Origin of the sequence: Streptomyces sp. NPDC048172 (genome assembly GCF_043202595.1) — a bacterium.
Classification (GTDB): domain Bacteria; phylum Actinomycetota; class Actinomycetes; order Streptomycetales; family Streptomycetaceae; genus Streptomyces.
Genome location: NZ_JBIDAT010000005.1, coordinates 114,917 through 170,701, shown reverse-complemented (window position 1 = coordinate 170,701; position 55,785 = coordinate 114,917). Strand labels below are relative to the sequence as shown.

Below are 55,785 nucleotides of genomic sequence, written 5' to 3'. Positions count from 1 at the left end.
CGCGACGGTGGAGCTGGCGCGGGTCGTGCTCGGGGACGGGCGCGCCAAGTTCGTGAACGCCGTGCTGCGCAAGATCGCCGCCGACGACCTCGACGGCTGGCTCGACCGCGTCGCGCCGCCGTACGACGAGGATCCGGTCGAGCATCTCGCTCTCCGGCACGCGCACCCCCGCTGGGTCGTCTCCGCGCTGTGGGACGCGCTCGGGGGCGGGCGCGAGGGGATCGAGGAGCTGCTGGAGGCCGACAACGCGCGCCCGGAGGTCACCCTCGTCGCGCGGCCGGGGCGCTCCAGCGCGCAGGAGCTGCTGTCGGCCGTCGAGGAGGCGGAGCCCGGGCGCTGGTCGCCGTACGCCGTACGGCTCGCGGAGGGCGGCGAGCCCGGCGCGCTCGACGCCGTGCGCGAGGGCCGGGCCGGGGTGCAGGACGAGGGCAGTCAGCTCGTCGCCCTCGCGCTGGCGAGCGCGCCCCTGGAGGGCCCCGACGCCCGCTGGCTCGACACCTGCGCGGGCCCCGGCGGCAAGGCGGCCCTGCTCGGCGCACTCGCGGCCGAAGGAGCCGGAGGAGTCGAAGCAGCCGGAGGAGCCGGAGGAGCCGACGGAGGTGCCGGCCGGGGGGCCGGCGGTCCGGGCGCCGCGCTCGTCGCCGCCGAGAAGCAGCCGCACCGTGCCCGGCTCGTCGCCCGCGCGCTGGACGGCAACCCCGGGCCGTACGCCGTGGTCACCGCCGACGGCACCCGGCCCGCCTGGCGGCCCGGAAGCTTCGACCGGGTCCTCGCCGACGTCCCCTGCACCGGGCTCGGCGCGCTGCGCCGCAGGCCGGAGGCGCGCTGGCGGCGCCGCCCGGAGGACCTGGAGGGCTTCGCTCCGCTCCAGCGCGGGCTGCTGCGCGAGGCGCTGCGCGCGGTCCGCGTCGGCGGCGTCGTGGCGTACGTGACATGCTCGCCGCACCTGGCGGAGACCCGGGCCGTGGTCGACGACGTCCTCAAGACCCTCGGCAAGGACGGGAAGGAGGGGAGCGCCGCCGAGCTGATCGACGCCCGTCCGCTGCTCCCCGGCGTCCCCGCGCTCGGCGAGGGCCCCGACGTACAGCTCTGGCCGCATCTGCACGGCACCGACGCGATGTACCTCGCGCTGCTGCGCCGCACCGCCTGATCACTCCGCCCGCACTCACGAGATACTGGACCCATGGCTCAGATCAACCCCAGCATCCTGTCCGCCGACTTCGCCCGGCTCGCCGACGAGGCCAAGGCGGTGGACGGCGCCGACTGGCTCCATGTGGACGTGATGGACAATCACTTCGTCCCGAACCTCACGCTCGGCGTTCCGGTCGTCGACGCCCTCGCCAAGGCGACGGACACCCCGCTGGACTGCCATCTGATGATCGACGAGCCGGACCGCTGGGCCCCGCAGTACGTCGAGGCCGGGGCCGGGTCCGTCACCTTCCACGCGGAGGCCGCGGCCGCGCCCGTACGGCTCGCGCGGGAGATCCGGGCGAAGGGGGCGCGCGCCTCGATGGCGCTGAAGCCCGCCACGCCGATCGAGCCGTACGAGGACCTGCTGCCCGAGCTCGACATGCTGCTGGTCATGACGGTGGAGCCGGGCTTCGGCGGGCAGGCGTTCCTCGACATCATGCTGCCCAAGATCCGCAGGACCCGGCAGCTCATCGACAAGCACGGCCTGCAGCTCTGGCTCCAGGTCGACGGCGGAGTCTCCGCCTCCACGATCGAGCGGTGCGCCGAGGCGGGTGCCGACGTCTTCGTGGCGGGCTCCGCGGTCTACGGTGCCGAGAACCCCGCGGCGGCCGTCGAGGCCCTGCGCGCACAGGCCGAGGAGGCGGCACACCGGGCGAACGGAAGCTGAACGACTGCCTCAGCCCGGCCCTGTACAGCGGCGGATCTGCAAGGATGAACGCGCAGCGCAAAAGCGCCAACAGCGTGAATACGGCAAGACAGTGAGGTGAGTGCGGTGTCGTCGGGGCGAGCCACGCGAATGGGACCCGCCGAGCTCATGCAGGCGGCGGCCATGGCCCGCCGCTTCTACCTGGAGGGGAAATCCAAGATCCAGATCGCTGACGAGTTCGGGGTCAGCCGTTTCAAGGTGGCCCGGGTCCTGGAGACCGCGCTCGAACGCGATCTGGTGCGGATCGAGATCCGCGTCCCGGCCGAGCTGGACGCGGAGCGCTCCGACGCCCTCCGTGCCCGCTTCGGCCTGCGGCACGCGGTCGTCGTGGAGTCCCCGAGCGAGGCGGGCGACTCCACCCCCGACAGCGGAGCCGACCCCGAGAACCTGGGCGAGGTGGCCGCCGACCTCCTCGGCGAACTCGTCACCGACGGCGACGTCCTGGGCCTCGCCTGGGGCCGCTCGACCATCCATATGGCCACCGCGCTACGCCAGTTGCCCCCCTGCACGGTCGTGCAGCTGACGGGGGTGTACGACGCGGGGACGGCGGACCGGGGCTCCGTCGAAGCCGTACGCCGCGCGGCCGAGGTCGCCGGGGGAGAGGCTCACCCGATCTACGCGCCGATGCTGCTGCCCGACAGCGCCACGGCCGCCACGCTGCGCAGCCAGACGGGGATCGCCCGCGCCTTCGAGTACTTCGACAAGGTCACCGTCGCCGCCGTCTCCATCGGCTCCTGGGAGCCGGGCATCTCCACCGTCCACGACATGCTCAGCGCCGAGGAGCGCGACCACTATTCCTCGCTGGGCGTCGCCGCCGAGATGTCGGCGCACCTCTTCGACGCCGACGGGCGCAGGATCGGGCGGGACCTCGGCGAGCGGTGCATCACCGTCGAGGCCGAGCGGCTGCGTCGTATCCCCGAGGTCGTCGCGATCGCGGGCGGGCACCGCAAGGCCGCCGCGATCGGCGCCGTGCTCCGCTCCGGCCTCGTCACCAGCCTGGTGACGGACACCGCGGCGGCCGACGCGCTGCTGGGCGAGGAGCGGCCCGGCGCCCGTCCGGCGCTGGAGCGCGCCGACCCCGACGGCACGGCAGCGGCCTGAGCGTTCTCCTCCGCTCTGCCGCTCTGCCGCTCCGCCTCCCTGCCTCTCCGCCTCTCCGGGCGCCCTCGGGGCGTGCACGGGACGACCGTCTGGACAGACGTACGAAGCACGGCGTTACGATCTGTCCCGGTCTCGGCCGAAAGACGGCCGGTCCGTGACACGCCCGAGGAGGCAGAACCCCCGCCATGACGACCAAGAGCACCAAACTGCCGGGGCTCGGCACGCAGTACGACATCTCGACCCGTGCGGGCCGTCATATCTCCGTCGTCGCCCATCAGGACGGCCGCAGGTTCCTCGGCTTCTACGACCCCGAGGACCCGGACTCCTGCCAGGCCACCGTCCCGCTCGACCGGGACGAGGCCGAGTCGCTCGCCGACATCCTCGCCCCGGGCGAGAGCCCCAAGCTGGGCACCTGCGAGATGGAGATCGACCTCGTCACCGTCCGCATCCCGGTCTCCGGCAAGTCGCCGTACAGCGACGCGCTGCTGGGTGACACGCGGGCCCGTACGCGCACCGGCGCCTCCATCGTCGCCGTGCTGCGCCGCACCGGGGCCGTCCCCTCGCCCGCCCCCGACTTCCGGCTGGAGGCGGGCGACACGCTGGTGGCCGTCGGCACCCGCGAGGGCGTGGACGAGCTCACCCGCATCATCTCCGGCACCTAGGCAAGACCGGGCCGGGTCAAACACTCACCGGCGACGGCCGGTACATGAAGGGCCATTTGTGCACGACACCACCGTCCTGCTGATCGAACTCGGCACCGTCATCCTCGGACTGGGACTGGTCGGCCGCTTCGCCGGGCGTATCGGCCTGTCCCCGATCCCGCTCTACCTGCTGGGCGGTCTCGCCTTCGGGTCGGGCGGGATCTTCCCGCTCACGGCCAGCGAGGAGTTCATCGAGGTCGGCGCGGAGATCGGGGTGATCCTGCTCCTGCTGCTCCTCGGCCTGGAGTACAGCGCCTCCGAACTGGTGGGCAGCCTCAAGACCCAATATCCCTCGGGCATCGTCGACTTCACGCTCAACGCCGTGCCCGGCGCGCTCGCCGCGCTGCTGCTCGGCTGGGGCCCTGTCGCGGCCGTGGCGCTCGCGGGCGTCACCTGGATCTCGTCCTCGGGGGTGATCGCCAAGGTCCTCACCGACCTCGGCAGACTCGGCAACCGCGAAACGCCCGTCATCCTCGGCGTCCTCGTTATCGAGGACCTGTCCATGGCGGTCTATCTGCCGCTGCTCACGGCGCTGGTGGCCGGGCTCGGCCTCGCCGGTACGAGCGTCGCGATGCTCATCGCCATCGGCACCGTCGGCATCGTGCTCTTCTTCGCGCTGCGCTACGGGCGTGTCATCAGCCGGGCCGTCAGCTCCGACACGCCCGAGATGCTGCTGCTGGTCGTCCTCGGCCTCACGCTGCTGATCGCGGGCATCGCGCAGAAGCTCCAGGTGTCCGCGGCCGTCGGCGCGTTCCTCGTCGGCATCGCGCTCTCCGGGGAGACCGCCGAGAACGCGCGCAGCCTGCTCAGCCCGCTGCGGGACCTGTTCGCCGCCGTCTTCTTCGTCTTCTTCGGGCTCAGCACCGTGCCCTCGGACATCCCGCCGGTGCTGGTGCCCGCGCTGCTGCTCGCCGCCGTCACCTCCGTCAGCAAGATCTTCACGGGCTGGTACGCGGCGCGCCGCGCGGGCGTCGGCGTACCAGGGCGGCTGCGCGCGGGCGGGGCGCTGGTGGCACGCGGCGAGTTCTCCATCGTCATCGCCGGGCTCGCCACGAGCGCCGACCCCCGTATCGGACCGCTCGCCACGGCGTACGTGCTGATCCTCGTCATCGTCGGGCCGCTCGCGGCGCGCTGGACCGAGCCGGTGGTACGGAGGGCGAACGCGCTGCGCCGCCGTCACGCGGCCCCCGCACCCGCCCCTGCTCCCGCTCCCGCCGAGGCCGACCCCGACCCCGATCCCGCCCCGGCCGAGGCGGGCAGCGGTACGGGCAGCGGGGCACCCTTGCGCAACCTCCGGACCGATACGGAGAGTTGAGCCCCGACACGTGGGGGTGGGCCATGGGGGCGACGGGGACGACGGGGACGACGGCGCACGCGGTCGTGCTGGGCGCGGGGATGAGCGGGCTGTTCGCCGCCCGCGCGCTGACCCGGACCTTCGCGAGGGTCACGGTGGTCGAGCGCGACCGGCTCCCCGCCGGGCCCGAGCCCCGCAAGGGCGTGCCGCAGGGCCGCCATGTGCACGCGCTGCTCGGCACCGGGGCACAGGCGATCGAGCGGCTCCTTCCCGGGCTGGGCGAGGAGCTGCGCGCCGCGGGCGCCGTCACCGCGCGCCTGCTCCAGGACGCGCGCTACGTCCTCGGCGGCGCCCCGCTCGCCCGGGGCGACGCGGGCGTGTCGGCGCTCCAGGCGACACGCCCGCTGCTGGAGGCGACGGTACGGGCACGGGTCGCGGCGCTCCCCGGCGTGACGTTCCTGGAGGGCCGGGACGTGCTCGGGCCCGAGGCCGGACAGGGCCGGGTGACCGGCGTCCGGGTACGGCTCCGGCGCGAGGACGCCGAGGAGGAGGTCCTGCGCGCCGGCCTCGTCGTGGACGCCATGGGCCGGGCCGGACACGCCGCGGGCTGGACGAGGGACCTGGGGCACGGGGCGCCGCCCGAGGAGCGGCTGAAGGTCGACGTCGGCTACGCCACCCGCTTCGTCGCCCTCCCCGAAGACGTCCTCGACGGCGACAGGATGGCCCTCGTGGGCAACGTCCCCGGCCTCCCCACCCGGGGCGCCGCGCTCGCCCTCCAGGAGGGCGGCCGCTGGCTCCTGACCCTGGCCGGAATGGCGGGCGACCATCCGCCGACCGACGACGACGGCTTCCTCGCGTACGCGCGTACGACGCTGCCGTCCGAGGTCTACGAGGCGGTCCGGGACGCCGGGCCGTCCGGCGCGACGGTCTTCCACCGCTTTCCGCAGAGCCTGCGCCGCCGGTTCGAGAAGCTGCCCTCGCACCCCGAGGGGCTGATCGCGGTCGGCGACGGCGTCAGCAGCTTCAACCCCGTCTACGCGCAGGGCATGACCGTCGCCGCGCAGGAGGCCGAGGCCCTCGCCGCGTGCCTGGACGAGGGCGGCCCGGACGGACTGCCCGCCCGTTACTTCGCCGCCGCGGCGCGCGTGGTCGAGCCCGCCTGGGCGATGGCCAGGAACGCCGACCTCTCCGTGCCGCAGGTCCCCGCCGAACGCCCGCTCGCCTGGCGGCTCCTGGGCCGCTATGCCGAACGCCTCGTCCTCGTCGCCCGCCACGACCCCGAGGCCGCCTCCCGGTACGTCCGCGTCACCCAGCTCCTCGACCCGCCCTCCGCCCTGTTCGCCCCGAAACTGGCGACCAAGGTCCTCCGGGGACCCCGGCGGCCCTGACGCCCGGACCGCGTCCGAGATCGCACGTAACCGGACGGATCGCCCGCGCCCTGAGCGCGACCGACGCCCTCCAGCGCGACTTCGCGATCTTGTCGCGGACCCTCAGCGGACCGTCGGAGCCGGCGGCGCGACCACGTCGCACAGCTCGGCGGCGGCCTGGGAGACGAGCTCGGAGAACGCCGCGTCCGGGTCGGCCAGCCAGCGGGACGTGGCGCGCCGGGAGACCGCCATCGCCACGTCGATGACGAAGCGTGCCGTGTCGGGCTCGACGCCGCGCCGCCCGAGCGCCGGCACCAGCGCCTCGGCGATGTCGGCGAGCTTGATCAAATCGCGCTCGGCCAGTGCCGGGCTGGCGGCGATCACCCTGACGCGGCGCAGCAGGAACTCACGCGAGCGAAAGGCCTCGTCGGCGGTCCTCAGCGCGGTCAGCAGCGCCCCGAGCGGCCTGAGGCCCGGGTCGGCCGCCTCGACCTGTCCTACGAGGTGGGCTTCGAGCCCGTGGCCGGCGAAGAGGACTTCCCGCTTGTCGGGGAAGTAGCGGTAGAAGGAGCGCTCGGTCAGACCGGCGGTGCGCGCGATCTGTGCGACCGAGGTGCGCTCGTACCCCTGCGTCTCGAACAGCTCGAGCGCCGCGCGCTCAAGCCGACCCTGTGCGTCGGACTCCCATCTCGGCATGGGCGACAGGATATGACAGCAGATGCTGTTGTCGCGCTAGGATCGATGACAACAGATGCTGTCATCACATAGGGGATAGTCATGAAGGCTCTTCAGTTCGACCGGTTCGGATCCCCGGAGGTGATCGCGCTCCGCGACGTCCCGAAGCCGGAGCCGGGACCCGGACAGATCCGCATCGCCGTGCGGGCGTGCGGCCTGACCCCGGCCGACTGGCACGTCGTCGACGGTCTCCTCGCCGACCGGATGCCGCCGCTGCCGCGCGGGCTCGGCCTGGAGATCGCGGGCACCGTCGACGCGCTCGGCGAGGACGTCACCGGCGTCGAGATCGGTGACCCCGTGTTCGGCCCGGCCACCTTCGACGGCCCGACGGCCGGTGCCGCCGAGTTCGCGCTGATGGCGGCCTGGGCGCGCATCCCCGAGGGTGTCACCGCCGAGGAGGCCGCCGCGCTGCCGATGGCGGCCGAGACGGCGTGGCGCGCGCTCGACGACCTCGGCGTCCAGCCGGGTGAGCTGCTGCTCGTCCACGGCGCGGGCACCACGGTGGGTGAGGCGGCGGTGCGCCTCGCGCTGCACCGGGGCATCCGGGTGATCGCCACCGCCGGGCCGACCCGGGCCGCTGCCCTGGAGGGGATCGGCGCGCAGGTGACCGCCTACGGCGACGGTATGGCCGAGTGCGTCACCGCGCTGGCCGGAGGCCGCGTCGATCGTGCCCTGGACGCGGCCCCGACCGGTGGCCGTATCGACCGGGCCGACCAGCCGAGCCCGGCGGGCGGCTCACTGCCGACCCTGATCGGGCTGACCGGTGATCCCGACCGCGTCCTCACCGTCTCGGACTTCGCCGCCGCGGCCGAGCTGGGGGTCCGGATCACCACGGAGATGCGCTACGACCTGATGGGCGAGTTCGCCCGGCTGGCCGGCGAAGGCGTGCTGGCCGTGCCGGTCGCCCGTACCTACACGCTCGACCAGATCCAGGAAGCGGCCGAGCTCAGCCGGTCCCGCCGCCCCGGCGGCAAGCTCGTACTCGTCCTGTGAGCGCCTCACCGGCCTGGTCAGGCGAGGGGCCCTAGCCCTCGATGCGGAGGGCGAGGGCCGGGCAGCGGCGGACCGCGCGGCGCGCCTGGCGGCGGAGGTGGCCGGGGACGCGGGCCGACGCGCGCGTCGGGTATCCGTCGGCGCCCAGCTCCACGAGGTCCGGCACGATGCCCGCGCACAGCCCGTGCCCCCGGCACAGCGTCCAGTTGACGACCAGCCGCGCCGAACGGGGGCGTGGGGCGACGAGCGTGACCGGCGTGTCGGGCGCGGCCGCGGCCGGGGCCGGAACGGCGCCGCCGGGCCCCGTCGCCTCCTCCGGCACCGGCAGGGCGCCCAGCACGGGGCGGCCGCAGCCCCGCCCCCGGCCGCGCGCGCTGGCGCCCGTACGCGCGTGGAGGTCGAAGTCGTCGGCGAAGACGGCCATCGCCGAGGCGACGAAGCGTGACACGCCGTCCGGGTGCGTGCAGGCGCCGCGCCCGCTGACGCCGTACGCCCGTTCCCGTACGGCCTCCAGGGCGCGGGCCCCGCCCGTGCCGCCCTCCGCGAGGTCCGTCAGCGCGTCGGCCAGCGAGGGCAGCCCGAGGACGCAGGGGCCGCACTGACCCGCCGATTCATGGGCCAGCCAGCGCGCCACGCGCGCGGCCTCGCCCACCGGGCAGGTGTCCTCGCGCAGCGGCAGCACGGCGCCCGCGCCGAGCGTGGCGCCCAGCGCCTCCAGCGACGCGCGCGAGGCGCACGCCGAGCGGGCGGCCTCCGGGGTGAGCCAGCTGCCGTGGTAGCCGCCGACCAGGACGCCCTGGCCGAGCGGGATGCCGCACAGCCGCAGCAGATAGCCGAGCGGCACGCCGGTCGGCGTCTCCAGGACGCCGCGCCCGGTGAGGGTGAGCAGCACGGTGCCCGGCTCGCCGGGCAGGCCGGTGTCGCGGTACGCGCGCACGCCGAGGCGTGCCGCGACGGCGAGCTGGGCGAAGGTCTCGGTGTTGCACAGCAGCGTCGGCAGCCCGGCCAGCCCGCTCTCGCTCGCCCGCAGGCCGCGCCCGGAGGGCAGCGCGGGGGACTGGTTGAGGCCGTTGACGAGCGCGGTCGACTCGCCGGTGACGAAGCGGCCGGGCAGCCTGACGACCCGGGTGCGCGGGCCAGGCCCCGGACCCGGCCCCGGGCCCGGACCCGGATCCGAAAGCGGGCCCGCCGCCTCCCGTTCGGCCAGGGCGGCCCGTACGGACTCCTCGGTGTCCTGGCGTGTCACGCCCACGCAGACCTCCCCGGCGCCCAGCGCCTCGGCCGCCAGCAGCGCGCCGTCGAGGACGAGATGGGGCGCGCGCAGCAGCAGCGTCCGGTCCTTGAGGCTCACCGGTTCGCTCTCGCTGCCGTTGACGACGACCGCCGTGCCCGCGCCCTGCCGCCGCGCGGCCCGCTGCACGGCGCGCAGCTTCCGCGCGAACGGGAAGGCGCCGCCGCCCCGGCCGCGCAGGCCCGTCAGCTCCGCCAGCTCCAGCAGCGCGTCCGCGGGGGGCATGGGCAGCGGGCCGTGGACCGCGACGTGCGCGACGTGGTCGAGGCGCGGCACCTGACCCAGCCCGGCCAGCAGCCGCGCGGGCCCGAACGAGGCGATGGGGGGCGCGCAGAGCGACTCGGACAGCGCGGCGTACGCCGGGGACAGCGCATGGGCGGGGTACGCGGAGTACGCGGGGGACGTGGGGGACACAGGGGTCACCGTCTCTCCTTCTCGTCGGCACCGGCCGCCGACCGCGCGGGGGCGCGGTGCGGGAGGAGCCGGTGGATGAGCACGGCGGCGGTTCCGGCCAGGCAGAGCACGTACGCCGCGGTCACCCAGCCGCTCGCGTGCCGTCCGGCACGCAGGCCGTGGACGAGGGCCGCGCCCCAGGCCGGGTACGCGCACATGTGCAGCGCCCGCCACCAGCGCGAGCCGCGGCCGTTCGCGAACGCGGCCCGTACGGCCCCGGTCACCGCGACCGCCACGAACAGGTATCCGGCGAGCGTGCCGAGGCCGATCAGGACGGGCCGCGTACGGTCGGCGAGCGGAACGGCCGCCGCACTCACGCTCGTACGGTCCTCGGCGACCTTCACCCAGATGTGCAGGGCCAGGAAGCAGAGACCGGCCACCGCGGTACCGCGGTGCACGCCCTGTGCGAGCAGCCGGTGGGCGGGCGCCAGCAGGATCCGGTCGGTGGCCGCCAGCCCCCACAGCACCGTGGCCGTCAGCGAGACGAGGGCGAGCACGCCCGCGCCGTGGTCGAGGAAGGCCCAGGCGCGGCCCGGCACTCCTCCGGTGACGGCCCGGCCGAGCGCGAGCAGCGCCACCACGCCGAAGGCCGCGTGCAGGGGGCCGGGGCGGGGGCCCGCGGTGCGGCGCCCGCTTCCGGTACGGAATCCGCTTCTGGCGCGGAGTCCGCCGCCGGTCCGGGGACCTCTCGTGGACCGGTGCACCTGTGGAGGGTGTTGCCTGTGTGACGGGAGCTGCTGTGGGGACATCGGGGTCTCCCGAAGACGCGTGCACCGTGCATCCGGCCTGGCAGTGGCCCGTTTCCCGGGGACAGGAAGCGGCGGCCGGAAGCCAGAAGCATTGTCGAACCGGGCGGAACGCACCCAGTCTTTGTCGCGCTGTGACAAATTCCCGCACTGGCGTCGCCGGTGCGCCGTACCGCTGCCGATGATGCCCACGCAGGGCACCAGGTGATCCCGGCTGGAGCGAGGTTGAGATGTGCGAGCTGCGAGCTGACCTTCCCGCCGTCGCCGACCAGATGGTCGACGCGCTGCGGCACAGCCTCCCGGCGCTGTCCGCCGTGCTGCGCGAATCCGGTCGGGAGGACGCGAGAGGGGCCATCGAGCAGGTGCTGACGACGGCCCTCGCTACGCAGCCCGGCGTGGCCCCCGGCGGACACGACGACGAGGAGACGGTCGTACGGGCTGAGGAGGGCACGCCCTCCATACGCGCGGTTCCCGCCGTATCCGGCGCGTCCGACGCCCCGTCCGCCGAACGGGCCCGCCGGATGCTCTTCGCCGCGCTGACCGCCGACCGGGCGCCCGGTGCCGCCGCGTCCTGGTTCGACGCGCTGGCGCGCTCGGCACGGTGGCCGCTGCCCTCGGCCGTACGGGCCGTCGTGCTCGCGGCGCCCTGCGAGAGCCCGCCGCTCACCGGCCCGTTGGCCAGCGCGCTGGCGGGGCCCGTCGAGGGCGAGCCCTGTCTGCTCGTGCCCGACCCGCGAGGGGAGGCCCGCGAGGCGCTGGACGGGCACCTCCAGGGCTGGACCGCCGCCGTCGGGCACGCCGTGGCGCTGGAGGACTGCGCGGACTCGGTGCGCTGGGCGCGGCGCCTGCTCGAACTGGCGCCCGTGCACGCCGTGAACGGCTCCGGATCCGGTTCCAGTTCCGGTTCCGGTTCCGGTTCCGGTTCGGGAGCCGGGCCCGGCGCCGTCTTCGTCGACGACCACCTCACCACCCTGCTGCTGCTCCAGGACGAGTCGATGGCCCGCGCCCTCACGGCCCGCTGGCTCGGACCCCTCGCCGAGCTGACGCCGCGGCAGAGCGAGCGCCTCGAAGTCACCCTGCTCGCCTGGCTGGAGAGCGGGGGCGCGCCGGAGGCGGCCCGCACCCTCCAGGTGCATCCGCAGACGGTCCGCTACCGGCTGCGCCAGATCGAGAAGGTCTTCGGCGCCGCGTTACGCGACCCGCGCGCCCGCTTCGAGCTCGAAGCGGCGCTGCGCGGGAGGCAGTTGCTGGGCCGCGTCCGGCGCGGGCGCGCCCGTACGGGAGGGCGCAAGGCCCGCGCCGGAGGAGCCGCCGGACCGGGCGCGGGGCCCGCGCAGGCCCAGGAGGCGCGCATCAACGGGCTGTGAGCCCGCCGACGGCGGCTATCCGCAGTCCTTCCCGCCGTTGATGCAGCGCACCGCCCGCTTCATCAGCCGGTCCGGCATCACGTTGATGAAGTCGCCGTGGTCCGTGACCGGCTTGTGGAGCTGCTCGGGGAAGCTGTCCACCGCGAACGGCGTGCCCTTGGGAACGCCCTCGCGCGGCACCTCGTACGCGATCCGCTGGCGCAGCTGGGGCACCGCGCGGAAGCCGTCGGGGCAGGAGCCGTCCTCGCGGGCGAAGGCGACATGGTCGCGGTGGTTGCCGCTGTCGGTGTTCCGGCCGTCCCAGCAGCTCTGGAAGTCGAACGAGCGGATGACCCGGCTCCCCTCGGGGCAGAGCGGGTACTTGTCCTTGAGCTGGCGGTCCTCGAAGCCCTCGCAGCTCCAGGAGGCGTTGGCGTTGGCCGTGCCGTTGGTGAACGACTTGGCGTCCCCCGTGATGATCCGCAGGAAGCGCGGCATGGCCGTCACGTCGCCCACCGCGCTGCCCTTGAACGTCAGCGTGACCTCGGAGGGCTTCAGCACCGTGCCCGCGTTGCCGTCGTGCCCGCCCTCCTGGTTGCCGTCGAGGGCGCGCAGGACCGGCCAGTAGTAGGTGGACAGGTCGCCGTCGCGGCAGGTCGAACGGGCGGCGGCGAGGCTCTCGTTCGTGGAGAACGCGTCGGTGGACACATTGCCGACGTAGTCGTGGGTGTGGTGCGCGCCGTTGCTGACGCCGGGCGCCGCGATGACGTTGTCGGAGTTGAAGTGGCCCTCCTCGTTGCGGCCGCACTTCGTGGTGAAGCTGCCCGTGGAGGCGTCCTCGCCGGGCTCCGGGTCCTGCCGGTTCGGTTCGACGGTGGTGATGTCGACGAAGTCGGCGGGCACGGGGCCTCCGGCCGGGGGCGGCTCGCCCTCGGCGACACCGCCCTGCCCAGCGCCGCCCTGCCCTCCGCCGTCCTGCCCAGCGCCGTCCTGCCCTTCGCGGTCCTCCGCGGGCCGCTGCCGTACGCGGCAGTCGCTCATCCCGTCCATCCCGCCCGGCGGACGGCCGCCCTCGCCGCGCACGTTGTCGGCGATCCCGCCGATGGTCGGGGCGCGCCGCGCGCGTAACTCGTCCATCACCTTGTCCGTGTCGCCCGCGCCCGAGGCGAGCCGGTGGTACGCGGTCGCGACCTGCCGGTCCAGCGCGGCCAGCCCCTCGGCGACGTCCTTGCGCGCTGCCTGCGGCACCTCGCCCAGCGCGAGCGACACGTCCGGGCAGTCGATCGTCTGCCCGGCCCGCTGGCCTCTCTCCCGCGCGCCGTCCCCGGAACTGCCCTCGCCCGCCGACGCGTTGACCCCGGCGTACGTCGCCGCTCCGGCGCCGAGCACCAGTGCCGCGCCGAGCGCGACGAGCGTACGGCGACGGCGGGAGCGCCGGTGGGCGGCTCCGCCCCGTTGCTGCCTCTGCCTCATGGTGTTCACTTCCGATCGTCGAGCGCGTCGAAGTCCACGAGCCCGGTCTCCTCCAGGACCGTGATGTGGTCCAGGACGACGGCGTTGGCGCGGGTGGCGAGGGATCTGACCACGGAGTTGCGGGTCTTGTCCCGTACGAGCCCGGTCAGCGCGAAGACCTTGCCGTGGGCGCGGCGCAGGATGTTGGCGAAGCGGCGGTCGTACGTGTCGCCCTTCGCGCGGGACATCTCCGAGAGCCAGCCGCGCTGCTGCGCCGTGGGCTGGTTCGCCAGGTCGACGCCGAGCGCCCGGCCCGCCTCGACGGCGCGCCGGTCCAGCTCGGTGTGGCCCTCCACGAGATGCGTGCCCGCCTTACGGACCGAGGCGCGGGTCCCGCGCTCCTGGGCCTGCCGCCCCGCGGGCAGCTCCCAGAGCCCGGCCAGCCGCACCCGCCGTACGAAGTCCCGGTCGAGTGCGCTGAGCGGCCCGTACGGCGTGCTCATCGTGCCCATGCCGTCGTCCTCCCAGCCCTGCCGGGAGGCGTCCACGGAGCGGGTGCCGCCGAAGGTCTGGAGGGGGACGAGCAGGGCGACGAGGGTGACGAGGAGGGCGGCGACGACGAGCAGCGTGCCCAGGGCCCGCCCGCTCGCCAGATACCGGATGTCCACGGTCCGCACGTCCTCTCCCAGCTGCCCGGTGCACCGGCCTGCCCGTGCACCGGGCACTGGGAGCGAAGCTAGCCCCGGCCGCGCGGGCCGTGTCAGGGCTTCGTCGGCACCTGACAAAGAGCGGTTCCCGGGTCGCGTCGCTGCTACCTTGCGGGCCCGCGCCCGCGCACGCAGGCATTCGTACGAAGCTTCGAGTAAGCTTTCGTCGTAAGGCAGGGGCCACTGCCGACGACACCGAAGCCCCCGTACCTCCCGGCTCTCCGGCCTGGAGGGTCGTACGACGACGGGGGTCCTTTGCTGTGTCTTCCTCGCAGTGACCTGCGCCGTAACGCGTGAAAATGTGAGACTTATGCGTTTTCTTGAGCCGGGCACGGGCCGTCATGTGGAACAGTCCCCCGTTCCCTACGACCTGACCTACGACGACGTCTTCATGGTGCCGAGCCGTTCCGCCGTCGGATCGCGGCAGGGAGTGGACCTGGCGGCGCCCGACGGCACCGGCACGACCATCCCGCTGGTGGTCGCCAACATGACGGCCATCGCCGGACGCCGCATGGCCGAGACCGTCGCCCGGCGCGGCGGCCTCGTGGTGATCCCGCAGGACATCCCGCTCGACGTCGTGACCGAGGTCATCGGCTGGGTCAAGCGGCGCCACCTCGTCCTGGACACGCCCATCACCCTGGCCCCCGGGCAGACCGTCGCCGACGCGCTCTCGCTGCTCCCCAAGCGGGCGCACGGCGCGGGCGTCGTGGTGCGCGAGGGCCGCCCGGTCGGCGTGGTCACCGAGTCCGACCTGACCGGCGTGGACCGCTTCACGCAGCTCTCCGAGGTCATGTCGAGCGAGCTGATGGTGCTCGACGCGGACATCGACCCGCGCGAGGCCTTCAACCGGCTCGACGCCGCGCACCGCAAGTTCGCCCCCGCCGTGGACGGCGACGGGAAGCTCGTCGGCATCCTCACCCGCACCGGCGCCCTGCGCGCCACGCTCTACACCCCGGCCGTCGACGCGAACGGCTCGCTGCGCGTCGCCGCCGCCGTCGGCATCAACGGCGACGTCGCCGCGCGCGCCAAGGCCCTGCTCGACGCGGGCGTCGACACCCTCGTCGTGGACACCGCGCACGGCCACCAGGAGGGCATGATCGAGGCCCTCAAGGCGGTCCGCGCCCTCGACCCCCAGGTCCCCGTCGTCGCGGGCAACATCGTCGCCGCCGAGGGCGTGCGCGACCTGATCGAGGCCGGGGCCGACATCATCAAGGTCGGCGTCGGGCCCGGCGCCATGTGCACCACCCGCATGATGACCGGCGTCGGCCGCCCGCAGTTCTCCGCCGTGCTGGAGTGCGCGGCCGAGGCCCGCAAGTACGGCAAGCACGTCTGGGCCGACGGCGGCGTCCGGCACCCGCGCGACGTGGCCATGGCGCTGGCCGCCGGGGCCTCCAACGTGATGATCGGCTCCTGGTTCGCCGGTACGTACGAGTCGCCGGGGGACCTCCAGCAGTCCGCCGACGGGCGGCTGTACAAGGAGTCGTTCGGCATGGCCTCGGCCCGCGCCGTCCGTAACCGTACGAGCGAGGAGTCGGCGTACGACCGGGCGCGCAAGGCGCTCTTCCAGGAGGGCATCTCGACCTCGCGGATGTTCCTGGACCCGGTGCGTCCCGGCGTCGAGGACCTGATCGACGCGGTCATCGCGGGCGTCCGCTCGTCCTGCACGTACGCGGGCGCGGGCTCCCTGGAGGAGTTCGCGGAGCGCGCCGTCGTGGGCGTGCAGAGCGCCGCCGGCTACGCGGAGGGCAAGCCGCTGCACGCCAGCTGGTGACGCCTCGGCGTGCCCCGGCCCTCCCCGGTGCCTTCGTCTCCGGGCTGGGCAGGGGCTGCCCGTGCCCGTGTGTCGCAGGCCGCGGCTGTGTCGTGGCTTGTCGCGCAGTTCCCCGCGCCCCTGACGGGGCGCTCCGAGGAGCGCCCTCAAGGGGCGCGGGGAACTGCGCGAGCAACCACCCACACCCCGCGGCCTGCGACACACGGAACGGGGCAGCCCCTGCCCAGCGGCCACGTCAGGGGACAGCCACGATCCGCCGGACGCGACCTAACCGGCCCGCCCGGTTCAGCGGAGGCGGGCGCCGTGGCGGCGGGTCGCGTACGTGACCGCCCCGGCGCCCGCCGCGAGGAGCGCGCCGCCGCCGAGCGCGAGCGGCAGCGTCGAGTCCGGGTCCGCGCCCGTACCGGCGAGGCCGTCGCCGGGCGCAGCCCGATTCTCCGGCGCCTGGTTCTCCGGCGCCCGGTCGACCCGTACGGCCGCCGAGGCGGCGGCCGTTCTCATGACGGTCAGCCGGGTCGTGCCCGAGGTGAGGGTGTCGCCGGGGTGGAGGAGGCCGCCCGAGCCGGTGTCGATCATTTCGGCGCGGGCGTGGGCGCCGCCGCGGACGCGGTAGGCGAAGAGGCCGGAGACGTTCCGGTCCAGCCCGGCGGCGGGCGCCCGTACCTCCATCAGCACGCTGGCGCCGCCCCCGAGCGCCACCTCCAGGGCGTGGGCGCCCCGGCCCCTCCCGTGCAGGGGCCGCAGCGCGTACGTGCCCGAGTCGCCCCCGGCCGCGCGGGCGAGCCGCGCCCCGCGCAGCCAGCCGGTGTGCCGCATCTCGGGCGCGGCGAGCCCGGCCGACGCGCCGCCCCCGCCCATCGGGCTCGTCCCGCCGGTGTCGCCCGTCGTACGGCAGGCGCGCAGCGCGCCGCCCGAGCAGTCGGCCCGCGTCTGGTGGGCCAGTCCCAGATTGTGGCCGAACTCGTGGACGAGGGCGTCCGGGGACAGGTCGTCCGGCAGCCAGCTCGTGCCGCCGCCCACGGTCGCCAGCCCCGACCAGTCGCAGTGCGCGGCGCGCGCGGGGAAGACGATCGAGAGGTGGTCGTAGTCCCGCTCCGTGACGCCGCGTTCGGCGAGCAGCCTCCTGGTCTCCCTGGCCCACGCGCGGTTGTCGCAGCCCGCGCCGCGCACCGGCAGGTCGAGCGGTCCGGCCACCGGATCGGAACCGGCGGGCACGAAGCGGGCCGCGCCGCGCGAGACCGTCCGGTAGTACGCGTCCAGGGAGCGGTCCTTCCCGAAGTACCGGTCGGTGAGCGTCCGTTCGAGCCCGGCGGGGTCGCGCAGTGCGCCGTCGCGGAAGTTGACCATGGCCACCGCGACACGCCGGTCGCCTGAGCCGGGCCCGGCGCCGGGCTCTGCGCCCGGCTCCGCACCGGGCTCCGCGCCGGGCCCCTTGCCGTGCCCCGCGGCTGGCGGCGCCGTGCCGAGCAGCGTGCCGCAGACGAGCACGGCGGTCGCGGCGGCCGTTGCGGCCGTGGCGGCGGCGCGTGCCAGCCGCCCGCGCGGACGTGAGGGGAACGGCATCGGGGGTCCTTCGGGCGGCGGCGCGCGGGCCTGTGCTGACGTGGGGGCGGTGCCCGAAGGTACGTGCCGGGCGGGGGCCGACACAGCCCGAACGCTGCGGCTTAAGGCTCTCTTATGGCGGACTTAGGGTGCCGGGGAGTCGTGTTCTACTGCTGCCGTGCCACTGAACGACCTCGACGAACGCATCGTCCACGCCCTCGCCGAAGACGCCCGCCGCACCTACGCCGACATCGGCGCGGAGGTCGGCCTCTCCGCGCCCGCCGTCAAGCGCCGCGTGGACCGGCTGCGCGAGCAGGGCGCCATCACGGGCTTCACCGTCCGTGTCGACCCCACGGCGCTCGGCTGGAAGACCGAGGGCTTCATCGAGATGTACTGCCGCTCGCACACCACCCCCGACGACATCCGCCGCGGCCTCTCCCGCTACCCCGAGGTCGCCTCGGCCTCCACGGTCACCGGAGACGCCGACGCGCTCGTGCAGATCTTCGCCGCCGACATGCGCCACTTCGAGCAGGTGCTGGAGCGCATCGCCGGAGAGCCCTTCGTCGAGCGCACGAAATCGGTCCTCGTGCTGTCCCCGCTGCTCAGGCGCTATACGGCCGGTCCGCCGGTCTGATCCCGCCCCGGCCCCGAAGGGCGCAACGGATCGCCGTACGGACCATGGAACGCGCAACGGATCGACCAGTGGCGCGCAAGATCCACGCCTTGTGACCGCCCGGAGGCGCCCGTAGCGTCGATCGGGTGCGTATCGCCCTGTTCCAGACCTCGCGCCCCGGGGTCGACGTTCTCGACGACGCCGCCCGCCGAGCAGCGGCGGGCGGCGCCGCGCTGCTGGTGGCCCCCGAGCTGGCGCTGACCGGCTACGCCCTCGGTGACGGCGTGGCCGAGGCCGCCGAGCCCGCCGACGGGCCCTCGGCTCGCCGCCTCGCGGCCGTCGCGGCGGCGCACGGCATCGCCCTCGCCTACGGCTACCCCGAGCGCGACGGCGCGGCCGTGCACAACTCCGCGGCCCTCGTCGGCCCCGACGGCACCCGCCTCGCCGACTACCGCAAGACGCACCTCTACGGTCCGTACGAGCGCGAGCACTACACGCCGGGCGACCGGCTCGTCGTCCAGACCGAGCTGCACGGCCTCCGCGTCGGGATGCTCGTCTGCTACGACGTGGAGTTCCCCGAGGCCGTCCGCGCCCACGCCCTCGCCGGGACGGACCTGCTGCTCGTGCCGACCGCGCTGATGCGCCCGTACGACACGGTCGCCCGCACACTCGTCCCCGCCCGCGCGGTCGAGAGCCAGCTCTACGTGGCGTACGCCAACCGCGTCGGGCCCGAGGGCGACTTCGACTTCACGGGCCTGAGCTGCCTCGCCGCGCCCGACGGCACCGTGCCCGCGCGGGCCGGGACCGGCGAGGAGCTGCTCTTCGCCGACGTCGACCCGGCCCTGCTGCGCGCCTCCCGCGCGGACAGCCCCTATCTCGCCGACCGGCGGCCCGAGCTGTACGGCGCCTGAAGCGCGCCCGCCTGCTGGCCCGTCCGCCTCTTCGTCCATCTGCCTGTTCGACCGTTCACGTTCATCCGAGGAGCACCGTCACCATGACGTCCACCGTGCCCACGTCCGTCCCCGAGGAGCGGACGGAGAGCCCGGCCGAGGCCCCGCCGCTGACCATGTTCGGCCCGGACTTCCCCTTCGCCTACGACGACTACCTGGACCACCCCGCCGGGCTCGGCTCCGTCCCCGCGACCGAGCACGGTACCGAGGTCGCCGTCATCGGCGGTGGGCTCTCCGGCGTCGTCGCGGCGTACGAGCTGATGAAGATGGGCCTCAAGCCCGTCGTCTACGAGGCCGACCAGCTCGGCGGCAGGCTCCGCACCGAGACCTTCGACGGCGCCGACCCCTCGCTGACCGCGGAGATGGGCGCGATGCGCTTCCCGCCGTCCTCGACCGCGTTCCAGCACTACGTGGACCTCGCGGGCCTGGAGACCCACCCGTTCCCCAACCCGCTCGCGCCCGACACCCCCTCGACCGTCGTCGACCTCAAGGGCGAGTCGCACTACGCCCGTACGCTGGACGACCTGCCGCCCGTCTACCACCAGGTGATGGAGGCGTGGAACGCCTGCCTGGAGGAGGGCGCCGACTTCTCCGCGATGCAGCGCGCGATACGGGAGCGGGACGTGCCCCGCATCCGCGAGATCTGGTCCCGGCTGGTCGAGAAGCTCGACGACCAGACGTTCTACGGCTTCCTGTGCGCCGCCCCGTCCTTCGCCTCCTTCCGGCACCGGGAGATCTTCGGCCAGGTCGGCTTCGGCACGGGCGGCTGGGACACCGACTTCCCCAACTCGATCCTGGAGATCCTGCGCGTCGTCTACACCGGCGCCGACGACGACCACCGGGGCATCACCGGCGGCAGCCAGCAGCTCCCGCTGCGCCTGTGGGAGCGGGAGCCGGGCAAGCTCGTCCACTGGCCGCAGGGCACCTCGCTCAGCTCCCTCCACCCGAACGGGCGCCACCGCCCCGCCGTCACCCGGCTGCACCGCACGGCGGGCAACCGGATCACCGTGACCGACGCGGACGGCGACATCCGTACGTACCGCACGGCCGTCTTCACCGCGCAGTCCTGGATGCTGCTCTCCCGCATCGACTGCGACGACGCGCTGCTGCCCATCGACCACTGGACGGCGGTCGAGCGCACGCACTACATGGAGTCGTCCAAGCTCTTCGTGCCCGTGGACCGGCCGTTCTGGCTCGACAAGGACGCCCGGACGGGGCGGGACACGATGAGCATGACGCTCACCGACCGGATGACGCGCGGCACATACCTGCTCGACGACGGGCCGGACAAGCCCGCCGTCATCTGCCTCTCGTACACCTGGTGCGACGACAGCCTCAAGTGGCTGCCGCTGGACGTGAACGAGCGGCTGGAGGTCATGCTCAAGTCGCTCGGCGAGATCTATCCGGGCGTCGACATCCGCAAGCACATCACCGGCAGCCCGGTCACGGTCTCCTGGGAGGACGAGCCCTGGTTCCTGGGCGCGTTCAAGGCCAACCTGCCGGGCCACTACCGCTACCAGCGGCGGCTGTTCACCCACTTCATGCAGGACCGCCTCCCCGAGGACTGCCGCGGGCTCTTCCTCGCGGGCGACGACATCTCCTGGACGGCGGGCTGGGCCGAGGGCGCCGTCCAGACGGCCCTCAACGCCGTCTGGGGCGTCATGCACCACCTCGGCGGCGCCACCGACCCCGGCAACCCGGGCCCCGGCGACGCCTACGACGAGATCGCTCCGGTCGAACTGCCGGAGGACTGAGCCGGGGGCGGGAGGAGAGCACGGGACGCCGGAGTGCGGCGCCGGGGACCGTACCCCGGCGGCTACACCCCGGCGTCCCGCGCGGCCTTGTGCAGCGCCCGCCCCTTCTCGATCAGCTCGTCCACGTCGCGCGAGGGGAGCTGGGTGTCGAGCAGCACCTCGTCGGCACCGGCCGCCGCGGCCCCGAGGAGATCCTCCACGATCTGCTCGACGCTCCCCTGGTACGTCTTGCGCGCGCCGTCCACCGGCTTCTCGGAGAGCTGCACGGACGCCCGTACGGTCGTCGACAGCCCGGACGCGTCACGCCCGTGCTCGGCGGCCAGCTCCGCGAGCCGCGCCCGCCCCGCGGCGACCTGCTCGTTGGTGACCATGGACGGCAGCCAGCCGTCGGCGCGCCGCACCAGCCGCCGCTGCGCGCGCTCGGCGGACCCCGCCAGCAGCACCGGGATGCGCCCGGCGGGCTTGGGCCCCACGGCCGAGGCGGTGAAGCCCGTGCTCCGGCCCTCGTACGCCGGGACCGGGTCCGGGCCCCACACGGCCTCGCACACGTCCAGCAGCTCGTCCAGCGCGGCGCCGCGCTCCGCGTGGTCGGCGCCCGCCGCGCGGTACTCGTCCCGCGACCAGCCCGTGCCGAAGCCCGCGATCACCCGGCCGCCGCTCGCCGCGTCCAGCGAGCCCAGCGCCCGCGCCAGCAGGAACGGCTGGTGGAACGAGCCGACCAGCACGGCCGAACCGATCTTCACGCGCTCGGTCACGGCCGCCGCGAGCGACATCGTGACCAGCGGATCCGCCACCGCGCGGAAGTAGTCGGCCCAGGGGAGCCCGGGGACGAGGTACATGTCGTCGACCGGCTCCTCCGGCCGCATCAGCCGCTCCAGCACCCATACGCTGTCGTAGCCGATCTCCTCGGCCGCGCGGGCCGCCGCCGTCACGTCGCGGCTCATGTCGTACTTACCGGTCTGCGGCAGTCCCAGGCCGAGTCGCAGTGTCATCTCGCCTCCCGTACAACGTCCTTGACCTCACATGGATCACGTCCGTCCTACGTCACCGCGCCGCCGCCGGGCAATGCCGCCTCCCCGAGCCCCCGGGGCCTCACCGCTGCGGGCGGCCCAGCGGAGTGAGCAGGTACCGCCCCGCCATCCCCACCGTGGCGTCCAGCCCCTCCGCCATCTCCTCCGTCAGCCCCTCGAAGGCCCGCAGCCCCCACAGCGCCCGGAACGCCGACCAGGCGCCGTCCCGCGCCCGCCCCAGGCTCCACGAGCCCACCAGATGCGTCAGCGGATCGGCGACGTCGAGCAGGTCGGGGCCGGGCATCAGCTCCTCCCGGATCCGCTCCTCCATCCCGGTCAGCAGCTCTCCGACGCGCTCGAAGTCCGCCTCCAGCTCCTCCGGTTCGCCGCCGCGCGCCCGGCACGTCTCCACGAGGGAGAGCGGAAGGTCGTGCCCGATGTGCGCGTTGATCCCCGCGAGCGCGAACTGCAGCGGCCGTACGGCCGGATGGCGCCGCATCTGGAACAGGGGCCGCCAGCAGGCGGGCGTCCGCCGCCCCGCCGCCTCGGCCTCCACCGCGTCCACGTACCGCGCCGCGAAGCGCGCCCCCAGCTCACCCGTGGCGGCCCGGTCCTCGAAGTGCCCGCCCACGAGCCGCCGTCCGAGCTCCTCGGTCACGGAGAGATACACCCTGTTGAACACCGCGACCCCGTCCGCGCCCGGCAGCCCCGCCCCCACCGCCCGCATCCGCGCGGCCACGTCCGCGATCGGGGCCACCCGCCCCGCCCGCTGCGCGGGCACCTGCTCCACAGTCGTCATAAACGCAGCGTGACATCCTCCCGCCCCCCGCACCCCCAACCCGCCCCACGCGGCCCACGGATGGGCGAAGAACGCCGCGTTCCGCTCTCACCGCTCCGGGTCGGACCGCAGCCGCAGCGGGCCGCAGCTGATCCGTTCGGCCTCGCGCGCGACGTAGCGGCCGAACAGCTCCCGGAGAGCCGGCTCGCCGCCGCCGTGCGGGCGCTCCGCGAGGAAGACGACCTTGCCGGTCTGGCAGTCCGCCTGGAACATCGACTCGTCATCGCGGACATAGCCGTCTCCTCGCGCGCCGTGGACGCGTGGCCCCGCGTCCAGGTCCTGGTAGGCGGCGGCGAGCCGCGCGTCCTGGACCGTGGTCAGGCGGAGGCGCGGCTCGGGCGGGAGGTCGAGCTCGCAGACGCGGGCCGGGGACGACGAGCCGCCGCCCCTGGTCCGCATCCGGCGCTCGTTCTCCTCACGCGCGGCGCGGGGCACCGGCGCGCCGCAGAAGGTGCGGCTCGCGCCGGTTTCGTACCGGGGCGGGTGCGGCGTCCGGTCGGGACGGGGGAGCGGGACGTGGTGTGCGCAGCCGAGCCGGTCGATGACGCCGTTGACCAGCTTGACCGCCGTGCGCGCGAGGATGTCGCGGCGGTCGGCGCGCGGCTCGTCGTGCACGTTCACCAGCCCGTACCGCACGTCCACGACCAACGGGCCCTGGTACGCCGGCCGTCCGGCGCAGCCGTCGGGTACGGCGAGCCAGGCGGCGGTGTCCGACGCCATGCCGAGCAGGCCGCCGCCGAACGGCGACATCCGCGCCGTCAGGAACGTCCTGGTCCCGTCGCGGTCCGCGCCCGCGGGGCCCAGGTCACGGAGCCGGTGCAGCTCGATGTCGACGCCCGGCCCCCGGCCGACGACGACCCGGCACGAACCGCGGGGGCCATCACCGTTGTACCGCCCGCCGAGATCGGTGAACTCGGTGGTCTCCGGCGTCTCTTCGGGCCCCGTGACGGCGCGGACGTCGGCGGGAGAGAGCGCGTCCCAGCACACCTGTCCGTCCCCGTCCGGCGTCAGGGCACCCGTCTGCCAGGCGGTCAGCGAGGCCCCGAGCAGCGCCCCTACGGCAGCGGCGGTGCCGAGCCGCGTCCACCGGTTCCGTGCGAACCGCCCCGGGCGGCGTGGCGCTCCTTCCGGAGGCCCCACTGTGTCCTGGGTCACCGCCTGGCCTCCTGGGCCGCGCCGCGTCGGCAGTCCAGCCGGTCGGCCACGGCGTCGACGAAGCGGCCGAATCTGTCCGCGGGCCCCGGCGACCCCAGGAAAACGGCCGTCCCGGAGCCGCATCGGGCGCGCGCGAGGGCGTAGGACGCCGTGGATCCGGAGCGCGGAGGCTCGGGCGCCGCCATCCCGTCGAACAGGCGGACAAGGCCGGGCCGGGAGACCATCGCGTAGCGGCGCGTGACGTCGTGGCCCCCGCCGCGGGGGTCCTCGGTGATCTCGCACGCCTGGAACGACCGGGAGACGGCGCTGATCGTGGACTTGACCTGTGTGTCGCGCCGCTCCTTGCCGCCGAGCCCCGCGATGCCGCAGGAACGGTCGTCGACGGACTCGCCCTGCGGCAGCGCGAGCACCGGAGCATCCGTCGGCCAGGGGGTCTCCGGTGCGCATCCGGCCAGCTCGGCGGGGCGGTTCGCCGCGGAGACGAGCAGCGACGCGAGGGTCTCGACCGCGTCCCCGTCGAAGGGGTTCTCCTCGGGCTCGGCGGCGCGCAGCGTCACGACGGCCGGACGACCCTGCCGCGCGCATGCCTTGGGCAGGACGAACAGCCCCCGGCTCTCGGAGACCACGCCGGGCAGACCGCCGGGCAGCGGCACCGAACGGGCGTCGAGGAACCCGGACAGCCAGGAGACGCGCTCGCCCCTGCCGGCCGGAACGGGCCCGAGGGCGGCTCGAAGCCGGTACGGGCTGGGCTCACGGCCGTCCTCGGGAGAACCGTCCGAGACGCCGACGACGCAGGAGCCCCGGGGCCGCTCACGGGACGGGGTCTCCTGACGTACGGGGCGCCTTGCGTCCTCGTACGGCCGCAGCCCGTCGTTCTCGACCAGGAGGAACGGTGACTCCGTGCCCTCTGCCCACGCGCCCCAGCAGAGCGGGTCCTTCGCGAACGGCCCCGCCTCGGCCACCCGCATCCCGAGCCCTGTTCCCGCCAGGGCCGCGAGCACCACGACCCCGGCCACCAGCCCCCACATCCGACGCCGACCCACCCGTCGCCCTCCCCTGGACTGTGCGGCGGCGAGTGAGTGTAGTGGCAGGGAGGACTCCCGTGCTGTTTCCGGGAGTTGCGGGTGGGGCAGCAGCTTGCGGTGGAAACCCTCGCCGCCAGCGCCATAGCCGTGCTCGGGACCCTGCTCGGGGCCGGGCTCACCCATGCGTTCCAGCTCAGGGCCGCCGCGCGGACGGAGGAGTTCACCCGCACCGAGCGGCTCCGCCAGGAGCGGCTGGACGCGTACAGCGCGTACGCGGGGACGCTGCTCAACTTCCGGCGGGCGGCGGTGCACCGCTGGATGTGCGAGCACAAGGACCCGCCTCCAGCCGACCCGGACGCGGCGCGGGTGCGGTCGTACGACACGCGCAGCGCGGCCCAGGAGGCGCTGTTCCGGGTGCACCTGCTCACGGACGACCAGGTGGTGGCGGAGCGGGCGGAGGCCGCGCTCGACGGCATCGAGGAGATGCTCAAGTCCGCCGACCGCGAGGTCCTGGAACCGCGGCGCGCCACGACCCGGGCCGCGATCAGGGAGTTCGTCGGCGTGGCCCGGACGCACACGCAGGCGGGTCAGCGGCCGTCGTCGTCCTTGCCCTTGTCCTCGGGGTCGTAGGCGCTCGTGCCCTCGTCGAGGAGGGGCTGCTGGGTCTTGAGGTGGGGCGGGGCGAGGGCCTTGAGTGCGTGGTAGCCGGTGAGGACGACGATGGTGCCGAGGGCGATGCCGCTCAGCTCGAAGTTGTCGCTGATCTTGAGGCTGACGCCGCCGACGCCGATGATGATGCCCGCTGCCGCCGGGACCAGGTTGAGCGGATTGCGCAGATCGACCTTGTTGTTGATCCAGATCTGGGCGCCGAGCAGGCCGATCATGCCGTAGAGGATCACGGTGATGCCGCCCAGCACCCCGCCGGGGATCGCCGCGACGACGGCGCCGAACTTCGGGCAGAGGCCGAAGAGGAGTGCGAAGCAGGCGGCGGCCCAGTAGGCGGCCGTGGAGTAGACGCGGGTGGCGGCCATGACGCCGATGTTCTCGGAGTACGTGGTGGTCGCGGGGCCGCCGAGGGCCGTGGACAGGACGCTGCCCGCGCCGTCCGCGGCGATGGCGGTGCCGAGCTGGTCGTCGAGCGGGTCGCCCGTCATCTCGCCGACGGCCTTGACGTGGCCCGCGTTCTCGGCGACCAGCGCGATCACCACGGGCAGCGCGACGAGGATCGCGGACCAGGAGAAGGACGGGCCGTGCACCGACGGCAGCCCGAACCAGTCGGCGTCCCCGACCTTGCCGAGGTCCAGCCGCCAGTGGTCGACCACCTTGCCGCTGCCGTCGGCCGAGTGGATCTGCCCGAACGTCTTGTCGAAGGCCCAGGACATCAGATAGCCCACGACCAGCCCGAGGAAGATCGCGATACGGGACCAGAAGCCCCGCAGGCAGACGACGGCCAGCCCCGTCAGCAGCATGGTCAGCAGCGCGGTCCACTGGTCCTGGGGCCAGTACGTACTGGCCGTCACCGGCGCGAGGTTGAAGCCGATCAGCATCACCACGGCCCCGGTCACCACCGGCGGCATCGCGGCGTGGATGATCCGCGCCCCGAACTTCTGTACGGCCAGGCCGACGAGGAAGAGCGCGACGCCGACGACGAGGATCGCGCCGGTGATCGTCGCGCTGTCGCCGCCCTGCCCCCGGATGACGGCCGCGACGCCGACGAAGGAGAGGCTGCACCCGAGGTAACTGGGCACCCGGCCGCGGGTCGCGAGCAGGAAGATCATGGTCGCGACGCCGGACATCATGATCGCGAGATTGGGGTCGAGCCCCATCAGTACCGGGGCCACGAAGCTCGCCCCGAACATCGCGACCACGTGCTGTGCGCCGAGTCCCGCCGTACGTGGCCATGACAGCCGTTCGTCCGGGCGTACGACCGCGCCGGGCGCCGGGACGCGTCCGTCGCCGTGCACCTTCCATCGCACGCCGAGTCCGCCGCGTCCGCCACTCATGTGTCTCTCCCGATGTCGATTTCCAGCCACGTGTCCGGTGACCGCCACATGTTATGTGCCTCCCGACCATGTCCGGCCCCTGACATCGGGCCCCGCCCGATTCGCGCCTCCACCGCACGCCAGGGCCTGCCCCTCAGGAGCGCGACCCTGTGCGGCTCCAAGACGTTGGGGCTTGCCCCTCCAGGGGCGCGGGGCTGTATCGATGTGCGGCTCCGCCGCGTGGGCGCGACCGGTCACCACACCACGGGGCTTGCCCCTTTGCCCTCAGGGGCGCGGGGAACTGCGCGCCAAGCCACGACGCACTCGCGGCCCGCGAAGCACAGCCCGGGGCACCCCGAACCCGGCCCTGTACGCGGGTCACCCGGCGAAGGGGGCTGCGCTTGCCAACCCTGCGCCTTGCGCAGACTTCCCAAGCTCAGAGGGGTGAGGGGGAAGTAGGGCAGCCCTCGTCCAGCGCGGCGCGCGGCCCAAGCGCAGTGGGGCGGAGGGAGAAGCGCAGAGCTCACAAGCTCAGAGGGGTGAGGGGGAAGCAGAGCAGCCCTCTTCCAGCGCGGCGCGCGGCCCAAGCGCAGAGCCCTCAAGCTCAGCGGGTGGAGGGGAGAAGCGCAGGACTGCCAAGCACAGCGGGGCGGAAGGGGGAAGCGGGGGCGTGCACCGGCAGGGGTGCGGGGGGCTGCGTGGGCAGCCACTGCGCGGACGCAGTCCGCGACGCACGTGCGGGGACAATTCCCGCCCCGGGAGAGGGAGGAGCGCGGGCTACTTCTTGTCGGCCGGGACAGATGGGTGCCGGGCGGGGGAAGGTGACGGCCTGCCCTCCGTCCGGAGGACGCCCGCTCCGGCGATCAGCCCCAGCAGCAGCACCGTCACCACCCCGAACGACACCGACAGCGAGGTCGACTCCGCGATCCAGCCCACCGCCGCGGGCGCGGCGAGCCCCGAGGCGTAGGCCAGCGTGGCGACGCCCGCGATGGCCTGGCCGGGGGCCGCGGCCCCCATCCGGCCCGCCGCGGCGAAACAGAGCGGCACGACCACCGCGATCCCCACGCCGATCAGTGCGAACCCGGCGACGGCCACCCCCGGCACGCGTGCCGCCACGACGAGCGCGGCCCCCAGCGTGGCCAGCACGCCGCCCGTGCGGACCGTACGGACGGGGCCCAGGCGGCGTACGACCGCGTCCCCGGCGAGCCGGGCCGAGGCCATGGTGCAGGCGAAGGCCGTGTAGGCCGCGGCGGCGAGGCCGGGCTCGGCGCCGGTCACGTCGTCGAGGTAGATGCCGGACCAGTCCATCGACGCGCCCTCGGCGAAGACCGCGCAGAAGCCGATGAGGCCGATCGCGAGCACGCCCCGGGACGGCAGGGCGAACCGGGGCGGAGCCTCATCGACATCCCCCGGAGCGGCCGGAGCCGCCGGGGCCGACGGCACGTCGTCCGGCAGCGTCCAGCGGCACGCCGTCACCGCGACCACGGCCAGCACCGGGGCGACGAGCCCCAGGTGGAGCCGCGCGTCCAGCCCGGCGTGCGCGGCGACCGCGCCGCCCGCCCCGCCGAGCAGCGTGCCCACGCTCCACATGCCGTGCAGCCCGGACATGACGGAGCGGCCGTAGCGCTCCTCGACCCGTACGCCGTGCGCGTTCATCGCGACGTCCATGAGGCCGAGCCCGCAGCCGTAGACGAAGAGTGCCAGGCAGAGCCAGCCCAGCGCCGGGGCGAGGGCGGGCAGTGTGAGGCCCACGCAGCACAGCACCGAGAGCCCCGCCAGGGAGCGCCGGGGCCCGTAGCGGTGGGCCAGGCGGGCGGAGAGCGGCATCGCGGCCGAGGCTCCGGCCGTCATGAAGACCAGGGCGAGGCCCAGCCAGCCGGGACTCAGCCCGAGGTGCTCGCGCAGCCAGGGGATACGGGTCGCGAAGGTCCCGCTTGCCGTGCCGTGCACGGCGAAGACGACGGCCACGGCGGTCCGTGCCCGGACGACCGGTACCGGCAGGGCCGGGGCGGCCCCCTCGCGACTGGTGCGCATGCGTCAGCTCCCGCCGATGGCTGTCGACAACTGGTACGGACCATGTGGCTCGCCCCGAGAGCGTGCCCAGCTCACGCGCCGTTCGAACACCCGCCCGTAACACCGCTCACGGTTCCGTTCACGCACCGCACACGGGTTCGCTGTGAGTCAGCCCACAGAGGACGCCCGCATGGCCCACGGCCGGGCGTGGCAGACTGGACGACGTACGGACCTCGTGCTCGCACGGGGGGTGTACGAAAGAGTCAGCAGCGCACTCCGGGGTCGGTGAAATTCCGAGCCGGCGGTTAAAGTCCGCGACCCGTCCGCAGCCAGCGGCCGGTTGACCAGGTGAAATTCCTGGACCGACGGTGAAAGTCCGGATGGGAGGCAGTGCGCGCGGGACGAGACCGGTGCTCCGCGTCAGGCGGCGGCTCCGCCCCCTCGGAAGGGGTGCGGACCCCGTGGCAGATGGCAGGGGCGTTTTCCCGGGATCGTGCCCGTCACGCGTCCCGCACAGCCCCGGAGTCCATGCCGAAGAGGCAGGAGGACCCGGTGGCCACCCACCCCGCAGAGCCGTCGCCATCGCCGTCGGCCGGAGCGTCAGGCCCGGCAGGACCGTCAGGCCCGGCAGATCCGGCGGGCCCGGCAGCGCAGGCCGAGCGTGCCGCCATGCGCCGTGCCCTCGACCTCGCCGCGCGCGGCCTCGGCGCGACCAGCCCCAACCCCGTCGTCGGCTGTGTGATCCTCGACCGCTCCGGGCGGACCGTCGGTGAGGGTTGGCACCAGCGCGCGGGAGGGCCGCACGCCGAGATCCACGCGCTCGCCGAGGCGGGCGACGACGCGCGCGGCGGCACCGCCGTCGTCACCCTCGAACCCTGCAACCACACCGGCCGTACGGGCCCCTGCGCGCAGGCGCTCATCGAGGCCGGGATCGCCCGCGTCGTCTACGCGGTCGCCGACCCCAACCCCACCGCCACCGGCGGCGCCCGCACCCTCGCGGACGCCGGGGTGGACGTCGAGGGCGGCCTGTCCGCCGACGAGGCCGCCGCCGGGAACATCGCCTGGCTCACCTCCGTCCTGCACCACCGCCCGTACGTGACCTGGAAGTACGCCGCCACGCTCGACGGGCGTACGGCCGCGGCCGACGGCTCCAGCCGCTGGATCACCTCCGAGGAGGCGCGGGCCGACGTGCACCGGCTGCGGGCCGAGTCCGACGCCGTGCTCGTCGGCGCGGGCACGGCGCGCGCCGACGACCCGCACCTCGCGGTGCGCGGCGTTCCCGGCGCCGTGCAGCCGCTGCGCGTCGTCCTCGACACCAACGCCTCGGCGGTCAAGCGCGGCTCCCGCGTCCTGGACGACGCCGCGCCCACCCTGATCGCCGTCGCGGAGGACGCGGACGCGGACGTGAGCGAACTGGAGAGCGCGGGGAGCGGCGTCGAGGTGGTGCGTCTGCCGCGCTCGGACGCGCGCGGGGGCGCGGGACTGGACCTGCGCGCCCTGCTCGCCGCGCTGCACGCCCGCGATGTGCGCTCCGTCCTCCTCGAAGGCGGCGCCACCCTCGCGGGCGCCTTCGTCGCCGCCCACGCCATCGACCGGGTCATCGGCTACGTCGCACCCGTCCTGCTCGGTGCCGGGCCGCCCGCGCTCGGTGACGCGGGAATCAGCACGATCGCGCAGGCGTTGCGGCTCACCGTGTGCGAGACCACGCGACTCGGCCCCGACCTGCGGATCACCGCCGTCGGCCCCGCGGCGGCCACCGCCGCGAGCGGCACCGAAACCTCCACCTCCACCGCTACCGCCGCCCCCACCGCCACCGAGGAGTCCTGAGTGTTCACCGGAATTGTCGAAGAGCTGGGTGAGGTCGTCGCCGTCGAGGACCGCGGCGAGTCGGCGCGGCTGCGGCTGCGCGGCCCGCTGGTCACCGGGGACGTCAAGCACGGCGACTCGATCGCCGTGAACGGGGTGTGCCTGACCGTGGTCGACGTCGCCGACGGCGAGTTCACCGCCGACGTCATCGCCGAGACCCTCTCCCGCTCCAGCCTCGGCGCCCTCGCCCCCGGCTCGCGGGTCAACCTGGAGCGCGCCATGGCCCTGGGCGCCCGCCTCGACGGCCACCTCGTCCAGGGGCACGTGGACGGCACGGGCACGATCTCGGCCCGTACGGACTCCGACAGCGGTACGGACATCACCGTGGAGCTGCCGCCGGGCCTCGGGAAATACCTGGTGGAGAAGGGTTCCATCACGGTCGACGGCATCAGCTTGACCGTCGTCGAGGCCACCGACGGGCACTTCACCGTCTCCCTCATCCCCACCACGCTCGCGCTCACCACCCTCGGCCACAAGCAGCCGGGCGAGCCCGTGAACCTTGAGGTGGACGTCCTCGCGAAGTACGTCGAGCGGCTGCTCGGCGACCGTACGACCGGGACGGGAGCGAACCGGTGAGTGTCTTCGACCCGCTGAACGGCGAGGCGTTCACCGCCTTCGGGCAGCACGTCATCTGGTCCGACATGGTGGGGAACACCATCGGCCTGATCGCCCTCGCGCTCGGCTGGCGCCGCTCGGTCCTCACCTGGCCCACGCAGCTGCTGTCCGGGCTGGTCCTCATCGGCGCCTTCGCCTCCGCGCACCTCGCCGGGGGAGTGGGCAAGCAGCTCCTCGTGATCGTCGTGGCGCTCTGGGGCTGGCAGCAGTGGACGCGCGGCAGGCGCAAGGCCCAGGACGGTTCGATCGCCGTCCGCTTCGCCACCTGGCGCGAGCGCGGCGTGCTCCTCGCGGGCACCGCGGCGGGCACGGCCGCCGTCGGCTGGCTCTTCACCCTCGTGCCGCACCTGTCGTGGAACCCCTGGCCGGACGCGTACATCTTCGTCGGCACGCTCGCCGCGATGGTCGCGCAGGCCCGCGGGCTGGTCGAGTTCTGGTTCGCGTGGCTGCTCGTCGACGTCGTCGGCGTGCCGCTCGCCTTCAGCAGCGGACTGGCCTTCTCCGGTCTCGTCTACGTCATCTACCTCGGCCTCGTCCTGTGGGGCATGCGCGACTGGTGGCTGCGCTCCCGCGAGCACACCGTCACCGAACCGGCCCGGCCCACGCAGCCGGAGCCCGCACTCAACGGAGCCGCGCTGTGAGCGCGGCACGGACCGAAGGACAGCGAAGGAGCACTGCCATGACCGCGCTGCCGAGCTGGTACGACACCCACGCGGGGCCCGGGACCGAGCCCGCCGAGGCCGGCGCGCCGCACCTGGACCTCGTGCTCGACCCCGTCGAGGACGCGATCCGTGACATCGCCGCCGGACGCCCCGTGGTCGTCGTGGACGACGAGAGCAGGGAGAACGAGGGCGACCTCGTCATGGCCGCCGAGCTCGTCACCCCCGAGACCGTCGCGTTCATGATGAGCGAGTGCCGGGGGCTGATCTGCACGCCGATGGAGGCCGCCGACCTCGACCGGCTCGCGCTGCCCCAGATGGTCGCCGAGAACACCGAGTCGATGGGGACCGCCTTCTCCGTCACCGTCGACGCCACCGCCGCGCACGGCGTCACCACCGGCATCTCCGCCGCCGACCGCGCCACCACCATCCGGCTGCTGGCCGACGCGGACTCCGTGGCGGCGGACTTCGTCCGGCCCGGCCACGCCTTCCCGCTGCGCGCCAAGTCCGGCGGCGTCCTCGTCCGCGCGGGCCACACCGAGGCCGGGGTCGACCTCGCCCGGCTCGCGGGGCTGCGGCCCGCCGCCGCCATCGTGGAGATCGCGGGCGAGGACGGCGTGATGCTGCGGCTGCCCGAGCTGGTGCCGTTCGCGCGCAAGCACGGACTGTCGATCATCTCCATCGAGGACCTGATCGCCTACCGCCGCTCCTCCGAGCCCACCGTCCACCGCGAGGCCGCCACCCGGCTGCCCACGAAGTACGGCGACTTCCGGGCGTTCGGCTACCGCTCGGCGGCCGACGGTGTCGAGCACATCGCGCTCGTCGTGGGCGACATCGGCGGTCCCGCCGACGAGCGGGACGGCGAGGACGTCCTCGTCCGGGTCCACTCCGAGTGCCTGACCGGCGACATCTTCGGCTCCCTGCGCTGCGACTGCGGCCCCCAGCTCCAGGCCTCGCTGGAGCGCGTCCAGCAGGAGGGGCGCGGCATCGTGCTCTATCTGCGCGGACACGAGGGGCGGGGCATCGGACTGCTGTCCAAGCTGCGCGCGTACGAGCTCCAGGAGCGCGGCCGCGACACCCTCGACGCCAACCTCGAACTCGGCCTCCCGGCCGACGCGCGGGACTACGCGGCGGCCGCGCAGATGCTCGCCGACCTCGGCGTACGCTCCCTGCGGCTGATGACGAACAATCCGGACAAGACGGCCGCCATGGTGCGGCACGGCCTCAGGGTCACCGGGCGCGAGCCCATGCCCGTCCAGGCGGGCGAGCACAACCTGCGGTACCTGCGTACCAAGCGGGACCGGATGGGCCACGACCTGCCGTGGCTGGACGCGGAGCGCGCGTCCCCCTGCGGCAACCAGTGAACGTACGACCACGAGCACACATCCACGGAGGAGCAACGTGAGCGGCAAGGGCGCACCCGAACTGACGGTCAGGAACTGCGGCGATCTCCGTGTGGCCGTGATCGCGGCGCAGTGGCACGAGCAGATCATGGACGGCCTGGTCGACGGCGCCCTGCGCGCGCTGCGCGAGCTGGGCATTGACGAGCCGACGCTGCTGCGCGTCCCCGGCAGCTTCGAGCTGCCCGTCGTCGCCAAGGTCCTCGCCGACCGGGGGTACGACGCGATCGTGGCCCTCGGCGTCGTCGTCCGGGGCGGTACCCCGCACTTCGACTACGTCTGCCAGGGCGTCACCCAGGGCCTCACGGACGTGGCCGTCACCACCGGCGTCCCGATCGGCTTCGGCGTCCTGACCTGCGACACCGAGCAGCAGGCGCTGGACCGCGCGGGCCTCGCCGACTCCGTCGAGGACAAGGGCCACGAGGCCGTGACGGCGGCGGTCGCCACGGCGGCGACCCTGCGTACCGTGGCCGAGCCCTGGAGATAGGCGGTCCCGGGGACCACGTAGGGTAAGAGGACCATGGCGAACAAGACATTCGAAGAGCTCTTCGAGGAGCTCCAGCACAAGGCCGCGACCGGCGACCCCATCACCTCCCGCACCGCGGAGCTGGTCTCCCAGGGCGTGCACGCCATCGGCAAGAAGGTCGTCGAGGAGGCCGCCGAGGTCTGGATGGCCGCCGAGTACGAGGGGGAGGAGCGGACCGCCGAGGAGATCTCGCAGCTGCTCTACCACCTCCAGGTGCTCATGGTCGCCCGGGGCATCTCCCTCGACGACGTATACGCTCACCTCTGAGCACTCCGGAATCCGTACCTCCGTATCTCCGCTCAGCACCCACACCTCACGAAAGGCCCCTCCATGCTGCGCATCGCCGTCCCCAACAAGGGTTCCCTGTCCGGCCCTGCGGGGGAGATGCTGCATGAGGCCGGCTACCAGCAGCGCAAGGCGTCGAAGGAACTCGTCCTCGTCGACCCCGAGAACGAGGTCGAGTTCTTCTACCTCCGCCCCCGCGACATCGCCATCTACGTCAGCTCCGGCAAGCTCGACATCGGCATCACCGGGCGCGACCTGCTGCTGGACTCGGGGGCCAACGCGGAGGAGGTCCTCCCGCTCGGCTTCGCCCGCTCCACCTTCCGGTACGCGGCCAAGCCCGGCACCGTCGGTGAGCTGGACGGCTTCGGCGGCCTGACCGTCGCCACCTCCTACGAGGGCATCGTCGCCAAGCACCTCGCCGACAAGGGCATCGACGCCTCCGTCGTGCACCTCGACGGCGCCGTGGAGACCGCCATCGAGCTGGGCGTCGCGCAGGTCATCGCCGACGTCGTCGAGACCGGCACCTCGCTGCGGAACGCGGGCCTGGAGATCGTCGGCGAGCCGATCCTGCAGTCCGAGGCCGTCGTCATCCGCCGCACCGGCGCCGACCCCGAGGCCCCCGAGAGCGCGAAGGTCGAGCAGTTCCTGCGCCGTCTCCAGGGTGTCCTCGTGGCCCGCAGCTACGTGATGATGGACTACGACATCCGCGCCGAGCACCTGGAGCGCGCCGTCGCCCTCACCCCGGGCCTGGAGTCCCCGACGATCTCCCCGCTGCACGACCAGGGCTGGGTCGCCGTCCGCTCCATGGTCCGCACGAAGGAGGCCCAGCGCATCATGGACGACCTCTACGAGCTGGGCGCCCGCGCCATCCTCACCACCGGCATCCACGCCTGCCGCCTCTGACCGGCTCCCCGCTCGCCCCGCTCTCACCAGGGTCCGCACATGTCGCAGCACACCGAACTCCCCGTCCTGCCCGTCACGTTCCGGCCGACGCGCACCCGCGTCGTCCTGCTGACGGTCGGCGTCCTGGCGTTCGCCGCCATCACCACCATCGCCTTCCTGCTGGACATCAGCGGCGGGGAGCGGTCGAGCTTCGTCTTCACCGCGGCGCTCTTCCTGGGCGTGCTCGTGCTGCTCAGCCGTCCGCGGGTGAGCGCCGACGAGAGCGGTCTCACGGTCGTCAATCTGACGACCAAGCGCCGCCTCGAATGGGCGGAGGTGCTCCGGGTCAACCTCCGCAACGGCGACCCCTGGGTCTCCCTCGACCTGTCCGACGGAACGAGCCTGGCCGCCATGGGCATTCAGCCCGGCATCGCCAAGAGTCAGGCCATCGCCGACGCGCGGGCCCTGCGCGGGCTTGTCGAGCGCCACAGCGCGGAGGACTGACGCGCGGCGAAGCGCTGTGATTACTCTGGTCGGACGGCGCACGTGCCGCCCCCCGCGGAGCAGCGGGTACCTGCGACCCGAGGAGTGACCACCCTCAGCGATGGACGGAGCGTCCTGTAGTACGAGCGCCACGCCCTCCTCCGGGGAGGCCGTGGCATGATCCTCCCGCTGGTCCTGCTCGTCGTGGCCTTCCTGCTCATCCTCGCCAACGGCTTCTTCGTGGCGGCCGAGTTCGGACTCGTCACCGTCGAGCGACCCGACGCCGAGCGTGCCGCGGCACAGGGCGACCGCGCCTCCCGCGCCGTCGTCCGCGCGCTGCGCGAGCTCTCCTTCCAGCTCTCCGGCACCCAGCTCGGCATCACCCTCACCTCCCTCGTCACCGGCATGCTGGCCGAACCCGCGCTCGCGCGGCTGCTCGGCCCGCCGCTCGCCGCGCTGGGCACACCGTCCGGCGCGGTCCCCGGCATCGCCGTCGTCATCGGGATGCTGACCGCCTCGGCCGTGCAGATGGTCATCGGCGAACTCGTCCCGAAGAACTGGGCGGTCTCCCGTCCGCTGGCCGTCGCCCGCTTCGTCGTCCGGCCCCAGCGGCTCTTCGCCCGCCTCTTCCGCCCCGTCATCGCGCTGCTGAACGCGGTGGCCAACCGCATCGTCCGCGTCTTCGGCGTCCAGCCCGCCGAAGAGCTGGCCTCGGCCCGTACGCCCGGTGAACTCGTCTCCCTCGCCCGGCACTCGGCGCGCGCCGGGGCCATCGAGCAGGACACCGCCGACCTGTTCGTGCGCACCCTCTCGCTCGGCGGGCTCACCGCGCAGCGCGTGATGACGCCCCGCGTGCGCGTCAGCGCCCTCCAGGCGCTGGCCACGGCGGAGGACGTCCTCAACCTCACCCGCGCCACCGGACTCTCGCGCTTCCCCGTCTACCACGACAGGCTGGACGAGATCACCGGCATGGTGCACCTCAAGGACGCCCTCGCGGTCCCCGCCCACGAGCGGCTGCACACCCCGGCCGGGCGCATCGCCGTACCGCCGCTGCTCGTTCCGCAGACGCTGCCCGTACAGCCGCTGCTGGAACTGCTGCGCAGCGAGCAGCCCATCGCGGTCGTCGTCGACGAGTACGGGGGCACGGCCGGGGTCGTGACGCTGGAGGACATCGTGGAGGAACTGGTCGGCGAGGTGCGCGACGAGCACGACGGGCAGCTCTTCGACGAGCTGCCCGAACTCGCCGCCGCGGCCCCGGACCCCGACGGGCGCCCCGCCTGGGAGGCCGACGGGAGCTGCCGCGTCACGGCGCTCCCCGGCATCGGCCTCGACGTCCCCGAGGGGCCGTACGAGACGGTCGCGGGCCTCCTCGCCGACCTGCTCGGCCGGATCCCCGCGCCGGGCGACACGGCTCACGTCGGCGGCTGGCAGCTGAGGGTGCGGCTGGTCGCGCACCACCGCGCGGAGCGCGTCCGCGTCGTCGCCCCGGCGGCGGCCCCGGCGTTGGCCCCCGCGACCGGCGGACGGGAGCGGGAGGGGGAGCCCGCGCGATGAGCGTCCTCCAACTCCTCTTCGCCGCGCTGCTGGTGCTCGGCAACGGGTTCTTCGTGGGCGCCGAGTTCGCGCTCGTCTCCGTCCGCCGCAGCCAGGTCGAGCCGCTGGCCGCCGAGGGCTCCGCGCGGGCCCGGCAGGTGCTGCGCGGGCTGGAGAGCCTGCCGCAGATGATGGCGGCGGCGCAGTTCGGCATCACCGTCTGCTCCCTCACGCTGGGAGCCGTCGCCGAGCCGACGCTCGCCCATCTGCTCGAACCGCTCTTCCATGCCGTGCACCTGCCCGGCGCCCTCATCCACCCGGTGGGGTACGCGGTCGCGCTCGCCGTCGTCGTCTTCTTCCACCTCGTCATCGGCGAGATGGTGCCGAAGAACCTCGCGATGGCCGCGCCCGAGCGCACGGCCCTGTGGCTCAGCCCCGGCCTCGTCGCCTTCGCGCGCCTCGTGCGGCCGGTGACCGCGGGACTGGGGAGCTGCGCCAAGCTGGTGCTGCGCGCCTTCCGCGTCGAGCCCAAGGACGAGGTCGAGACCGTCTTCACCAGCGAGCAGCTCAACCGGCTCGTGGAGGACTCCCGGCAGGCCGGTCTCCTCGGCCACGCCGAGCACGAACGGCTCGCCGACGCCCTCGAACTGGGCTCCCGCCCCGTCACGGACGTCCTGCTGCGCCGTACGGACCTGGTGACCGTCGACGCGGCCGTCACCCCGCGCAGGGTCGAGGAGCTGACCGTCCGCACCGGGTACTCGCGCTTCCCCGTGCTCGCCGACGACGGCGGCTTCCTCGGCTATCTGCACGTCAAGGACGTCCTCGACCTGGAGGAGCCTGACCGCGCCGTGCCGCAGCACCTGTGGCGGCCCATGACGACCCTGCGTGCCGAACTGCCCCTGGACGACGCGCTCGGCGCGATGCGCGCCACCGCCTCGCACCTCGCGGCGGTCGCGGACGCCTCGGGACGGCTGCTCGGGCTCGCGGCGCTGGAGGACGTGCTGGAGATGCTGGTGGGGGAGGTCCACGACCCGGCGCACGCGCAGGAGGACGGCGCCGGTCCGGGTACGGCGGGCGCCGCGGCGCCCCGGCCCCGGCGGCCCGCCGCGGGAGCGCGGTACGCGCACGGCGCGGCCTACGGCGCGTATCCGCCCTCCGCCGGGCTCAGCCCAGAGGCGGCGGAGGCTGATCGGGACGCGGACCCTCGGGACCGCGGCCGGACAGCACCTCGCCGTACGCCTGCATGAGGTCGGGGAGGCGCAGCGTCGCCAGGTCGTCGCGGGTCGGCGTGCCCGGGTATCCGGAGAGCCGCAGGTCGCGGTAGGCGCAGCTCTTCTCGTAGAGCGTGCGCAGGAAGCGGCCGTTGCCCAGCTCGTCGATCCAGCCCTGGTCGACCACGTGCCCGCTGATGCTGCGCAGCTCCTCCAGCGACTCCTCGTCCCACACGTCCCCGTTGTCCGCCGCCAGCACCTCGCCGATCGCGGTGAGCTCCAGCGGGCGGTACGAGGGGAAGTCCACGCGGGTCGTGAAGCGGGACGAGAGGCCGGGGTTGGCGGCCAGCAGCCGGTCCATGCCCTCGGGATAGCCCGCGAGGATCACCACGAGCTGGTCGCGGTTGTCCTCCGCGCGCTTGAGCAGCACCTGGAGGGCCTCGTCGCCGTACGCGTCGCCCTTCGTGTAGCCCGAGTTGGAGAGCGCGTAGGCCTCGTCGACGAAGAGCACGCCGCCGAGCGCCGAGTCGATCAGCTCGTTCGCCTTCACCGCGGTCTGGCCCAGGAACTCGCCGACCAGATCGGCGCGCTGGGCCTCCACCAGATGGTCGCCGCCGAGCAGCCCCAGCGCGTAGAAGGCCCGGCCCAGGATCCGGGCGACCGTGGTCTTGCCGGTGCCGGAGGGGCCGGAGAAGACGAAGTGCCGCTTGGGCGGCTGCACGGGCAGGCCCTGCCCGGCGCGGAGCCGGGCCATGTGCAACTGCGCGGAGAGCGCCCGTACCTGACGCTTCACCGGCTCCAGGCCGACCATCCGCTCCAGCTCGTCCAGCGCCTGCGCGAGCAGCACCGGGTCGGACGGGCCCGTGGGCAGCCTGCCGCCGGCCGCGCCCCGGGGGCTCCCGGCCGCCCGCTGCCGTATCACCCCGGTGTCGACGCGGATGGGCTCGGCCGGGTCGCCCGTGTCCTCCAGGCGCAGCGCGTCGGCGCCCGGGTCGAGGTCCGGGTCGGCGGCCTCCGCGCCGTCCGGCAGCCCGGCGCCGTCCAGGTCGGAGGCGGCCCCGGAGCCGGGCGGCTCCGCGAACTCGCCGGTGTCCAGGGGGTTCGCCGCGTCGGCCGGGTCCGCGGGGTCGGCGGGCTCGGACGGGTCGGCGGGCGCGTCGAGGCCCGAGTCGAAGAGCTCCTGCGCCGCGTTCGCCGCCGGGCCGCCCGCCACTCCGCCCGCGATCACGGCGGCGAGCCCCGCGTCGGAGGAGCCGCCCAGGCCGTCGCCGTCGGCGATCGTCGTCAGCCGCGCGGCGGTGTCCATGAAGGCCGGGTCTATCCGGTGCACGGCCCGGTAGAGGGGGAGGGCCGCGGCGCTGCGTCCCGTGCCCTCGCGGGCCCGCGCCAGCCAGTACCGCAGCTCCTTGCGCTGCGGCTGCTCGCTGCGGCAGCGCATCAGGGCCGCCGAGAGCAGGGGTTCGGCCTGCCCGTACATCTCCAGCCGTACGCGCGCCATCCCGGCGAAGAGGCCCGCCTCGATGCCCAGCATCGGATCGTCGACGAGCGGCTCGGTGTGGGCGACCAGGCGCTCCCAGTCCTTGGCGAGATACGCGCGGCAGGCGTGCAGGAAGCGCACCTGCGGATCGGCCTCCACGGGCGGGCAGTCGGCCAAAGCGCGGTCCAGCTCGGCGACATGACGGCCGTCCAGCCAGTGCGAGGCGTGCGCCAGCAGCAGATCGCGCTCGCTCTCCAGCACGGGCTGCACCCACCAGCCCAGCCAGTACCAGGAGTTGAGGGTGCGGCCGTGGCGGGCGCGCTGCTCGCCGAAGCGGTCCCTGTGGTGGTACATCCGCACCAGCGCCGTCGCCGTGTCGGCCCGCAGCGCGTGCAGGCCGAGCCAGCCGTCGGCCATTCCGGCATCCAGCCGAACGGCGGTCCTGAACTCCTCCTCCGCCTGCGCGTACCCACCCACCGTGTAGGCGTCGACGCCGCGCAGCCAGGCGAGTTCGGCCGGGGCGTGCAGGCCCTGGGGGTCCTGCGTGCCGAAGTTCATCACGTCCCCCACGAAACGTCCCCCGTCCAGACGGGACTTGCCGACCGCGTCCCCGTGTCACCCCGGGTTTCCGCGCCGTTTCGCATCGTACCCGTGCGCGAGGCGCGGTCGAAGAGCGGCGTACGGGGGTGGTACGCGCGTGCGTAGGGAGCTTGTGGGGGCCACGTGGCTACCCCGCGTGAGGGAAACGCACCGCAGAGCTTCCGCTTTCGCCGTCACGGCAGAACGAAGCCCCCGGTCACGGGGGAACAACCGGGGGCTTCGCGTCCGCAGGCGGCCTGCGAAAACCGCCTGTTGGAAACGTAATTGCTCGCTGGCGCCCCGGTCAAGCCGGTCAGCGACCGTGGCCTCGGACGACCGTGCTGAACGAGCCATTCCTCTACGGAGAGTGAGGATCTGGGGACCTCAGACGGACCCCGCGGGCCCCGGGAGCATCTCGTACGTCTCCGGTCCCTTCCGCACCAGAATATTCGCGAACGGACGCGAGGGGTCCTCCGCGAAGTGCGCGCGCTCCGCCTGTATCCACCCGGCCCAGAACTCCGCCTGCTCCTCGCCGTCCCGGTGCCGCCCCCTGCGCCACGCCTCCTCGCGCGGCGTCTCCAGCCACAGCAGACAGGCCAGATACGGGCGCAGGGCCCGGCGTCCCGCGCCCACCCCCTCGACGAGTACGACGGGGGCGGCGGGGAGCTCGGCCTCCGTGGTGTACGCCCGGCGGACCCAGTCGTACACCTCGTACCGCGCCGTCTCCCCGCGCTCCAGCGGCGCCAGCACCTGACCGGCCAGGCGCCCCGCCCATTCGAAGAGCGCGCCGTGGCTGGCGAGGTCGTCCAGATGGAGCACGGGCGCCCCTCCGAGCGCCTCCGCGAGCCGGGCCGCCAGCGTCGTCTTGCCCGATCCCGCGTGCCCGTCGACGCCGACGAGCCGCACCGGGCCACAGGAGGGTGACAGCTCCGGAAGCCGCCTGGCGAGGGCTTGGAGGGGGAGGTGTACGGGCATCCCCACAGCGTACGGCGCGGTCCATGCCACTGGTTCAGCCCAAAGGCGGCGGCGTGCCGAACGGCCGAAGCTCTGGCACACAGGGCGGGGAAGCGGCAATAGTTGGCTTCCTACCGCACTCCCGTACCACCGGCGCATCACCCGACGCGCACTCAGACACCGCACCGCACCCTGCACACCGCACACCGACTGGGGGATCACCGCCATGATCAGCAGACCCGCCACTCGCCGCACCGTCCTGGCCGCCGCTGTCGCGGTGGCCGCCTCGGCGGCGGCACCCTCGGCCCTCGCCGACGCGCACTCCGGCAAGGGGGAGACGGGCGGCGTAGGCCGTAAGGGGAAGCCCGGCAAGGGCGCCACCCACGTCGACCTGCACTCCTGGTCGACGGGGAAGGACTGGGCGTCGGGGGAGGGCAAGGGCACCCGCGTGGAGCAGGGCAGCCGCCCCGCCGTCGTCCTCCACAAGCCGGTCGGCACCCTCGACTACCGGGACCCGCACACCGGCAAGACGGCCAAGTGGGAGTACGCCACCTGGACGTCCCCGCGTCACCAGCCCGCCGTACCCGGCGGCGAGGTCATCGTGTCCTGGAACGCCGACACGCCGTCCGGCACCTGGATCAAGGTCGAGGTCCAGGGCACGTACTCCGACGGCAAGAACAGCCCGTGGTACGTCATGGGCATCTGGACCAAGGGCGACGGGGACGACGTGCCGCGCCGCACCTCGGTCGACGACCAGAAGGACGGCAAGAGCACGGTCTACACCGACACGCTCTCCATCGACGACCTGCCCAGCGGCCTGCGCGTCGTGAACTACCGGGTGCGCCTCACGCTGTGCCGCGCCGTCGGCAGTGACGCCACGCCGAAGGTCTGGCGGGCGAGCGTGATGAGCTCGGACGTGCCCGACCGCTTCACGGTCCCGGCCAGCAAGCCCGGCGCCGCCAAGGGCGTCGAGCTGAAGGTCCCGCGCTACTCGCAGGAGATCCACAAGGGCCAGTACCCCGAGTACGACAACGGGGGCGAGGCGTGGTGCAGCCCCACCTCCTCGCAGATGATCATCGAGTTCTGGGGCCGGAAGCCGACCTCCGAGGACCTCGCCTGGGTGAACCCCACCTACAAGGACCCCCAGGTCTGCCACGCCGCCCGCTACACGTTCGACTACCAGTACGAGGGCTGCGGCAACTGGCCCTTCAACGGTGCCTACGCGGCCACGTACAAGGACATGGAGGCCGTCGTCACCCGCCTCAACTCCCTCAGCGAGGCGGAGGAGTTCATCGCGGCGGGCATCCCGCTCATCACCTCGCAGTCCTTCATCGAGGCCGAGCTGGACGGCGCGGGGTACGGCACGGCGGGCCACCTGATGACGGTCATCGGCTTCACCAAGGCGGGCAACGTCATCGCCAACGACCCGGCGTCCCCGGACAACCCCTCGGTCCGCCACGTCTACAAGAGGCGGCAATTTGAAAATATCTGGCTGAGGACCAAGCGGAAGGACGCCGAGGGCAAGGTCAAGTCCGGCACTGGCGGCGTCTGCTACGTCTACACGCCCGCGAAGGTGACGGCGGCCCAGCGGAAGGTGCTCAAGAAGTACGGCATCCGCTGAGCCGTCCCTGACCGAGCGGTGCCCCGGCCCCTGGGAGACCAGGTGGCCGGGGCACCGTTATTGTCTTCGGGCGTCGGCCGGCGGGTGCCGACGGTCGACACGGGGGAGGCGTACCGGAACATGGTCTGGCGTTACGAGGCGGGCGGTTACACGGCCGAGCTGGACGAGAACTTCGAGGTCGTGTTCCGCAATCCACGCGGCAGGAAGCTGCAGAACACGCCCGACCCGCTCGTGGACACCGACGGTGTCTTCCGGCTGTACCGGCTGCGGTTCGCGCTGATCAAGCACCGGGAGGAGGCCCGCGTACGGGCCGAAGCCTGGGCCGCCGCGGGGACGCGCGTGCCCGCGGCACTCGCCGAGTCCGACCCCGTGTGGCGCGAGGCCCTCGACGACGCCGGTGTCGAGCCGGCTCCGGCCCCGGATCCCGCCCTGGATCCCGACCCGGACATCGACGAGGCGCTGCTCGCGCGGACGTACGTCCACCCCGGCGGCCACACCATGACGCTCCTCCTGCGGGCCCCCTTCGCGCGGCACTGGGACGCGATTCTGGCGTCGAAGGAGGACTGGGCGCTCACGGACACGTTCGCGACCGGCGTCCGGAGTCCCGAGGACGCCGCGCTCCCGTTCTCCGAGCGGCTGATGGCGGCCCATCCCGGCCAGGAGCGAGAGGCCCTGGAGGCGGCCTACGACGTCGGCTGGAGCCTCTGGGGGAGGCCGGCCCTCTACAGGGCCTTCATGGACGACGGCGTGGAGCGCCTGACGGCGACGGCACCCCGGTTCCTCCCCGCCGTCCTCGACGAACTCGCCGACCTGTGCCTGGAGAGGGGCGGGAAGCACACGGAGTACGCCATCAAGTACTTCGCGCAGGCCAGGAAGGCCGAGCGTGAGCAGCGCGCCAAGCTCGACGAGGGGTGGCTCGACGCGCGGTACGCCACCTACGCGGACCACGGCGCGCTGGCCACCGGGGCGGTACGCGCGCGTGCCAGGGAGCTGGCCCCGCGGGGCGCGAAGATCTCGCAGGACCAGCTCCGGCGCTTCCGCGACGTCCTGGTGCGGCGCGTCCACACGTCCCGGGACCTGTACGCGGGCATGGCAGCGGATCTGCGCAAGGTGGCCCGGGCCGCGAAGGCGGACCCCGCGTCCGAAGTGGCCGCGCTGCTCCAGGACCTCGTGTCGAAGACCGGGCTGTGCGCGGGCGACACGGACAAGTTCTGGGCCGACGCGCTGAAGGGGAAGGCCCTGGAGCTGCTGGTCGAGCGGCGCCCGGAGACGGTGCACGACGTGCTGCGCCTGGCCCCCGGCGACGCGAGCAGCGGGGAGGAGTGGGCGTCACTGGTCCGGCGCAGCGGCGCCCTGGCCCTGCTGACGGGTGAGAGTCCGGGGCTTCCCGCCGGTGAGCCTGCCCGCCTGCTGTACGACTGGCTGGAGAGCGAACGGCTGGGACGGGCGCGCACCGAGGAGCTGTACGACCTGGCGGTGAGCCTCGCCCCACGCCTGGCGGCCGACGCCGTTCCGGTGCGCCTTCCCTGCCGTCCGCCCGGGCCCGGCTTCTGGGCGACCCCTCTGCCGCTCGACCTGGCGGACGAACTCCTGGAACACGGCGTCCCGTTGGCCGACCCTCCCGAGGGGCTGGGCAGGCCGGGCGCCGGTTACATGCTCGTACACCGCCGCCCGCACCTGACCCTGCTGCTCGCCGACCCGCGCTTCGCCCGCGAGGTGCGGTCCGCGCTCGACAGCGAGCTGGAAGGCGTGAAGCGCCAGGACAGGGGCCGGTACCACCACAACTATGACCCGCACGAGGAGGTGGAGCCCCACAGCTGGCGTCACACCCCGGGGGTCTGCCGCACGGAGCTGGGCCGTGAGGTGCTGCGCGCCTGGTTGGACCGGCAGCGCGCGTGCCTGCGCGAAGGGCTCGACCTGCACGGGCTCCTGTGCCTGCTCGCGCCCTTCGTGCACATCGGGGGCGTGGTCGACGAGCTGCTCAAGGACGAGGCGGCGGCGCGAGATTTCGCGTCCGTGGACGTGGTCGGCCTGGTCCTGGCGGACCTTCCGGCCGAGGCCGACCGCGCAGCCGTGGAAGAGCTGATGGGCACCATTCGGCCCAGGCATCTGATGCGCTGGCAGGTACCGACCTTGCGCGACTGGATCGACGCGACCTTGCCCGGCCTGTCCGACGTGCAGCTCGGACAGGCGTGGGAGGTGCTCCAGACGGGCGTCAACTGCCGGGAGGGGCTCAGGCGTCTCACTGTCCGCCTCTCCGGATGACCAGGGTGCGGTAGAGCGCGATCGCGGAGTCCGGCGGGAAGTTGGGGACGTAGGTGACCGTTCCGTCGCTCTTGGCGATCACCATGTGGCTGCCGCCCATCGATGTCTGCTCTCCGGGCTGTGGCGGGCGCATGACGGCGTGGATGAGGAAGCCGGTGTCGAACTCCGCCACGTGCAACGGCGCCGGGTTCCCGTCCGGATCCAGGACTTGGTACCGGGTCCGGGCGGCAGCCAGTGCCTCGTCGGCCGTGGTGGGGACGGGCTGTACCGGTTCCGGCCAGTCGGAAGGGGCCATGGGATCTCTCCTGTCATTTCGGTTGTGGTCGGTTCCGTCGTGATTTGGTATGTCTCACTTAGATAACTGGCGACTGAACGGCAGATCTTGCTCCGTACTCTGATGCCTCTGCCGGGCCCGTGGGGGGACCCGGCCTTCATCGGAGGACACCTCGCATGCGTCGTTCTCGTGCCGTGGCCGCGCTCGCCGTCGCCGCGGCCTCGTGCGCCGGACTCGCCCTGCTGCCCCAACAGGCGCAGGCGGCCGGATCGATACACCTGTACAAGATCTACTACGACAGCCCCGGTTCGGACCGTGGCGCCAACAGCTCGCTCAACGCCGAGTACGTGCAGATAAAGAACTCCACCCGCAGTGCCGTCCAGCTCAAGGGCTACAAGGTCCGGGACAACGCGGGCTTCACGTACACCTTCCCCTCGTACAAGATCAGCGCGGGGAAGACCGTGAAGGTGCACACGGGGAAGGGGACCAAGTCCGCGGGCCATGTGTACTGGGATCACCGGTACGGGAGCCGTGGCTGGTACGTGTGGAACAACGACAAGGACAAGGCCCGCCTCTACAACGCGAGCGGGAGCCTGCGCGACTCCTGCTCGTACAACTCGACCCGGGCCGACTACAAGATGTGCTGACACTCAGCCGTCGGCGGCCGGGAAGCCCGTGCCGACGATCGAGCCGCGAGAGTTGATGCCGTACGCCGTCGTCCCCGCGGCGCCCGGGGCGTCGAACGTCGCCACGTCGCCGCCCCGCATCAGGAAGCCGTGGCCCTCGGTCTCGCCGGGGGCCAGGCAGTAGCCGACGAGGGCGCCGCGGGGGCCGGTCTGGTTGAGGCCGGTGACCGCGGCGCCGGGGACGTCCACGCGGGTGAAGCGGCCGTCGGCGCCCCGGACGAAGCCGTGCTGCGCGCCGTCCTGCCCCGTGTGGACGCCCGCGATCCGGCCCCGGGCGTCGATCTTGTGCACGATCGTGCGCCGCGCGCCCGGATACGCGACGGGCACGAACTCCCCGTCCTCCAGGAGGAATTCCGGCGCGCTGCCGTCGGCCCGGAGGGACTGGACGGCGATCTGGCCCCGGTCGTTGATGCCGAAGGGGTACGTCTCGGTGGCGTCGGGCGCGTCGAGGGAGGTGAACGACCCGTCCCCGTCCCGCACGAAGCCGTGCACGACGCCGTCCGCGCCCGTGTAACCGCCCACGACGCGGCCCCTGTTGTCGACGTCGAAGGCGAGGGTGCCGGAGATGCCGTTGACCGTGCCCTCGGCCTCGGGATGGTCGAGGGTGGTGTAGCGCCCGCCCTCGTAGAGGAACGCGTGGCTGACGCCGTCCGCGTCGTCGTAGACCCCAGTGATCGCGCCCCGGTCGTTGATCCCGAACGGCATCGTGCCCGTCGCGCCGGGCGGGGTGACGGGGGTGAACGTGCCGCCCACGCGGTCCAGGACGTAGCCGCGGCCGGAGTTGGTGTAGCCACGCCCGCGGGGACGGGCGGCGGGCGCCGTCGAGGCGGCGGCAGCGGGGCGGGCGGCGGCGAGCGCGAGAGGTCCCGCGAGGAGCACGGCCAGCGCGGTACGGCGCGAGGGGGCTGTCATGGCCCGCATCGTAACCGCGCGGGCCGACACCGCACCGGCCGTGCTCCGGGGGGCTTTGAAGACGCGACCTAGAGCCCCGCTGCCAGGCGGTTCGCCAGGAGGCGGGTGAAGCGTGCCGGGTCCGCGAGTTCGCCGCCCTCGGCCAGCAGCGCCATCCCGTACAGCAGCTCGGCGGTCTCGTCGAGGGCCGGGTCCTCCGCGTTCGCGGCGTGGGCGTCCTTGAGGCCCGTCACCAGCGGGTGGCCGGGGTTGATCTCCAGGATGCGCTTGATGGGCGGCAGCTCCTGGCCCATCGCCCGGTACATCTTCTCCAGGTTCGGGGTGATGTCGTGGGCGTCGCCGACGACGCAGGCCGGGGACGTGGTCAGCCGCGAGGAGAGCCGCACCGACTTCACGTCCTCGCCCAGCGCGGTGCCCAGCCAGCCGAGCAGCGGTGCGAAGTCCGTCTCGCGCTGCTGCTCCTCGGCGCTCTTCGCCGCGTTCTCACCGTCCTCGCCGTCCTTGGAGCCGTCCGTCCCGTCCAGGTCGACCTGGCCCTTGGCGATCGACTGGAGCGGGGTGCCGTCGAACTCACGGATCTGCTCCACCCACACCTCGTCCACGGGGTCGGTGAGCAGCAGCACCTCGTACCCCTTGGCCTGGAACGCCTCGATGTGCGGGCTGTTCTCCAGCCGGGTGCGCGACTCGCCGGTGAGGAAGTAGATGTGCTCCTGGCCCTCCTTCATCCGCGACACGTAGTCCCGCAGGCCCGTCTGCTCCTTCGGGTCGTGGGTGGAGGGGAAGGAGGCGAGGTCGAGGAGGGTCTCGCGATTGTCGAAGTCGGAGAGCAGGCCCTCCTTCATCGCCGGGCCGAACTCCCGCCAGAACGTCCGGTAGCGCTCGGCGTCCTTCCCGCGCAGCGACTTGACCGCCGAGAGGATCTTCTTCACCAGCCTGCGGTGCATGAGCTGGATCTGCCGGTCCTGCTGGAGGGCCTCCCGGGAGACGTTCAGCGACAGGTCCTGCGCGTCGACGACGCCCTTGACGAACCGCAGGTAGTCGGGGAGCAGCGAGGCGCAGTCGTCCATGATGAACACCCGCCGCACGTACAGGTGCACCCCGCTGCGGCTGCCCTTCTGGTACAGGTCCAGCGGCGCGTGGGACGGGATGAAGAGCACCGCCTGGTACTCGAAGGTGCCCTCCGCACGCGTGTGGACGGTCTCCAGCGGGTCCGTCCAGTCGTGGCTGACGTGCTTGTAGAACTCCTTGTACTCGTCCTCGGAGATGTCGTCGGCGGGGCGGGCCCACAGCGCCTTCATCGAGTTGAGGGTCTCGACGGTCCGCTCGGGCTCGGCGGTCCCGTCCTCGCCCTCGCCTCCGTCCTCGCTCGCGCTCTCACCGGGGCGCTCCACCGTCGTCCGTACGGGCCACGGGATGAAGTCCGAGTGCTTGCGGACGATCTGCCGCAGCCGGCCGGTGTCCGTGTAGTCGAACAGATGGTTCTCGGCGTCCTCGGGCTGCAGGTGCAGCGTCACCGAGGTGCCCTGCGGCGCGTCGTCGAGGGCCGTCAGCTCGTACGTGCCCTCGCCCGCCGACTCCCAGCGGGTGCCCTCCCGCTCGCCCGCGCGCCGGGTCACCAGGGTGACCTTGTCGGCGACCATGAACGTGGAGTAGAAGCCGACGCCGAAGCTGCCGATGAGGTCGGCGGAGGCGGCGGCGTCCTGGCTCTCGTTCGCCTCCTTCAGCTTGCGGGCGAACTCGGCCGTGCCGGACTTCGCGATGGTGCCGATGAGGCTCATGACCTCCTCGCGCGACATGCCGATGCCGTTGTCCCGTACGGTCAGGGTGCGGGCTTCGGGGTCGGCCTCCAGCGCGATGTGGAGGTCCGACGTGTCCGCTTCGAGGTCGCTGTCCCGCAGGGACTCCAGGCGCAGCTTGTCCAGCGCGTCTGAGGCGTTGGAGATCAACTCCCGCAGGAAGACGTCCTTGTTGGAGTAGATCGAGTGCACCACCAGCTCCAACAGCTGACGGGACTCGGCCTGGAATTCATGCGTCTCGACCTTGCCGCTCACGGCGATCCTCCCCAGAGTGCCTCTGACCTCACGTCAGGGAGGCGTCCCCCGCCTCCCGTCGGACCAGATCTTGCCTTTTCCGGGCGGGGGAGTGCCACTCACTCCGACATCGCGTCGGACTCCGGGCCGAACACCGCGCGGAACGGCTCCCGTGTCGGCGAGGGCTCCCGGCGGTCCAGGACCGCGAAGGTGACGTGGTCGAAGGCGCCGGTGAGCGGGCCGCCGCCGCGCAGGTGCGCGTCGAAGGCCGCGGCGACGTCGGCGGGTCTGTTGCGGAACACGCCGCAGCCCCAGGCGCCCAGCACCAGGGCGCGGGCGCCCGAGGCGGCGGCCACGCGCAGCACCTGACCGGCGCGGCGCCGCAGCGCGGCGGGGACCTCGGCGGACCGGTCCGGGGCCTGGCGCGCGACGACGCCCGCGTTGGGCGCCGGGGAGGTCAGGAAGTCGGCGGTGAACGGGGCCTCCAGCAGGGTGCCCGCGTCGTCCCTGAAGACCGGCACGCCCGGGGAGTGGATCACCCGGTCGCTGTAGAAGGGGCTGCGGTCGGCCCGGTGCGCCGCGTAGAAGTCCGGCGCCTCGCGCAGGCAGCGGTAGAGCGCCGAGCCCCGGCACAGCGCCTCCTCCTGCGCCTGCGCCCCGTTGAGATAGCCGCCTCCGGGGTTGCGGGCCGAGGCGAAGTTCAGGACGGCGACGGGGAGTCCGGTCTCCTCCGTGAGCCGGCGCGCGGCCCGCAGGCTGCCCTCGCCGGTCACCTCGACGACCGTACGAGCGTCGCCCCGGGGGACCGGTTCGGGGTCGGGGAGGGGGTCGGGGCCGTGCAGGCGGGTGCGGGCCCGTGCCCGTCCGGCCGCCTCGCCGACCTCCGCGCGCCGCCCGTCCGCCGTGGCGTACCAGCCGCGCTCCACGATGTCCTCGGTCTCCTTGGCGAGGGCCCGCATCCGCGCGCTCATCCCGCCACCTCCGGGCTTCTCCGGCGCCACTGCCGCTGGTTGACGAACATGACCGCACCGTAGCCGCGTACGCCGTCCGTCTCGAACGATATTTCAGGGGCCTGCGGCGCCGATGGTGTGTAATGTGCCCACTCGTTGACTGACTATTACGCGCCGAAGGAGAGGCCGATGGACCGGGAGATCGTACGGGCGTGGGTCGAGGGATGGGTCGTGTCGCGCGGCGCCTCACCGCCCGTCGAGGAGGAGTGGGGCTTCTACTACGACATCGGCCCCTTCCACAAGGCGGCCCGGTACGTGCTGGCGGAGCCCGACGAGGCACGCGTGCGCGAGCTGACCGGCAGCATCGCGGGCTCGGGCGTGTGGCTCGCCGTCTTCGAGGAGCCGGAGGTGGTCCGTGAGTGGATCGCGCCGGGCTGGACGATCGGCGACCCGGGGTATCTGATGACGACCACGTTCGCCGCGGCCGACACCACGGCCGTCCCCGAGGGGTACGAGGTGCGGCTCTGGGAGCGCGGGGGCGTCGTCCGCGTCGTCGTGCGCGCGCCCGACGGCGGTCCGGCGGCACGCGGGCAGATCGGCCTGCCGGGCGGCGGCCGTACCGCCGTCGTCGACCAGATAGAGACGGTGGAGGCGCACCAGCGCCGGGGCCTCGGCCGCCTCGTCATGGGCGTGCTGGGGAACGCCGCGCTGGAGGCGGGCGTCCAGGACGCCGTCCTCGCCGCGACCGACGACGGCCGGGCCCTCTACACCGCGCTCGGCTGGCGCGTGGTGTCCCCGCAGACCGACCTCTTCCGCACGGCGGAGGACGCCGCAGCGGACGGCGTCACCGCGGCCGAGGCCGCCTCCTCAGTCGCGGAACGAGCCGTCGGCGCGGCGCGCGTGGCCTGACAGCAGGTGGCGGCACTGCGGGCAGTGCCGCATCACGCCCTTCTTGACCAGGAACGCGATGCCGATCGTGACCAGGTACAGCAGGCCGACGGCCAGCTTCTGCGCGACCCTGCCCAGCCACGACTTCGTGCACGTCGCGCAGTCCCGGCATCCGTCCGCCATGGCAAACCCCCTGTTCCGCGCATCCCTCGTGGAGCGCCTTTTCGATGATCGTAAAGACGTGGGGAGAGCGACGGAACGTTGCCCCTGGGCTGTGCCTGGAACGCGGTGGTTACAAACGCGGTGGCTACATACGCGGTGGCTACATACGGACCTCGCTCCTGTCCTCGCCCCAGAGCGTGTGGAACGTGCCCTCCCGGTCGGTGCGCTGATAGGTGTGCGCCCCGAAGAAGTCCCGCTGCGCCTGGATGAGCGCGGCGGGCAGCCGGGGGGCGCGCAGCGCGTCGTAGTACGCCAGCGCGCTGGACATGCCGGGCGCCGGGACGCCGTGCCGGGCCGAGGTGGCGGCCACGTCGCGCCAGGCGTACTGCGCCTCGCCCAGCTCCTTCGCGAACTCCGGGTCGGCCAGCAGCGTCGGCAGCCAGGGGTCGCTGGTGAAGGCGGCGCGGATCCGGTCGAGGAACCGGGCCCGGATGATGCACCCGGCGCGCCAGATCGCGGCCACGTCGGCCAGGTCGATGTGCCAGCCGTACTCCTCGCTGCCCGCGCGGATCATGTCCCAGCCCTGCGCGTAGGAGATGACCTTCGACGCGTACAGCGACCGTTCGACCTGGTCGGCGAAGTCCGCCGCCTCGTCGCGGCCCAGCAGCGCCCGCTGCGGGCCGGGCAGTGGGGACGCCGCCGTACGCAGCTCCGTGTGGCCGGAGAGCGACCGGGCGAAGACCGCCTCGGCGATCCCCGGCACCGGCGTCCCGAGGCCCAGCGCCGTCTGCACGGTCCAGCGCCCGGTGCCCTTCTGCTCCGCGCGGTCCGCGACGACGTCCACGAAGGGCTCGCCGGTGGCCGCGTCGGTGTGGGTGAGGACGTCGGCGGTGATCTCGATGAGGTACGAGCCGAGGCGCCCCTCGTTCCAGCCGCGGAAGATCTCCGCGATCTCGGCGGGCGGGTAACCGGCGACGTCGCGTAGGAGCTGGTAGGCCTCCGCGATGAGCTGCATGTCCGCGTACTCGATGCCGTTGTGCACCATCTTCACGAAGTGACCGGCGCCGTCCGGGCCGACGTGGGTCGTGCACGGGGTGCCGTCCGGCGCGCGGGCCGCGATCCGCTCCAGCATCGGGCCCAGCGACTCGTACGACTCGGGCGAGCCGCCCGGCATGATGCTCGGCCCGTTCAGCGCGCCCTCCTCGCCGCCCGAGACGCCCGTGCCGACGAAGTGCAGGCCGCGCTCGCGCAGGGCCGCCTCGCGGCGGCGGGTGTCCTCGAAGTGCGCGTTCCCGCCGTCGATGATCACGTCGCCCGGCTCCAGCAGCTCCGCGAACTCCTCGATCACGGTGTCCGTCGGCCCGCCCGCCTTCACCATGATCATGACCCGCCGTGGCCGTTCGAGCGCGGCCACGAACTCCTCGGCCGTCTCGGCCGGTACGAAGTCGCCCTCGCCGCCGAACTGTTCGACCAGGTCGCGCGTCCTGCCGTACGTCCGGTTGTGCACGGCGACCGTATAGCCGTTCCGTGCGAAGTTGCGGGCGAGATTGCGCCCCATCACGGCCAGCCCTGTGACGCCGATCTGAGCCCTGCCACCACTCATGGTTCCCCGCATCCCTTCCGCCGTTCCCGTCGTCTGTCCGTTCTCCCCGTTCTCCCCGTCCTCCGATGGTCCCGCGTGCCGCCGGAATACGCCTCGCACGGCCGATTCGTTCAAGACGGCGGCGATCACGCACGGCTACCGTCGCGGCCATGAGCACCGAGAACACCGAGAACAGCGAGAACACGGAGTCCCGTCACATCGGCGTACGCATTCGCCGCCCCGCCGAGGACGTCTACGCCTTCGCCAGCGTCCCGGAGAACATGCCCGCGTGGGCCCACGGCCTGGGCCGCTCCCTGACGAAGACCGGCGGCCGGTGGGTCGCGGAGTCGTCCCCCCTGGGCCGGGTCGTGGTCGACTTCGTGCCCCTCAACGAGCTGGGCGTCCTCGACCACGACGTCACACTGCCGTCGGGGAAGACCGTCCACAACCCCGTACGGGTGATCGCCGACGGCACGGAGAGCGAGGTCGTCTTCACCCTCCGCCGCCAGCCGGAGATGACCGACGCCGACTTCGCACGCGACGCCGGGATGGTCGCCGCCGACCTGGCCCGGCTCAAGGAGCTGCTTGAGGGCTGACCCGCGAACGTACGAGCGTCCTACAGCTCGCTCAGGAGGCGGGCGGTGTCCGGCTCCGGGACGCCCGCGCGCTCCCGCACCAGCTCCTGGAAGCGGGGACAGTCCGTGAGGTCCTCGTGCGCGCAGTCCAGCGCGTGCTCCACCAGCTCCAGCTCGGCACGCGTACGGGCGGCGCGCTCGCGCAGCACGTCGCGCTGGGCCCGCAGGGTCGCACGCTGCGTGGCCGGATCGCCGCGCGTGAGCAGGGCCCGAATCGCCTCCAGACCCATGCCCGCCTCCTTGGCGCGCAGCACGACCGCCACCCGTACGCGCTCCGCGTCCCCGTAGCGGCGGCGGCCCGCGCCGTCGCGCGGCGGACTGAGCAGCCCGGACGCCTCCCAGTGGCGCAGCACGTGCGGGGCGAGTCCGAACTCGTGGGCGATCTCCCCGATGCCGACTTCCGCCGCGCGGCGCGCTGTTGACCTCATGCCGACATTAAGTCGCAGCCTGAACGGCATGTCCAAGGACCAGCACACCTCAGCTCCCTTTCCGGCCCCTCCCCGCCTCGTGGAACTGCTCGACCGCGTCGACGCCGCGCCCGAGGCGGAGGCGCTGCGGCGACGCTCGTACGAGCTGCTCGGCGTCCGGGAACGGCCGGGCGCGCGCGTCCTCGACGTCGGCTGCGGAACCGGCCGCGCCGTCGGCGAGATGGCCGGGGCCGGGGCCCGCGCCGAGGGCGCCGACACCGACGCCGCGATGCTCGCCCTCGCCCGCGAGCGGTGGCCCGGGGCCCGCTTCCACGAGGCCGACGCGCTCCAACTGCCGTACGGCGACGGCACGCTCGACGGCTACCGCGCCGACAAGCTCTACCACGCGCTGCCCGACCCGGCGGCGGCCCTGGCCGAGGCCCGCCGCGTACTGGCGCCGGGCCGGGGGCGGGTCTGTCTCCTCGGTCACGACTGGGACGCGTTCCTCCTCGACGCGGACGACCCCGAGCTCACCCGGGCCCTCGTCCGTGCCCGGTCCGCCGAACTGCCCTTCCCGCGCGCCGCGCGCGGCTACCGCAACCTGCTCCTCGACGCGGGCTTCCAGGACGTCCACGCCGAGGCCCGCACATGGATCCTCACCGGCGAGGCCGCGCTGCCGTACCTGGAAGGTCACGCACGCGCCGGAGTCGCGAGCGGAGCGGTGACCGCGGCGGCCGCCGACCGCTGGCACCGCGAACAGCGGCACCGCGCCACGGCCGACCGTCTCTTCCTCGCCCTCCCCTTCTTCATGGCGGCGGGCCGGGCGCCCACCGGCCGGGCGCCTACGGCGTGAGCCGGGGCTACTTCGCCTCGGCGTAGCACTCCACGACGGCCGTCGAGAAGGCGAAATTGACCGGTATCTCGCCGAAGACCACGCGCGTGGCCTGGGCGCCCGCCGCGCGGATCGCCCCGGTCACCCGCTCCGCCTCCTCGGCTGGGCAGTGCACGATGACCTCGTCGTGCTGGAAGAAGACCAGCTCGCAGGCCGTCCCGGCGAGGCGCTGGCGCAGCGCCGCGAGCATCAGGACGGCCCAGTCGGCGGCGCTGCCCTGGACCACGAAGTTCCGGGTGAAGCGGCCACGGGCGCGGGCGCCCGCCTCGGTGCGGCGCGGGCCGGCGCCGTCGCCCTCACCCCCGCCGTCCGCCTCCGGCGCCGCGGGCCCGTCCTCGTCCTCCGTCCCGGCGGGCGGGCAGGTGCGGCCCAGGTACGTGCGGACCAGGCGGCCCTCCTCGCCCGCGCGGGCCGCCTCGTCCACGTACGCCACGGCGGCGGGGAAACGCTTGCGGAGCGCCGCCAGGTTGCGCAGGCCGTCGCCGCTCGTCTGTCCGTAGATCGCGCCGAGCAGCGCCAGCTTGGCCTGGTCGCGGTCGCCGGAGAAGGCGCGCTCGGACAGCGCCGTGTAGAGGTCCTGCTCGGTGGAGGCCGCCGCCATCAGGCCCGGGTCGCCGGAGACGGCCGCCAGGACGCGCGGCTCCATCTGCGCCGCGTCCGCCACCACCAGCCGCCACCCCGGGTCCGCTACGACGGCGCGCCGCACGACCTTGGGGATCTGGAGCGCCCCGCCCCCGTTCGTCGTCCAGCGGCCCGAGGCGGCCCCTCCCGGCACGTACTCCGCGCGGAACCTGCCGTCGCGCACCCAGGAACGGAGCCAGGTCCAGCCGTGCGCCGTGTACAGCCGGTACAGCTTCTTGTAGCGCAGCAGGGGGGCGACGGCCGGGTGGTCGACCTTCTCCAGCTCCCAGGCGCGCGTCGAGCCGAGCCGGACGCCCGCCCGCGCGAACGCCTGGAGCACCTCGGCGGGCAGATCGGGCCGCACCCGCGCGCCGGGCCCGAAGGCACGCGAGACCTCCTCCTCCAGCTCCACCAGCCGCCGGGGCAGCCCGCCGCCCGCATACCGCTCGCCGAGCAGCTCGTCCAGCAGCTCGCGGTGCAGGTCGGCCCGCCAGGGGACGCCGGTCCTGCTCATCTCGGCCGCCACCAGCGTCCCCGCCGACTCGCCCGCCAGCAGGAGCCGCATCCGGTCGGGGTGGGCGGCCTCGCGGGTCCGGGCGAGCTGCGAGCCGTACACCTCCACGAGCGCCTCCAGGGGGTCCACGCCCTCCGGGA

The 55,785-nt window shown here is 73.6% G+C and carries 51 protein-coding genes and 1 riboswitch (2 of these 52 only partly in view); of the genes, 29 read left to right on the top strand and 22 right to left on the bottom strand.

Annotated features, from left to right (window positions below):
• The 6 genes from ACGF3A_RS22525 to ACGF3A_RS22500 all read left to right on the top strand — a co-directional run.
• Positions 1 to 1,150 carry the 3' portion of an RsmB/NOP family class I SAM-dependent RNA methyltransferase gene (locus tag ACGF3A_RS22525; protein WP_393732052.1) on the top strand. Its footprint begins 392 nt before the window's first position, so 1,150 of the gene's 1,542 nt are visible here — the last part of the coding sequence; the start codon falls outside the window, past its left edge; the stop codon is at positions 1,148 to 1,150.
• A 33-nt stretch (positions 1,151 to 1,183) separates the two neighbouring features.
• Positions 1,184 to 1,858 (top strand): ribulose-phosphate 3-epimerase, encoded by a 675-nt coding sequence (rpe, locus tag ACGF3A_RS22520; protein WP_393732051.1) that lies wholly within the window; start codon positions 1,184 to 1,186, stop codon positions 1,856 to 1,858.
• A gap of 129 nt (positions 1,859 to 1,987) precedes the next feature.
• Positions 1,988 to 2,998, top strand: a complete 1,011-nt coding sequence (locus ACGF3A_RS22515) for a sugar-binding transcriptional regulator (RefSeq protein ID WP_393732050.1) — start codon at positions 1,988 to 1,990, stop codon at positions 2,996 to 2,998.
• 185 nt (positions 2,999 to 3,183) lie between these two features.
• Positions 3,184 to 3,660, top strand: a complete 477-nt coding sequence (locus ACGF3A_RS22510) for a cation:proton antiporter regulatory subunit (RefSeq protein ID WP_393732049.1) — start codon at positions 3,184 to 3,186, stop codon at positions 3,658 to 3,660.
• Between the two features lie 58 nt (positions 3,661 to 3,718).
• The gene (locus tag ACGF3A_RS22505) at positions 3,719 to 5,014 is read left to right on the top strand and encodes a cation:proton antiporter (RefSeq protein WP_393732048.1); all 1,296 of its coding nucleotides are present in this window, start codon (positions 3,719 to 3,721) and stop codon (positions 5,012 to 5,014) included.
• Positions 5,011 to 6,381 (top strand): FAD-dependent oxidoreductase, encoded by a 1,371-nt coding sequence (locus tag ACGF3A_RS22500; protein ID WP_393732047.1) that lies wholly within the window; start codon positions 5,011 to 5,013, stop codon positions 6,379 to 6,381. Before ACGF3A_RS22505 ends, ACGF3A_RS22500 begins: the two co-directional genes overlap by 4 nt.
• A gap of 102 nt (positions 6,382 to 6,483) precedes the next feature.
• Here ACGF3A_RS22500 and ACGF3A_RS22495 read toward each other — a convergent pair whose 3' ends face one another.
• Complete coding sequence (locus ACGF3A_RS22495) at positions 6,484 to 7,056, bottom strand: TetR/AcrR family transcriptional regulator (RefSeq protein ID WP_393732046.1); 573 nt, start codon at positions 7,054 to 7,056, stop codon at positions 6,484 to 6,486.
• A gap of 81 nt (positions 7,057 to 7,137) precedes the next feature.
• On the opposite strand from ACGF3A_RS22495, the gene ACGF3A_RS22490 reads away from it, so the two are divergent.
• A complete protein-coding gene (locus ACGF3A_RS22490; protein WP_393732045.1) occupies positions 7,138 to 8,088 on the top strand; it encodes an NADP-dependent oxidoreductase in 951 nt (316 codons plus the stop codon).
• Positions 8,089 to 8,119: 31 nt separating this feature from the next.
• Here ACGF3A_RS22490 and ACGF3A_RS22485 read toward each other — a convergent pair whose 3' ends face one another.
• Positions 8,120 to 9,802 (bottom strand): NADH-ubiquinone oxidoreductase-F iron-sulfur binding region domain-containing protein, encoded by a 1,683-nt coding sequence (locus ACGF3A_RS22485; RefSeq protein ID WP_393732044.1) that lies wholly within the window; start codon positions 9,800 to 9,802, stop codon positions 8,120 to 8,122.
• A complete protein-coding gene (locus ACGF3A_RS22480; RefSeq protein ID WP_393732043.1) occupies positions 9,799 to 10,536 on the bottom strand; it encodes a hypothetical protein in 738 nt (245 codons plus the stop codon). The genes ACGF3A_RS22485 and ACGF3A_RS22480 overlap by 4 nt, the downstream gene beginning before the upstream one ends.
• Before the next feature lie 272 nt (positions 10,537 to 10,808).
• Between ACGF3A_RS22480 and ACGF3A_RS22475 the strand changes: the two genes are divergently transcribed.
• The gene (locus ACGF3A_RS22475) at positions 10,809 to 11,945 is read left to right on the top strand and encodes a PucR family transcriptional regulator (RefSeq protein ID WP_393732042.1); all 1,137 of its coding nucleotides are present in this window, start codon (positions 10,809 to 10,811) and stop codon (positions 11,943 to 11,945) included.
• A gap of 15 nt (positions 11,946 to 11,960) precedes the next feature.
• Here the strand turns inward: ACGF3A_RS22475 and ACGF3A_RS22470 are convergent, their stop codons facing one another.
• Complete coding sequence (locus tag ACGF3A_RS22470; RefSeq protein WP_393732041.1) at positions 11,961 to 13,397, bottom strand: DUF1996 domain-containing protein; 1,437 nt, start codon at positions 13,395 to 13,397, stop codon at positions 11,961 to 11,963.
• A 5-nt stretch (positions 13,398 to 13,402) separates the two neighbouring features.
• A complete protein-coding gene (locus tag ACGF3A_RS22465; protein ID WP_393732040.1) occupies positions 13,403 to 14,053 on the bottom strand; it encodes a DUF4142 domain-containing protein in 651 nt (216 codons plus the stop codon).
• Between the two features lie 340 nt (positions 14,054 to 14,393).
• Between ACGF3A_RS22465 and ACGF3A_RS22460 the strand changes: the two genes are divergently transcribed.
• Positions 14,394 to 15,854, top strand: a complete 1,461-nt coding sequence (locus ACGF3A_RS22460) for a GuaB1 family IMP dehydrogenase-related protein (protein WP_393732039.1) — start codon at positions 14,394 to 14,396, stop codon at positions 15,852 to 15,854.
• A gap of 285 nt (positions 15,855 to 16,139) precedes the next feature.
• Here ACGF3A_RS22460 and ACGF3A_RS22455 read toward each other — a convergent pair whose 3' ends face one another.
• On the bottom strand, positions 16,140 to 17,417 hold the full coding sequence (locus ACGF3A_RS22455) for a hypothetical protein (RefSeq protein ID WP_393732038.1): 1,278 nt from the start codon (positions 17,415 to 17,417) through the stop codon (positions 16,140 to 16,142).
• A 157-nt stretch (positions 17,418 to 17,574) separates the two neighbouring features.
• On the opposite strand from ACGF3A_RS22455, the gene ACGF3A_RS22450 reads away from it, so the two are divergent.
• The 3 genes from ACGF3A_RS22450 (at position 17,575) to ACGF3A_RS22440 (ending at position 20,713) form a co-directional block, all read left to right on the top strand.
• Complete coding sequence (locus ACGF3A_RS22450; protein WP_393732037.1) at positions 17,575 to 18,030, top strand: Lrp/AsnC family transcriptional regulator; 456 nt, start codon at positions 17,575 to 17,577, stop codon at positions 18,028 to 18,030.
• Between the two features lie 125 nt (positions 18,031 to 18,155).
• Positions 18,156 to 18,920 carry a carbon-nitrogen hydrolase family protein gene (locus ACGF3A_RS22445; protein ID WP_393732036.1) on the top strand — a complete coding sequence of 255 codons (765 nt, stop codon included), beginning with the start codon at positions 18,156 to 18,158 and terminating at the stop codon, positions 18,918 to 18,920.
• Positions 18,921 to 19,003: 83 nt separating this feature from the next.
• A complete protein-coding gene (locus tag ACGF3A_RS22440) occupies positions 19,004 to 20,713 on the top strand; it encodes a flavin monoamine oxidase family protein (RefSeq protein ID WP_393732035.1) in 1,710 nt (569 codons plus the stop codon).
• 62 nt (positions 20,714 to 20,775) lie between these two features.
• Here the strand turns inward: ACGF3A_RS22440 and ACGF3A_RS22435 are convergent, their stop codons facing one another.
• From ACGF3A_RS22435 to ACGF3A_RS22420, 4 genes are all read right to left on the bottom strand, one after another.
• Positions 20,776 to 21,705, bottom strand: coding sequence for a TIGR03619 family F420-dependent LLM class oxidoreductase (locus ACGF3A_RS22435; RefSeq protein WP_393732034.1), 930 nt, complete (start codon positions 21,703 to 21,705; stop codon positions 20,776 to 20,778).
• 100 nt (positions 21,706 to 21,805) lie between these two features.
• Entirely contained in the window at positions 21,806 to 22,522 is a 717-nt protein-coding gene (locus ACGF3A_RS22430) for a DUF5995 family protein (protein WP_393732033.1), read from the bottom strand.
• Positions 22,523 to 22,609: 87 nt separating this feature from the next.
• Complete coding sequence (locus tag ACGF3A_RS22425) at positions 22,610 to 23,716, bottom strand: hypothetical protein (RefSeq protein ID WP_393732032.1); 1,107 nt, start codon at positions 23,714 to 23,716, stop codon at positions 22,610 to 22,612.
• On the bottom strand, positions 23,713 to 24,759 hold the full coding sequence (locus ACGF3A_RS22420; protein ID WP_393732031.1) for a hypothetical protein: 1,047 nt from the start codon (positions 24,757 to 24,759) through the stop codon (positions 23,713 to 23,715). Before ACGF3A_RS22420 ends, ACGF3A_RS22425 begins: the two co-directional genes overlap by 4 nt.
• An 81-nt stretch (positions 24,760 to 24,840) precedes the next feature.
• Between ACGF3A_RS22420 and ACGF3A_RS22415 the strand changes: the two genes are divergently transcribed.
• A complete protein-coding gene (locus ACGF3A_RS22415; RefSeq protein WP_393732030.1) occupies positions 24,841 to 25,371 on the top strand; it encodes a hypothetical protein in 531 nt (176 codons plus the stop codon).
• On the opposite strand, the gene ACGF3A_RS22410 is transcribed toward ACGF3A_RS22415, so the two are convergent.
• Together ACGF3A_RS22410 and ACGF3A_RS22405 are read right to left on the bottom strand one after the other, a co-directional pair.
• On the bottom strand, positions 25,329 to 26,744 hold the full coding sequence (locus tag ACGF3A_RS22410; protein ID WP_393732029.1) for a uracil-xanthine permease family protein: 1,416 nt from the start codon (positions 26,742 to 26,744) through the stop codon (positions 25,329 to 25,331). The two genes, ACGF3A_RS22415 and ACGF3A_RS22410, sit on opposite strands and share 43 nt — an antisense overlap.
• A 756-nt stretch (positions 26,745 to 27,500) precedes the next feature.
• Positions 27,501 to 28,757, bottom strand: a complete 1,257-nt coding sequence (locus ACGF3A_RS22405) for an MFS transporter (RefSeq protein WP_393732028.1) — start codon at positions 28,755 to 28,757, stop codon at positions 27,501 to 27,503.
• 246 nt (positions 28,758 to 29,003) lie between these two features.
• A riboswitch (FMN riboswitch) is annotated at positions 29,004 to 29,134 on the top strand.
• A 271-nt stretch (positions 29,135 to 29,405) separates the two neighbouring features.
• Between ACGF3A_RS22405 and ribD the strand changes: the two genes are divergently transcribed.
• The 10 genes from ribD (at position 29,406) to ACGF3A_RS22355 (ending at position 38,232) form a co-directional block, all read left to right on the top strand.
• Entirely contained in the window at positions 29,406 to 30,563 is a 1,158-nt protein-coding gene (gene ribD / locus ACGF3A_RS22400; protein WP_393732027.1) for a bifunctional diaminohydroxyphosphoribosylaminopyrimidine deaminase/5-amino-6-(5-phosphoribosylamino)uracil reductase RibD, read from the top strand.
• A complete protein-coding gene (locus tag ACGF3A_RS22395; RefSeq protein ID WP_393732026.1) occupies positions 30,564 to 31,178 on the top strand; it encodes a riboflavin synthase in 615 nt (204 codons plus the stop codon).
• On the top strand, positions 31,175 to 31,858 hold the full coding sequence (locus ACGF3A_RS22390) for a nicotinamide riboside transporter PnuC (protein ID WP_393732025.1): 684 nt from the start codon (positions 31,175 to 31,177) through the stop codon (positions 31,856 to 31,858). Before ACGF3A_RS22395 ends, ACGF3A_RS22390 begins: the two co-directional genes overlap by 4 nt.
• Before the next feature lie 38 nt (positions 31,859 to 31,896).
• Complete coding sequence (locus ACGF3A_RS22385) at positions 31,897 to 33,240, top strand: bifunctional 3,4-dihydroxy-2-butanone-4-phosphate synthase/GTP cyclohydrolase II (protein ID WP_393732024.1); 1,344 nt, start codon at positions 31,897 to 31,899, stop codon at positions 33,238 to 33,240.
• 37 nt (positions 33,241 to 33,277) lie between these two features.
• Positions 33,278 to 33,763, top strand: coding sequence for a 6,7-dimethyl-8-ribityllumazine synthase (ribH, locus tag ACGF3A_RS22380; RefSeq protein ID WP_393732023.1), 486 nt, complete (start codon positions 33,278 to 33,280; stop codon positions 33,761 to 33,763).
• Between the two features lie 33 nt (positions 33,764 to 33,796).
• Positions 33,797 to 34,069, top strand: a complete 273-nt coding sequence (locus ACGF3A_RS22375; protein ID WP_393732022.1) for a phosphoribosyl-ATP diphosphatase — start codon at positions 33,797 to 33,799, stop codon at positions 34,067 to 34,069.
• A gap of 63 nt (positions 34,070 to 34,132) precedes the next feature.
• Positions 34,133 to 34,990 (top strand): ATP phosphoribosyltransferase, encoded by an 858-nt coding sequence (gene hisG, locus ACGF3A_RS22370; RefSeq protein WP_393732021.1) that lies wholly within the window; start codon positions 34,133 to 34,135, stop codon positions 34,988 to 34,990.
• 39 nt (positions 34,991 to 35,029) lie between these two features.
• Positions 35,030 to 35,473: a PH domain-containing protein gene (locus tag ACGF3A_RS22365; protein ID WP_393732020.1), complete on the top strand. Its 444-nt coding sequence runs from the start codon at positions 35,030 to 35,032 to the stop codon at positions 35,471 to 35,473.
• 156 nt (positions 35,474 to 35,629) lie between these two features.
• Complete coding sequence (locus ACGF3A_RS22360) at positions 35,630 to 37,006, top strand: hemolysin family protein (protein WP_393732019.1); 1,377 nt, start codon at positions 35,630 to 35,632, stop codon at positions 37,004 to 37,006.
• Positions 37,003 to 38,232, top strand: a complete 1,230-nt coding sequence (locus ACGF3A_RS22355) for a hemolysin family protein (protein WP_393732018.1) — start codon at positions 37,003 to 37,005, stop codon at positions 38,230 to 38,232. The genes ACGF3A_RS22360 and ACGF3A_RS22355 overlap by 4 nt, the downstream gene beginning before the upstream one ends.
• Here ACGF3A_RS22355 and ACGF3A_RS22350 read toward each other — a convergent pair.
• Both ACGF3A_RS22350 and ACGF3A_RS22345 read right to left on the bottom strand, forming a co-directional pair.
• Positions 38,150 to 40,231, bottom strand: coding sequence for an AAA family ATPase (locus ACGF3A_RS22350; RefSeq protein WP_393732634.1), 2,082 nt, complete (start codon positions 40,229 to 40,231; stop codon positions 38,150 to 38,152). The genes ACGF3A_RS22355 and ACGF3A_RS22350 overlap by 83 nt on opposite strands.
• A gap of 405 nt (positions 40,232 to 40,636) precedes the next feature.
• Entirely contained in the window at positions 40,637 to 41,227 is a 591-nt protein-coding gene (locus ACGF3A_RS22345) for a uridine kinase (protein ID WP_393732017.1), read from the bottom strand.
• Positions 41,228 to 41,432: 205 nt separating this feature from the next.
• Here ACGF3A_RS22345 and ACGF3A_RS22340 point away from each other — a divergent pair, with 205 nt between their 5' ends.
• On the top strand, positions 41,433 to 42,827 hold the full coding sequence (locus ACGF3A_RS22340) for a peptidase C39 family protein (RefSeq protein ID WP_393732016.1): 1,395 nt from the start codon (positions 41,433 to 41,435) through the stop codon (positions 42,825 to 42,827).
• 84 nt (positions 42,828 to 42,911) lie between these two features.
• Positions 42,912 to 45,092: a hypothetical protein gene (locus tag ACGF3A_RS22335; protein ID WP_393732015.1), complete on the top strand. Its 2,181-nt coding sequence runs from the start codon at positions 42,912 to 42,914 to the stop codon at positions 45,090 to 45,092.
• On the opposite strand, the gene ACGF3A_RS22330 is transcribed toward ACGF3A_RS22335, so the two are convergent.
• Positions 45,070 to 45,387, bottom strand: a complete 318-nt coding sequence (locus ACGF3A_RS22330) for a hypothetical protein (protein ID WP_393732014.1) — start codon at positions 45,385 to 45,387, stop codon at positions 45,070 to 45,072. The two genes, ACGF3A_RS22335 and ACGF3A_RS22330, sit on opposite strands and share 23 nt — an antisense overlap.
• A gap of 155 nt (positions 45,388 to 45,542) precedes the next feature.
• Between ACGF3A_RS22330 and ACGF3A_RS22325 the strand changes: the two genes are divergently transcribed.
• Positions 45,543 to 46,013, top strand: a complete 471-nt coding sequence (locus tag ACGF3A_RS22325; protein WP_393732013.1) for a lamin tail domain-containing protein — start codon at positions 45,543 to 45,545, stop codon at positions 46,011 to 46,013.
• A 3-nt stretch (positions 46,014 to 46,016) separates the two neighbouring features.
• Here the strand turns inward: ACGF3A_RS22325 and ACGF3A_RS22320 are convergent, their stop codons facing one another.
• From ACGF3A_RS22320 to ACGF3A_RS22310, 3 genes are all read right to left on the bottom strand, one after another.
• The gene (locus ACGF3A_RS22320) at positions 46,017 to 46,964 is read right to left on the bottom strand and encodes a hypothetical protein (protein WP_393732012.1); all 948 of its coding nucleotides are present in this window, start codon (positions 46,962 to 46,964) and stop codon (positions 46,017 to 46,019) included.
• A gap of 68 nt (positions 46,965 to 47,032) precedes the next feature.
• A complete protein-coding gene (gene htpG, locus ACGF3A_RS22315) occupies positions 47,033 to 49,015 on the bottom strand; it encodes a molecular chaperone HtpG (protein ID WP_393732011.1) in 1,983 nt (660 codons plus the stop codon).
• Positions 49,016 to 49,113: 98 nt separating this feature from the next.
• Positions 49,114 to 49,965, bottom strand: coding sequence for a TIGR02452 family protein (locus ACGF3A_RS22310; RefSeq protein ID WP_393732010.1), 852 nt, complete (start codon positions 49,963 to 49,965; stop codon positions 49,114 to 49,116).
• Positions 49,966 to 50,133: 168 nt separating this feature from the next.
• Here ACGF3A_RS22310 and ACGF3A_RS22305 point away from each other — a divergent pair, with 168 nt between their 5' ends.
• Positions 50,134 to 50,853: a GNAT family N-acetyltransferase gene (locus ACGF3A_RS22305; protein ID WP_393732009.1), complete on the top strand. Its 720-nt coding sequence runs from the start codon at positions 50,134 to 50,136 to the stop codon at positions 50,851 to 50,853.
• On the opposite strand, the gene ACGF3A_RS22300 is transcribed toward ACGF3A_RS22305, so the two are convergent.
• Together ACGF3A_RS22300 and gndA are read right to left on the bottom strand one after the other, a co-directional pair.
• Positions 50,812 to 51,015, bottom strand: coding sequence for a hypothetical protein (locus ACGF3A_RS22300; protein WP_393732008.1), 204 nt, complete (start codon positions 51,013 to 51,015; stop codon positions 50,812 to 50,814). The genes ACGF3A_RS22305 and ACGF3A_RS22300 overlap by 42 nt on opposite strands.
• Before the next feature lie 139 nt (positions 51,016 to 51,154).
• A complete protein-coding gene (gene gndA, locus ACGF3A_RS22295; RefSeq protein WP_393732007.1) occupies positions 51,155 to 52,597 on the bottom strand; it encodes an NADP-dependent phosphogluconate dehydrogenase in 1,443 nt (480 codons plus the stop codon).
• A gap of 149 nt (positions 52,598 to 52,746) precedes the next feature.
• Between gndA and ACGF3A_RS22290 the strand changes: the two genes are divergently transcribed.
• Positions 52,747 to 53,172 carry an SRPBCC family protein gene (locus ACGF3A_RS22290; protein ID WP_393732006.1) on the top strand — a complete coding sequence of 142 codons (426 nt, stop codon included), beginning with the start codon at positions 52,747 to 52,749 and terminating at the stop codon, positions 53,170 to 53,172.
• Positions 53,173 to 53,192: 20 nt separating this feature from the next.
• Here the strand turns inward: ACGF3A_RS22290 and ACGF3A_RS22285 are convergent, their stop codons facing one another.
• Positions 53,193 to 53,639 (bottom strand): MerR family transcriptional regulator, encoded by a 447-nt coding sequence (locus tag ACGF3A_RS22285; protein ID WP_393732005.1) that lies wholly within the window; start codon positions 53,637 to 53,639, stop codon positions 53,193 to 53,195.
• Positions 53,640 to 53,667: 28 nt separating this feature from the next.
• Here ACGF3A_RS22285 and ACGF3A_RS22280 point away from each other — a divergent pair, with 28 nt between their 5' ends.
• Positions 53,668 to 54,471, top strand: coding sequence for a methyltransferase domain-containing protein (locus tag ACGF3A_RS22280; protein ID WP_393732004.1), 804 nt, complete (start codon positions 53,668 to 53,670; stop codon positions 54,469 to 54,471).
• Positions 54,472 to 54,478: 7 nt separating this feature from the next.
• Here ACGF3A_RS22280 and ACGF3A_RS22275 read toward each other — a convergent pair whose 3' ends face one another.
• Positions 54,479 to 55,785: the 3' portion of a bifunctional 3'-5' exonuclease/DNA polymerase gene (locus ACGF3A_RS22275; RefSeq protein WP_393732003.1), read on the bottom strand. 418 nt of this gene lie beyond the right edge of the window; the window shows 1,307 of its 1,725 coding nt (coding positions 419-1,725); its start codon lies off the right edge, out of view; the stop codon is at positions 54,479 to 54,481.

Bases quoted from the DNA above. Each gene is read 5' to 3' on its own strand.
- rpe (WP_393732051.1), top strand. From the start codon at position 1,184: ATGGCTCAGATCAACCCCAGCATCCTGTCCGCCGACTTCGCCCGGCTC.
- ACGF3A_RS22515 (WP_393732050.1), top strand. From the start codon at position 1,988: ATGGGACCCGCCGAGCTCATGCAGGCGGCGGCCATGGCCCGCCGCTTC.
- ACGF3A_RS22510 (WP_393732049.1), top strand. From the start codon at position 3,184: ATGACGACCAAGAGCACCAAACTGCCGGGGCTCGGCACGCAGTACGAC.
- ACGF3A_RS22495 (WP_393732046.1), bottom strand. From the start codon at position 7,056: ATGCCGAGATGGGAGTCCGACGCACAGGGTCGGCTTGAGCGCGCGGCG.
- ACGF3A_RS22490 (WP_393732045.1), top strand. From the start codon at position 7,138: ATGAAGGCTCTTCAGTTCGACCGGTTCGGATCCCCGGAGGTGATCGCG.
- ACGF3A_RS22475 (WP_393732042.1), top strand. From the start codon at position 10,809: ATGTGCGAGCTGCGAGCTGACCTTCCCGCCGTCGCCGACCAGATGGTC.
- ACGF3A_RS22470 (WP_393732041.1), bottom strand. From the start codon at position 13,397: ATGAGGCAGAGGCAGCAACGGGGCGGAGCCGCCCACCGGCGCTCCCGC.
- ACGF3A_RS22460 (WP_393732039.1), top strand. From the start codon at position 14,394: ATGCGTTTTCTTGAGCCGGGCACGGGCCGTCATGTGGAACAGTCCCCC.
- ACGF3A_RS22455 (WP_393732038.1), bottom strand. From the start codon at position 17,417: ATGCCGTTCCCCTCACGTCCGCGCGGGCGGCTGGCACGCGCCGCCGCC.
- ACGF3A_RS22440 (WP_393732035.1), top strand. From the start codon at position 19,004: ATGACGTCCACCGTGCCCACGTCCGTCCCCGAGGAGCGGACGGAGAGC.
- ACGF3A_RS22435 (WP_393732034.1), bottom strand. From the start codon at position 21,705: ATGACACTGCGACTCGGCCTGGGACTGCCGCAGACCGGTAAGTACGAC.
- ACGF3A_RS22430 (WP_393732033.1), bottom strand. From the start codon at position 22,522: ATGACGACTGTGGAGCAGGTGCCCGCGCAGCGGGCGGGGCGGGTGGCC.
- ACGF3A_RS22410 (WP_393732029.1), bottom strand. From the start codon at position 26,744: ATGAGTGGCGGACGCGGCGGACTCGGCGTGCGATGGAAGGTGCACGGC.
- ACGF3A_RS22405 (WP_393732028.1), bottom strand. From the start codon at position 28,757: ATGCGCACCAGTCGCGAGGGGGCCGCCCCGGCCCTGCCGGTACCGGTC.
- ribD (WP_393732027.1), top strand. From the start codon at position 29,406: ATGCGCCGTGCCCTCGACCTCGCCGCGCGCGGCCTCGGCGCGACCAGC.
- ACGF3A_RS22385 (WP_393732024.1), top strand. From the start codon at position 31,897: ATGACCGCGCTGCCGAGCTGGTACGACACCCACGCGGGGCCCGGGACC.
- ACGF3A_RS22375 (WP_393732022.1), top strand. From the start codon at position 33,797: ATGGCGAACAAGACATTCGAAGAGCTCTTCGAGGAGCTCCAGCACAAG.
- hisG (WP_393732021.1), top strand. From the start codon at position 34,133: ATGCTGCGCATCGCCGTCCCCAACAAGGGTTCCCTGTCCGGCCCTGCG.
- ACGF3A_RS22365 (WP_393732020.1), top strand. From the start codon at position 35,030: ATGTCGCAGCACACCGAACTCCCCGTCCTGCCCGTCACGTTCCGGCCG.
- ACGF3A_RS22360 (WP_393732019.1), top strand. From the start codon at position 35,630: ATGATCCTCCCGCTGGTCCTGCTCGTCGTGGCCTTCCTGCTCATCCTC.
- ACGF3A_RS22355 (WP_393732018.1), top strand. From the start codon at position 37,003: ATGAGCGTCCTCCAACTCCTCTTCGCCGCGCTGCTGGTGCTCGGCAAC.
- ACGF3A_RS22350 (WP_393732634.1), bottom strand. From the start codon at position 40,231: ATGAACTTCGGCACGCAGGACCCCCAGGGCCTGCACGCCCCGGCCGAA.
- ACGF3A_RS22345 (WP_393732017.1), bottom strand. From the start codon at position 41,227: ATGCCCGTACACCTCCCCCTCCAAGCCCTCGCCAGGCGGCTTCCGGAG.
- ACGF3A_RS22340 (WP_393732016.1), top strand. From the start codon at position 41,433: ATGATCAGCAGACCCGCCACTCGCCGCACCGTCCTGGCCGCCGCTGTC.
- ACGF3A_RS22330 (WP_393732014.1), bottom strand. From the start codon at position 45,387: ATGGCCCCTTCCGACTGGCCGGAACCGGTACAGCCCGTCCCCACCACG.
- ACGF3A_RS22325 (WP_393732013.1), top strand. From the start codon at position 45,543: ATGCGTCGTTCTCGTGCCGTGGCCGCGCTCGCCGTCGCCGCGGCCTCG.
- ACGF3A_RS22320 (WP_393732012.1), bottom strand. From the start codon at position 46,964: ATGACAGCCCCCTCGCGCCGTACCGCGCTGGCCGTGCTCCTCGCGGGA.
- ACGF3A_RS22310 (WP_393732010.1), bottom strand. From the start codon at position 49,965: ATGAGCGCGCGGATGCGGGCCCTCGCCAAGGAGACCGAGGACATCGTG.
- ACGF3A_RS22305 (WP_393732009.1), top strand. From the start codon at position 50,134: ATGGACCGGGAGATCGTACGGGCGTGGGTCGAGGGATGGGTCGTGTCG.
- ACGF3A_RS22300 (WP_393732008.1), bottom strand. From the start codon at position 51,015: ATGGCGGACGGATGCCGGGACTGCGCGACGTGCACGAAGTCGTGGCTG.
- gndA (WP_393732007.1), bottom strand. From the start codon at position 52,597: ATGAGTGGTGGCAGGGCTCAGATCGGCGTCACAGGGCTGGCCGTGATG.
- ACGF3A_RS22290 (WP_393732006.1), top strand. From the start codon at position 52,747: ATGAGCACCGAGAACACCGAGAACAGCGAGAACACGGAGTCCCGTCAC.
- ACGF3A_RS22285 (WP_393732005.1), bottom strand. From the start codon at position 53,639: ATGAGGTCAACAGCGCGCCGCGCGGCGGAAGTCGGCATCGGGGAGATC.
- ACGF3A_RS22280 (WP_393732004.1), top strand. From the start codon at position 53,668: ATGTCCAAGGACCAGCACACCTCAGCTCCCTTTCCGGCCCCTCCCCGC.